Raw genomic sequence first — 54,590 nt, forward strand, 5'->3', positions numbered from 1 at the left:
CGTTTTCACTCCCGCCACAGCCACTGCCGCCTAGGTAGTGTAGAAAACCGACCCATCACATCGATTTAAAGAGTAAGAGATGGAACTGCATACTACTGAGAAGTCCCTCTACGGTTGGGGCCGCACGGCGGCGACAACCGCCCATGTTTTATCCACCCCGGACGTCGACGTCATCAAGACCGCCGTCGCCCAGGTGGCCGAGGACAACGCTGATAAGCCTTCCCACCTGCGCCGCGGCGTCATCGCCCGCGGTATGGGCCGCTCCTACGGTGACCCCGCGCAGAACGCCGGCGGCCTCGTCATCGACATGCAACCGCTCAACAACATCCACTCCATCGACCCGGAGTCGGGCATCGTCGACGTCGACGGTGGAGTCACCCTCGACCAGCTCATGAAGGCCGCCCTGCCTTATGGCCTGTGGGTTCCGGTTCTGCCGGGTACCCGCCAGGTCACCATCGGTGGTGCTATCGGCCCGGATATCCACGGCAAGAACCACCACTCCGCCGGTTCCTTTGGTAACCACGTCACCTCCATGGAGTTGCTCGTCGCCGATGGCCGCGTGCTGCACCTGACCCCGGAGGGAGAGCACAGCGATCTTTTCTGGGCCACCGTCGGCGGCATGGGCCTGACCGGCATCATCCTGCGCGCCAAGATCAAGATGACGAAGACGGAAACCGCCTACTTCATCGCGGACACCGACCGCACGGATAACCTCGAGGAAACCATCGCCTTCCACTCCGATGGATCGGAGCACAACTACACGTACTCCTCCGCGTGGTTCGACGTCATCTCCCCAGAGCCGAAGCTGGGCCGCTCCACCATTTCCCGCGGCTCGCTGGCCACGCTGGAGCAGCTGGAGGAGCTGAACCCGAAGCTGGCGAAGGATCCGTTGAAGTTCAACGCCCCGCAGCTGATGACCGTTCCGGATATCTTCCCGAACTTCACCATGAACAAGCTCTCGCTCATGGCTATCGGCGAGGCCTACTACCTCATGGGCGCCCCGGCTCGTAACCAGGTCAAGAACCTCACGCAGTTCTACCAGCCGCTGGATCTCATCGGCGAGTGGAACCGCGGCTACGGCTCCAACGGCTTCCTGCAGTACCAGTTCGTGGTGCCGACCGACGCCGTCGAGCCTTTCAAGGACATCATCCGGGACATGCAGCGCTCCGGCCACTACTCCGCGCTCAACGTGTTCAAGCTCTTCGGCCCGGGTAACAAGGCCCCGCTGTCCTACCCGATGCCGGGTTGGAATGTCTGCGTGGACTTCCCCATCAAGCCGGGCCTGGGCACCTTCCTCGACGATCTGGACAAGCGCGTCATGGAATTCGGTGGCCGCCTCTACCTGGCCAAGGAGTCCCGCACTTCGGCGGAGAACTTCCACAAGATGTACCCGGGCCTCGAGGGCTGGCTCAAGACCCGCAACGACATCGACCCGACTGGCGTCTTCGCCTCCGATATGTCCCGCCGCCTCGAGCTGCACTAGAAAGGATTAACCTCATGCTGAATGCAGTAGGCCAAGCACAACACATCCTCCTTCTCGGCGGCACCTCCGAGATCGGCCTCGGCATCGTCGAGGAATTCCTCGAGCGCGGCCCGGCCAAGGTCACTTTGGCTGCTCGTGCCGACTCCCCGCGTATCGCGGAGGCCCGCGCCACCATCGAGTCCCGCGGTGGCGACGTCGAGGTCCTGGACTTTGACGCGACTGACTTCGAGGGCCACCCGGACGTCGTCCAGCGCGCGTTTGAACGTGGCGATGTCGACGTCGCCATCATCGCCTTCGGCACCCTCGGTGACCAGGAGGAACTCTGGCAGGACCAGGCTAAGGCAGTTGCCTCGGCCCAGACCAACTTCACCGCACCGGTCTCCCTCGGAGTCTTACTCGGCCAGAAGTTCCAGCAGCAGGGCCACGGCACCATCGTGGCGCTCTCGTCTGTCGCCGGCATGCGCGTGCGCCGCTCCAACTTCGTCTACGGCGCCTCCAAGGCCGGCGTGGACGGCTTCTTCATCAACCTCGGCGAAGCCCTGCGCGGCTCCGGCGCCAAGGTGCTGGTGGTTCGCCCGGGTCAGGTGCGCACCAAGATGTCGGCGGAGGCCGGCGAGGCACCGCTGACCGTTAACGTCTCCGACGTGGCCAAGGCCACCGTCAAGGCAGTGCTCGACGGCAAGCAGTCCATCTTCGTGCACCCGCTCTTTGAGTACGTGTCCTTGGGATTCAAGTTCATCCCGCAGGCCATCTTCCGGAAGCTGCCTTTCTAAAGTTCCGCTATGTCCACGGCGTGTGGGAGACTAAGTGCATGACTGAGTCTCCCGCCACGTCGTCTATGTCCCCCACCGTGGAATATAACGTCGACCGCTTGACGCGTCGCGCCACTCTCGTGGGAATGGCCGCCGCCGCTGTAGGTGGCGGCCTTATCACGCTCATTGGTTTCTTCGCCTTCAAGACGGTCTCCCTTCCGGCGTTCAGCACGTCGATGGTGACCCGCGCATTGAGCACTGCGGGAACTGCGCTCACCGTTCTCCTAGTGGGCGCGTTATGCGTGTGGTGGGTGATTGGCGCCTCCCCGCGCCCCCGCTGGCGGTCGTGGCTCACCACCGCTGTGTGTTATATCTCCCCAGCGCTGCTCACGCTGACCAGTATCGGCCTCCCCCTTTCGGCCTCCCGCCTGTGGCTCGACGGCGTCCAGGTAGACCAGGTTTTCCGCACCCAATTCCTGACCCGCGCCACGGAAGCCGGTTCCTATGCGGACATGAACTACGAGGGCCTGCCCACCTTCTACCCACTGGGCTGGTTCTGGATGGGCGGGCGCCTCGCAAACCTCCTCAACATGCCCGGCTGGGAGGTATACCAACCGTGGAGCCTCATCTCCTTGGCCGTGTCCGGGTGCATCCTGGTTCCCTTGTGGCAACGGCTGTCCGGTTCCCTTCCGGTTGCCGCCGCCATTGCCCTCACCACCACAGCGGTGACGTTGGCCATCGGCGCTGAGGAGCCGTATTCCGCGGTCATCGCCATGGGGGTGCCGGCCGTGGCCGTGCTGTGCTCGCATGCTTTCCACAGCTCCTCCTGGTTCTCCACCGCCGGAATTGCCATCTACCTGGGAGTTTCCGCCTGCTTCTACACGCTCTATACCGGTGCCGTGGCATTGACCATCGTCAGTCTCATTGCGCTCGTCACCTGCATGGCCGAACGTACATGGACTCCCCTGATACACCTCGCCACTATCGCGGCCGGTTCCCTGGCCATCGCCGCGATCGCCTGGGCGCCATACCTGCGCGCGGTTCTGCATGCCACCGCCCCGCTGGAATCCACCGCGCAGCATTACCTGCCGGAGGAGGGAACCCAGATCCCGGCCCCCTTCCTCTCCTTGTCCGTCATCGGCATTCTCAGCCTCATCGGCTTGATCTACCTCGTCCTACGCATCGACGAACCCGACATCAAGTCAATGGGCACCGCGATCGTCGGCACCTACCTGTGGATCTTGGCTTCTATGGTCATGACCCTCGCCGGCAGCACGCTGCTGGGCTTCCGCCTCGAGCTGATCGTCGCGGTGCTCTTCGCCACTGCTGGCATCCTCGCGCTGGCCGACGTCCGCCTCATGGGCCTTCCCACGCTCTACCCGGCGCGCTTCACCGAGACCACGAGCAGGCGCATAACCTTGGTATTCGCCATCATCATGGGCCTTGGCGGTATCTACTATGCCCAGCAGATCCCGGCGACGAACGTGACCGCCCTGGACCACGCCTATACCGATACCGACGGCTACGGTGAGCGCGCGGACCGCTACACCAGCGATTCCTCCGCCAACTACGCCAAGATCCGCGAGTTCATCGACTCCCAGGGCTACGACGCCACCGACACAGTTGTCCTGACGGATGAAAAACTCTTCATGGCGTATAACCCCTACTACGGGTTCAACGCCTTCACCAGCAACTACGCCAACCCGCTGGGAGAGTTCAGCACCCGCAACCTGCAAATCGAGGAGTGGGCCTCGAAGTCCTGGGAACAAACTCCGGAGGAGTTCGCGCAGTCCCTCGAGTCTGCGCCGTGGCGCGGGCCCGACGTTCTCATCTTCCGCGGCGACATGGAAGAACCCGGTGACGGTTACAAGACCCACTTGGCGGAGGACATCTACCCCAACCAGCCCAACGTGCGCTACCGCGCGGTGTTCTTCAACCCGGAAGTCTTTGAGAAGGGCTGGGAAGTCAAACAAATCGGCCCCTTCGTCGTCGCGGCCAGATCTTAAAAAGGCACGTCGGTGACGTACACTGATCGCCGTGTCAGATCGGAAAACCTCTTCATTACGTGCACCGCAGTCCCTGCGGCTCACCGCCATCATCGCTGGACTCATCGGGTTCCTCTGCTTTGTGGCCACGCCGCTGCTGCCGGTGAACCAAACCCAGTCCTCCTTCGATTGGCCCCAGCAGGGCTCCCTGCAGTCCATCAACGCCCCGCTCATCTCGGTAGCGCCGGAAGAAATTGATGCAGAGATCCCCCTGAGCGCCGTCGACAAGCTGCGCGATGGCCAGGACCTGCTCTACGGCACCGTGCCCCCGGAGTCCAAGAAGGCATCCAACCGCGGCATGTTTGTCCGTGCCGGCGAGGGCGGTCTCTCGGTCACCAGCCTCGATGAGGTCGTTTTCTCGCTCACGGCCGAGCAAGTGGCGAAGCTGCCTGACGACGCCACCCTCCGCATCCAGTCCACCGGTGACGGCACCACGGTGACCCTGGGCAAGCACAAGAAAACTTCCGATGAGGATCTGCGCCCGCAGGTCACCGGCGTCTACACCGAAATCGACGACACCCCAGAAAACCTCACAGAGCTGGGCGATGACCTCCGTATCCACGTCGAGATCAACTCGCGCTTCACCTCCTCCCCGACACCGCTCAAGCTCATCGCCATGTGGCTGGGTTTGGCCATGGTGGTCATCAGCCTGGTGTGTTTGTGGCGAATTGACCGCCTCGATGGCAAACGTTTCGGCTTCATGCCCGAGACCTGGAAGCAGATCCGCCCGCTCGATGGCGTCGTGGCTGCCGTACTCGGCTGGTGGTATATCTTCGGCGCCAACACCTCCGATGATGGCTTCATCCTCACCATGGGCCGCGTTTCCGATCACGCGACCTACATGGCGAACTACTACCGCTGGTACGGCGTCCCCGAGGCCCCGTTCGGTGCTCCCTACTACGACCTCGTAGCATGGCTGGCGCAGTTCTCCAGCGCCTCCATCATCGTGCGCCTGCCCTCCCTCATCTCGGCGCTCATCATCTGGTTCGTGTTGTCGCGCGAGATGCTCCCGCGCTTCGGTGCCCGCGTCAACGAGCGCCGCTTGGCGCACTGGACCGCGGCCTTCATGTTCTTGGCTTTCTGGCTGCCGTATAACAACGGCATCCGCCCGGAACCCATCGTGGCCCTCGGCGTCATGCTGACGTGGGCCTCCTTTGAGCGCGCCATCTCCAACCAGCGCCTCCTACCAGCGGCCGTGGGCACCATCATCGCCGCCATTACCCTGGCCGCAGGCCCCACTGGTCTTACCGCGGTGGGCATCTTCCTGGTCTGCCTGCCCGCGCTGTTCCGCATCATGGGCACGCGCGCTTCCCAGGTCGGCTGGACAGCCCTCATCGCCCCGTTCCTGGCCTGCGGCACTGCGGTCATGGTTGCCGCCTTCGGGGATCAAACGTTAGCGTCCGTGCTCGAGTCCACTCGCGTTCGTTCCGCGGTCGGCCCGTCCCTGCCGTGGTACTCGGAGTTCGTGCGCTACTCCACGCTGTTTGAGCCCTCCGTGGATGGCTCCCTGACGCGCCGATTCGCCATGTTCACCATGCTCTTCTGCCTGGCGCTCATTATCTACGCTTTCATCAAGGACCACCGCGTCGTGGGCGCGGAGGCAGATCCCACCAAGCGCCTGCTAGCCATCATGGCGCTGTCGGCCTTCTTCCTCATGTTCACGCCGACGAAGTGGACGCACCACTTTGGCATCTACGCCGGTATCGCCGGTGTCATCGCCGCGCTCGGCTCGGTGGTCCTTTCCCAGATCGCCATGCGCTCCCCGCGCGCCCGGACCTTCTCCATCGCCGCGGTGATTTTCCTCATGGCCATCTCCCTGGGCGGCTGGAACGCCTGGTGGTACGTGTCTTCCTTCGGCATCCCGTGGTGGGACCGCACGGTGCAATTCAAGGCTATTGAGGCCAATACCGTGGTGCTCGCCATCGGCATGGTGGTGCTGGCGATTGGCCTCTATCAATCACTTACTCACAACAGCCGGAAGGCTGAGGTGTCCCGCTGGGCAGGCGCCATGTCCGCACCAATCGCAGTGGCCTGCATCCTCATCGTCGCCTTCTCCTGCGCCTCCTTTGCCAAGGGCTACGTGGCCCAGGCGGATTCTTACTCCGTGGGCAAGGGCAACCTGGCCTCCCTACGCGGCGATGTCTGCTCGCTCGCGGATGCCACGCTGGTGGAAACCAACACCAACGATGCCTTCCTCACTCCGGTTACAGGCGAACTCAAAGATTCCCTGGTGGATCCGAAGGAAGACAATTTCGGCTTCGGCCCAAACATGATCAAGGAGGATATTGAACCGGAGAACCTCAACTCGGCGTCGGTAGGCGCCATTGCCAACACCACCGGTGATTCCTCTGCGTCTTCTAACGAGCAAAAGGAGCTCACCGAGAGCGAGGAGAAGGCCACCGAGGTCACCGACTCTTCCGCCGGCGGCGTGCGCGGAACCTTGGGCGTCAACGGCTCCGAGATGCACCTGCCCTTCAACCTGGATTACACGAAGGTCCCGGTCATGGGCTCCTACGATGAGTCGCAGCGCTCCACCGCCACCATCACCACGCAGTGGTACAACCTGCCGGAATCCTCAGAAAACTCCCCCATCCTCTCGGTTTCTGCCGCCGGCAAGATTTACCACCACGACGTCAACGGCGTGGAGCAGGAGGGCACCGAGCTCACCCTGGAGTACGGCACCCTCAAGGACGGCAAGGTCACCAACAAGGGTGAGGCCGAGCTTTCCGACGTCGGTGCTACCCCCAAGTGGCGCAACCTCCGCATTGCTCTGGACGAGCTCCCGGAGGAGGCCAACGTCGTGCGCCTCGTTGCGGTAGACGACTCCACCGATGAGGATGATTGGATGGCGTTTACCCCGCCGCGCGTGCCGGAGCTTGCCACCATCAACTCGCAATTCGATTCCTCCACCCCGGCACTCCTTGACTGGTCCGTCGCCCTGCAGTTCCCCTGCCAGCGCACCTTTGACCACTACGCCGGGGTAACCGAAATTCCGCAGTTCCGCATTCTTCCCGACGCCGCCGCGCAAACTTCCCTCACGGACTTCCAGTCCTTCTCCGGTGGTGGCGCGCTGGCAACCGCGGAGGCAGTGAACTACTCCTATGAGATCCCGAGCTACCTCAACAACGATTGGGCGCGGGACTGGGGTTCTATTGAAAAGTACGAGCTGCGCACCAACTCCCAAGGCGAGGCCCCGCTGGAGGCGAAGATCGACCAAGAAATCATTCAGCGCTCCGGCTGGTGGAAGAACTCTGAGATGAAGATTCGCCCAGAGGGCGAGCAATAGCCCTACAGGAACTTGGCCGCGTCACGCACCCTCTGACGCGCCACGGCCGGGGTAGAAATGCGGTGCATCGACACGTACTCCGCGGTCTGTGCACCGGGAATCTCCACGCGCTTAGCAATCTCGTCCTGCGCCGCGATCTGGACCAAGATGTCGGAATAGGCCGCTGGCAGCGCCGCCGCGTCGAGGACGTACTCACCGCGGATCTCCTCCGGAAGCTTGGCCAGCGCGCCGAAGTCAGGGAAGGTGAGGAGGAGGGCGTCGGCAGGCACCAGCGCTGCGAGCGCGCCACCGGAGGAATAGCCCCACACCGTCACGCGCTCGGCCCCCTGGGCGCGCGCATAATCGACGGCCGCCTGAACCGACTCCACCATCTCCGCCACAGTGTGCTCGGGCGCCAACGGATAATCCACATCAATGATCGTGGTCCCCGACAGCTGCGCCGCAGCAGCCACTTCGGGCCGCCACTGCATCTCTAGCGCCTTGCCGTCACCGCGCCACCAGCCACCGGAGTGCAGCGATACCGCCCAGCGTCCATTCTGCTCTGAAGGAACAAAGATCGCTCCGACCTCAGAATCTTCAACGCGCACCCCCTCCGTAAAGGCGGTACCGGGCAGCGAGTGATCCACTGCGGAGCCCAGCACCATCATGGAGGCCTGCACGATACGGTCCGGCAGCAGCGCACAGTAGCGGTCCGCCTCCGGCGATCCTCCACCGGCCCACGGCGGGCGGAAGTCCGGCAGCGGGTAGTGCACCTCCATGTAGGAGGAGAGCTGCTCGAGCTGTTGTTCCGGACTTAGTTGGTAGTCACTCATGGCCCCCAAGGGTACTACCAGATGGTGACGCGCTCCTCTGCGGCAAGGCCACCCTCGACGTCAAAGGCCTCGTAGAATTCATCGATGTTTTCGGCGATGATGTTGCAACGGAACTCCGCCGGCGAGTGCGGATCAATGGCCAGGTACTGCGTGGCCATCTCCGGGCGGATAGCCGTGCGCCACACGCGCGCCCATGCCAGGAAGAAACGCTGCAGACCGGTGTACTCGTGCTCTGCCAATTCCGGCTCAGCGCCCTCTGCCTCAAACGGCGCGACCTGGCCGTTAATGTCCAGGCCCTTGTCGGCGCAGTAGTTCTTGTAGGCCACCACGGCGATACCCAGCCCGCCCAGGTCGCCGATGTTCTCACCCAGGGTGAAGCTGCCGTTGACACCCGCGGAATCGGTGCCTTCCAGTACCTTCGGCACCTGTCCTTGGAACTGGTCCACCAGTTTCGCGGTCAGCTTCTCGAAGGCCGCGCGGTCCTCATCCGTCCACCAAGAGTTGAGGTTGCCCTGGCCGTCATACTGCGAGCCCTGGTCATCAAAACCGTGGCCGATCTCGTGACCAATCACCGCGCCGATAGCGCCGAAGTTCTCTGCGGCATCAGCTTCTGGGTTATAGAACGGCGGACGCAAAATGGCAGCCGGGAAGGTGATGTCATTGACCACCGGATTATAAAAAGCATTCACCGTCTGCGGGGTGGAGAACCATTCATCGCGGTCCGCCGGCTTGCCAATCTTGGCCAACTCATAATCGTGGTTCCACGCGTTGCCTGCGCGCACATTGGCCACCAAGTCCGCGCCCTTCGGCGAAAACTCCAGTTCAGAGTAGTCGCGCCACATATCCGGGTACCCAATCTTGGCCTTGAACTGGGAGAGCTTTTCCAGCGCGCGCTCGCGGGTAGCCGGGGTCATCCACTCCAGCTGCGAAATCCTCTCGCGGTAGGCGGCGGTAAGGTACTCCACCAGCTCATCCATCTCGGACTTCGAGGACGGCGGGAAGTGCTTGTCCACGAAGACCTTGCCGATTTCCTGGCCCACCATGTTTTCCGCCAACCCGACGGCGCGCTTCCAACGTGCACGCTGTTCAGTAGCACCCGAGAGCTTAGTTCCATAGAACTCGAAGTTCTTCTTACCGATCTCCTCGGTGAGGTAGGGGGCACGCGACAACAGAATGTGCCACGTAGCCCACAGTTGCCAATCCGCCATACGGCCGGCGGTGAACAGGCCCTCGAGGTGCTCAAAGTAGGACGGCATCATGGCCACCACACGGTGCTCCGGCAGTCCCCCACCCTGCAGGATGGCGCGGGTGATGTTGGGCAGCTTGGCGACGTCCACCGGGTTATACGTCTTTACCGCATCACGGGAGGCCACCACATCCCAGTGCCCTGCCGCAATTTCCTTCTCCAGGTTCACGATGCGGGTAGCTGCAACCTCCGCGCCCAGCCCGAAGAGGCGGGCGGGATCTAAGAATCCCAGCATCGCCGCAACGTGCTTCTCGTAGTCAGCGAGCGTCTGCGCGTGAGCTTCCTCGCGGTAATAAGCCTCATCCGGCAGACCTAAACCAGACTGAATAATGTAGGGCACCGCGTCCTCAGAGCCGGAGTCTTTTTCTACCCAGAAGGTCACTGGGGCACCAACGCCCTCGCGCTCCAGAACACCCAGGTTGTGCGCCAACTCCTCCGGATCAGCCGCAACCAGCTTATCCAGATCTTCGGAAAGTGGCGCCGTCCCCGCAGCATTGACTCCCTCAACGTCCATGTGAGAGGAATACACGATCCCGGGACGGCCAGCGTCTTCCTTAACGATCTCGTGGACGAGTTCCTCGGCTTCGTCGCGCAGCGCGTGGAAGGTGCCGTCGACACCGCGATCATCGGGGATAACGTGGGACTCAATCCATGGGCCATTAACAAATTGATACAGATCCTTCATGCACTTCACTCTATGTCAGAAGCACGCGTTAGTGTGGTGTGCATGACTTCTTATCGTTTTCCTCCGGCGAAGATGACGGGACCTTTCTTCGCCGTGCTCGGGGCAACCTTGCTCGTCCTTGGGTTGCCCGCTGTGTTGAGCTTGGCCTTGCCGGAGCGTGAACCTGAAATGGAAGAAGTGGTGCTCGATGACCCTGAGTGGCGCCAACCCATCGAGGGCCTTACGTGCAGCGTAAATCATGATTCCATGGCCAACCAGGCCTGGGACTGCGGCGATACCTTGGTCGAGGCCTATGTCACCGAAGGCGTCGAGGACGATGCGCTCGCCCTGCGCCGCGCCGTGCGCGCAACCAGCTTCGAGGGCATGCCGAAGAAAGAAGACGTTAAAGATGCCGGAGGCATTCTCACCCTTGAAACGGATGGCTTTATTCCGGTCTTCGCCTTCAGCGTGGCTAAAGGCGATCTCAACTATCAGATCGTCTTCTCCAATGGTGACCCGACCGACCTTGCCCAACAATTTATGGAGGCCTTCTGATGAGCAAAATCTTCCGCGTTACCTTGTGGATCATCATTGGTCTCTGCCTACCGATTTCCCTGATTAATCTGCTCGGCATTTTCTTCGTGGCTCCTCTGCCGGGCCTCGTTAGCTTGATCCTCGGCGTCGGCTTCTTAGCGCTGGGCCTGTTCCTGTGGAGTCGCAGTCCGATGTGGGCAAGGCCGGGGAAAGGGTGGGCGTCGGCAAGCGTGCTCTGGGGAGCCGGCGCTGCTGTGACCTTGGCGCTGCTGTCAGCCTCCCCACTGACCGACCTCTCCGTGGGCCTGGGCTGGGAGGAATCCATGATGTCCTGGGCCGGTGCTTATCCGGAAGAATTTGCCAAGGCCCTCGGCGTGGTCTTCATCCTCCTCAGCTTCCGACAGCTCAACCGGCCTTGGCACGGCTTCATCGTCGGTGCGCTCGTGGGCTGGGGCTTCGAAGTCCTGGAAAACAGCCTGTACTCCGCGATGGGTGCACTGATGCACCCCACCTCAGACTGGATCGGCATGCTCCAGATGTGGGGCCTGCGCCTTGTTGCAGGCCCGTGCCTGCATATGTGTTTCTCTGCCATCGCAGGTTTTGGCATCGGCTGGGCTATCTACGCCGCGCATAAACCATGGTGGTGGCGCCTCGGCATTGGCGTGGGCGCGCTGTTTTTCTCCTTCTGTCTCCACTTCGCGTGGAACTACATGTGGGAGGAAACCTGGCAGCTCGTTACGCAGTATGTCCTCGTGGCGCTCATCATGTACCCGACGGTCATCTACCTAGGAATCCGCGCTCACCGCCTGGCCAAGACCGACGACACCTATTCGCATTCGCCGGGCGCCGCCAGCCTGCGGTGAACTAATCGAACTGTCCTTGCAGGACAGCCACCGCATCGAGCGGAGTCACATGATACGAAATGGGATTCTGGTTCGCACCGGCCATGAGCGCGTGGGCGCAGGAGTGACCCGCGCCCATCATGTGGCCGAGCTCGTGGGCTATAGTGCCTTGGAGCGCCTCTGGGTACTGAGCGTTAGCGGTCTTGATGAAGAGCATCCCATGGTCCGGGTAGGCCGTACCTTGGACGTAACCGTTCGGTTCCGGCTTGTAGATGATGGCGATGGTGTCTTCATCAGCCTCGGACGGCGCTACTTCCTTAAGCGAGGCCTTCCCGTCGAGCGCGTCGTTCCACTCAGCTACCGCGGCATCGAGCTGCTCGCGGTAGGGGAAATCATCCGCCACCTTGTACTTAAGGACCCCGCTCTGGAAGTAAGAAGGAACGGAATCGGCATCGCGCAGAATAGACGGATCCGGAACGGGCTTTCCTTCATTTGCCAACTTGGTAATGGTGGCACACGTGCCTGGGGAAATAAGCGAACGGGTTTGGTCGCTCTTCGCAGTCGCTGCTGGGGCAGCGCTCAAAGCTGCAACAGCAATGGTCAAAATGGACAACGTCTTGCGCATCAGAAATACCTTTCGGGCTAGCAACTGCTTCGTTGACAGCCGAGAATATATTGATTTCTTAGCAAGCGCAAAGGTACTTCTTAGCTTATTTCCTGGTTGGTCAGCACACCTGCGACGAGCTCGGCACAGCGCGCTTCAGTTCCGCACACGCCCTATCGCGCGCATCTTGGAGGGGCGTCGGCAAGCTCGGCGCCTGCGGAGAAACCTCCACCGCACCGAGAACATCCGTCGTGAGATCCGCCGGGGAACCATAGGTATTAGCCGCCACACTATAACCCGGACCAAAAGAGGCACTCGCGTGAACTTGGCGATCATCCGACCACCCAAATTTCGTGCCGATGATGCCCGGGATTCGTGCGGTGCCAAAGTCCTGGCGGTAACCGTCGGCCGCCGTGGGCGCTGCCGTCGCCATGCCCTTCGTGATCGGCGCGGCAACCGGATCGCCAGAAATCACCCCGATGAAGCGCGTGAGATCCTCCGTCGACGTCGTGACATTTCCCCAGTAGCCGTTGTGGTGGGTCTCCCCCAGCTGATACTCACCGATGATGGAGGGAATCGCCTGCGGATATTTCCACTCTAAGTCGCTGGCAGTTCCGTCCTCAGAGAAACGAATCATGTTCTCCACGCGGGCTTTATCCTCCGGCGCGCCGTACTTCAGCACCCACATGCCGAGGTATAGCTTGGCCAGGGATAGCGCGGGGCGGGACTCGTGACCATTTCCGGTAGAGACCGAGTTTCCGTCGGCATAACGCACGGTCATCTCGGTGCGTGGTGGGACCTTTTCAGGATCGAACGTCAGGGCATGGGCGGGTGGCGCGGTGAGAGCCGCAAGAGCAAGGCCAACGATGAGCGGGGTAGGTTTCAGCACGTGCATAGATTAACTCAAGTCACAATTTTAACAACCCCTAGTGAGGGCGCATTAACCAAACATACGTCCCACTCCAGGGGACTTCCACGCGGCCCGCATCGAGCGGGAGACCGACTGAAACCACACCTCGCCAGCATCTGCCACCTCAGTTGCCTCCCCTTTAACAACTTTTCTTCCGGGGTAGACATCGTCGAGGGTGTGGCATAAACTCGTTTTTCGAAAGGGGTTTCGAACAGTGGGGGTTCGGATCCTCTCAGTAATTCACTTAAGAAAGAGGGGGGTTGCGCGTTTCGTGTCTTCCACTACAGACGTTGTTAATGCGTCCTATTTTTCTCATTCCAATCCGAATGATCCGGTCTGCGTGGCAGGTCAAGGCGTACGCCGGGCAGACTATGAATTCTGGTCCAGCGTTCTTCCCGCACTTGACGAGGACGCCGATACGGCCTGCATGCGCCTTGGGATAAAGACCGGTAAATCTGCTGGCGCGGTAGCCCGCATTATCATGGGCCTTCACCGCCTTACCGAGCTTCCTCAAGTAAAGGCTCTGCAAGATGCCAACCATTTGCTGGATTTAGCGGCTTTGATTGCCATCGATCAGGTGATGGCTAAACTAGGCCAGCCTTCAAAGGAGGTGGTCGCCGCAATTGATGCCTCATTAGCTCGGTGGTTTACCCCGACTAAGCCAAATCAGGTCTTTCCCACCACCGCGCAGATTCGCCGCCGGATACGCGACCTCGTCAAGGTTCATGATGACTCCATCGCCGTGGAAGATAAGCGCCCAAAGAATCGGTACTCCATGATGACCCGTGCCCAGCGCGCCACCCTAGAACTCGAGGTAGACAGCAGCGTCGGAATCATCATCCATGAAGCAATTAAGGCAGCAGCCGAAAAGCATGAGGTGTCCATGGCGGAAGCGCTGATCCTCCTCACTACCGGAAAGGTGGAGCCAGAAGCTGCCCGAGTAGTGCTCCACACATATAAAGCCGACGATGTAGAGGACGCCCCGGTGTACGTGGAAGGACATGGCTGGCAAGTGGGAGACATCCCGGCTCAATCCACAACGGTGAGAGATTTGAGCACCAAGCCGGAGGCCTCTAAGAGCTACGGACCAGCCACGATGGTTCGCAAATACGTTGAAGGCCGCGATGGCACCTGCCGTGCCGCTGGCTGCGGAATGCCGGCGTGGTTGTGTCAGTTAGACCACCGGATTAACTACGCCGATGGTGGGCCAACGCATCCGGACAACATGGTGGCGTTGTGCCAGCACCACCACAATATGAAAACCGATGGACGGGCCTTTTATATCTTGGACCCGGATACCGGGGATGTGGTCTGGCTTTTTGAGGACGGAACTTGGGCAATCACAGAGCCTTCCGGGCCGCTGGCTCCTAAGCGCAAGCGCTGGGCACGGACCATTGCACAAGATATTGAAGGATATCGCGCTAGGAAGCATCGCGAGGCCCAGGAGCTTAAAGCCGAGCTAGACAAAGAACAACGAGAAGCCGAACGCCAAGCAGAAAAGGCGAAGAACAAGGGAACTGAGGGCGGTGAGGAAATCCCCTTCTAGGAAAGATCCGTCGTTTACAACGACGAATGGGATAGCCCTTCTACCCCATGTCGACTAGGAGCACTCCGCCAATGATCAGCGCGACCCCTAAGCCCTTAAGCCAAGTGAAAGGCTCGCGGAAAAGCAGGAAGGATAAAAGAGCAGTAAGCGCCACGCCACAGGCAGTCCAGATTCCATAGGCCACACCTAGCGGTATGCCCTGACGGAGAGCCAACGACAAGAAAACATAGGAGGACACATAGGCCACGACGACCCACGCCACCCACGCCTTCTGCCCATGAACGGCCAGCATACGCAGGCCCAATGTACCGGCGACTTCGATGAGGATGGCAAGGGATAACCAGATCAAGGATCCACCTCCACGAGCGTGGTCTTCGGTTCCCTGCCGCCCATTTCAACGCAGACCACGCCGACGATGATGCACCCCATGCCCACCAACATGAGCGGCGTGAGCTGTTCGCCAAAGAGGTACGCGGACAACCCTGCGGTAAGCACCACGCCGGTTGCGCCCCAGATGCCATAGGCCGCACCCACGTGCATGCCGCAGCGCAACACTTGGTGCAGGGCGGAAAAAGCGACGACGTAGCCCGCCACCACCACGACATAGACGGCGGGGTGCTCCAGCGCCACCTTGAGGCATAAAGTCGCGACCACTTCGCTGACGATGGCGATGCTCAAAAGGAGCCAAGCGCGCACTTTCACCCTCCCAGATCCGCCGCATCCAGACCGCACTTCGAAAGGATCACGCGGTCCCCACGGTGTGGGATACCTTCTTCATCCCAATGGACTTGGGCGGCGGAAGTGTGGGCGCGGCCGGTACTGTTAACCACCCGCCACCAGGGCAGATCTGTGCTTTTCGACATCACCCAGCCCACATACCGCGGGCCGACGCCCGCCACTTTTGCGATCTCTCCGTATGTGGAGACATTGCCAGCTGGAATGCGGAGAACGACCTCCGTAACCCTAGAGCTCGATGGGTTCTTCGGGGGCATCCTCAACCTCACACAAGGTGAGCGCCGCACCCGTCGTGTCCTCAATCAGACACAGGCGGCCGAATGGGGAATCGTGGGGCTCACGAATGATCTTTCCGCCGTTATCAATCACAGCCTTAGCTGCCTGGTCAATGTCCCGCACGCCCAGGTAGGTTTGCCAGAAACTCGGCAAGCCCTCGGCATGCCAAAATCCGGCGAAGGCAGCGCCTTCTTCCTCCGCTACTGCGTAATGCTCATCACCACGGATTTCCCAGTTGAAGAGCTCGCCATAAAAGTCCAGCGCTGAGTGGAAATTCGCCGAAACCGTCAGCTCATGCCACACCGGAGTACCCGGCTCTCCGCCGGCGACGAAGCGGTCGAGCTCCGGCTGCGTCAAACCAAACATGGCACCGGAATTGTCTAGAACGAGCGCCAGCGGAGCACCGAGAGCGAGGATCTTGCCGCCGAGTTGTTCTACCCGGGCGCAATCCGCTTCCAAGTCGCGGGAGAGGAAGTAGGTGGCCCAGGTGTCTTGGCCTGGGACAATCTCCGCGATGGGAAGGCCCTGCAGTCGGGCAATGCCGTCTTCGAATTCCCAACCCAACACGGCCGAGTAAAACTTTTCGGAGGCCTTCACATCAGAGCTGGCCAGAGTAATCCAGTAGGGCATTCCTACTTCTGCTTCAAAAGCGGGCATTAGAGGTTCCTCCACTTCTCCGGGTCGAAGTCATCATCGGCGGTGGCCTCATCAAAATAATCGTCGTCGTCTTCGACGACGCGGGCGCAGGTGTCGGAGACACAGATGACGTCGCCAAGCGCGAGCGTTGCACCGCGCTGCTTAGTGACTTCCCCATTGACGGTGACCTGGCCCTGCTCGATGAGTTCTTTGGCCTCACCCCCGGTTGCGACCAAGGAGGCCAGTTTGAGGAACTGGCCGAGCTTGATGGATTCTCCCTTAATTGAGACTTCTAGCATGCTGACCAGCATACCCAGCGGCTGCACTGAGCAGTCCCTCCACCAGAATGATGACGCCAAGCAGGGCAAACACTACGCCACTAAAGATATCGACACTGGCGGAGTTCTTCGCCATCCACTTCGACACCGCACGAGTACACAGCGCGACACCAACAAAAATAATGAGGCTTTCTATAACCAACACAGAACCAACCGTGGCATTGGCGCTCAAGCCCATGTCCGGATCGATAAAATTGGCAAAGATAGCGCCGAAGAAAATCAGAACCTTGGGGTTGGAAAGGTCGCTGACCAGGCCCATGCGGTACGCCGTGCCGAGTCTGATGATGCCATCCGGGGTGAACCCGCGCGGTTGAGGGTTCATAGTTGCCGGTGCACGGCGCTCTTTGATGCCACCGCTGATGGCAGAAAAAGCCATCCACAGCAGATAGCTGCCGCCGGCAACCTGCAGCGCCACCAGGATTTCCGGGTGCGCCGAAATCAATGCGGTAAGCCCCGCTAGCGAAGCAACGGTCCACATCATCAAGCCGGTGGTGCTACCGATTGCGGCCCACACCGCCGCGCGCGTAGAGCGTGCACCCAAACGAATAATCTGCACCACGTCTGGTCCTGGCGAGGCCATCGCCGCGAACCACACACCCATTAAGGCCACTATGGCGCTGAATGCCATCTAACACCCCCATACTCACATGTGTTTTCACTAACGCATGCCACTATAAGAGGCGTCTCACCTGCAGCGAAACAGGTAATTTAGCTTTGCGTGCGCGGCTTAATGGTCATGGTGTCAATGTTGACGTGCTCCGGCAGCGAGGCCACCCAACGCACGGCCTCAGCGATGTCTTCTGCGGTGAGGTTGAGTTCGCCGTCATACACCTGTGCAGCACGTTCGGTGTCGCCCCGAAAACGATTGAGGGAAAACTCCGCCGTGGCTACACGGCCCGGGTCGAGTTCGGTGACACGAACGCCGTGCTCCTCGATACGAAGTGCACGGGAAATCACGCGCACACCGTGCTTAGCGGCGTTGTAGCCGGAGCCGCCCTCGTAGACGTTCCAACCGGCAACGGAGCCCATGTTGATGATGAGCCCACCCCGCAGCTTCGGCATGAGGGCTTGGATCATACGGACAGTGCCTAGGACGTTGACGTCGTACATCCACTGCCAGTCCTCTACGGTGGTCTCCACGAGAGGTTCCAAGCCCTTCGCGCCACCGGCGTTGTTGACCAAGAGGTCCACGCGGTCGAGGTGGGAGACGAACTCAGCCACGGACTCGTCCGAGGTTACGTCGAGGGCGTGCGCCTCGCCGCCGATGTCCTTCGCGAGGGCCTCAAGGCGCTCTACGCGACGCGCACCGACGACAACATGCCAACCGTCGGCCGCCAACGCTCTTGCCGACGCCTCCCCGATCCCCGACGATGCTCCTGTGACGACTGCTACCTTTTCCATGCGCCCTAGGATAGGACTTCTTCCAGCTCGGCGCAGATGTTTTCGACGATCCCGGCCTTGAAATCAGCCGGGGTGAAGGTGCCATCCTTCATGTCGGTATTCAGCGAGATATCCAGCTGGGTGCGCAGCTGCTTCATAGAGAAGTTCGCCATGATGAGGCGCCACGCCTCTACCGCGCGGATGCCGCCGCTGAAGCTGTAGCCCACATACGCAATCGGCTTGCCTACCCACTCGGCGCCGAGGGAATCGACGGCGTTCTTGAAAGCCCCCGGCACGGAGTGGTTGTACTCCGGGGTGACAAAGATATAGCCGTCGCAGGAATCGACAGCATCGGACCAAGCCTGCACCTGCGGATCCTCGTAATTCTTGTTTGCCGCCATAGGAATGACGGAGGTGGTGAGGATCGGAACGTCGAAGGCCTTGAGGTCAATGAGCTCGTAGTCCACGTCGCGCCCCTGAGCGAGGTCGGTGACCCACTGGGCGATGGCCAGTCCGGCGCGGTCGTCGCGGGTAGAGCCGAGGATGATGCCGATTTTCGCCATAAGGATGCCTTTCTTAATTTGTTAACACGTCAACGTCTGAGGGTACGCCGATATGTCGACGCAATCGACAAGTCATCCAGATATGTCGAAAATTCTGAAAAAAATCGACATATCTGCTCAACATGTCTATTCTTTTACCATGCCAACCTATAGCCCGGACACCCCCTACAATGAGCTTCCACCCCTCCCCCCTGCAGAAGTGGTGGAAACCGTTCCCGTGCTTAAGGCCATCATCGATGCTAAGGAAAAACTGGCTGAACTGCGTACGGCCTGCCAGCTCATCCCTAACCCGGAGATCATCACCTCAACGATTCCACTGCGTGAGGCTCGTGCTTCCTCCGAGATTGAGAACATCGTCACCACTAATGACGAGCTCTTCCGTGCGGCGTGGCACGTCGATGCCGAGCCGACTCCTGCCACCAAGGAGGCTCTTCGCTATAACGCCGCGCTCCACGCTGGACTTTCCTCACTATCGCAGCGACCTCTATCAGAAAAGACAGCAAAAATCGTATGCAGCACCCTTCTAGACACTCAGGCCGAGGTGCGTTCACTTCCGGGCACGTTTATCGGTAACCCTGTAACGAAGGAGAGGCTCTACACCCCACCTGAAGGAAGGGAGATTATCGAGGACCATCTCGCAGCGTGGGAGGACTATATATATTGCAGCCACGACGTTGATTCCCTTGTAAAGATGGCACTGCTTCACTATCAATTTGAAGCAATCCATCCTTTCTACGATGGCAATGGGCGCACTGGACGAATCCTTAACGTCCTCTACCTCATCCAAGAAGATCTTCTTGAGCTGCCGGTTTTGTACCTGTCCGGGTATATCGTCGGAAACAAAGCAGACTACTATCGCCATCTCAACGCTGTGACAGCTAAGGGAGCATGGGAAGACTGGCTTCTTTTTATGATCCGCGGCGTTCACGCAGCGGCTGCCGACGCCTCCTCGATGATTACCCAGCTTCGGGCTATCCAGGAAAACACTGCGCAACGAATACGTTCTGCGGGCGTGATTAACCATCCCCTCGAGATGGCCGAGCTCATTCTTATCAAGCCCTATGTACGCATTACTGACGTGGTAGAGACGGGCTTCGTCAAACGCCAAACCGCCAGCGCGTGGCTGGCGCATCTCGTAGATTTAGGAATCCTAGAAGAAATCCAACAAGGCCGCTCCAAGGTTTTCCTTCACCGTGCCGCTCTCGATGTTCTGACTCGAGACTAAGAGGAGGGAATAGGATGGCTGACATGCATCACCCAGACGAAGGATCCTTTGAACGCATGACCAGCGGGCAGTGGTTCATGCCCGGTGCCAACGAGGAGGTCAGCGCCGAACATCGACGCGGCTTCCTGCTGGTCAAGGAGCTCAATGAGCTGCACAACACCAACCCAGAGCGCGCGAAGGAGATCTTGCGGGAGTTGTTATCGCCCGAGTCCGAGGTTCCCGGGCTGCACGTCCCGCTCAACTTGGAGTATGGCTGCAATGTGACCATCGGAAAGGGCGTCTTCATCAACTTTGGTGCGACGATCCTGGCACAGGCGCCTGTAACCCTCGGGGACCACGTCATGATCGGTCCGAACTGCTCGCTTATTACCGTGGGGCATCCTGTCAACGACCATGAGATGCGAGCAGAAGGTTGGGAGATTGCGAAGCCCATTAGCGTCGGGCGCAACACGTGGTTCGGCGCCAACGTCACGGTGCTGCCGGGCGTGACCATCGGCGAGGATTGTGTCGTTGGAGCGAACACACTGGTCACCACAGATATCCCGGATAGGTCACTGGTGCTGGGTCAACCCGGTCGTGTGGTGCGCACGCTGGAGGACAACGAAGATAGGTGGGAGCGCCAGGATCTCGATGTTTGATCTCAAGGCGATCGGCAAGGGGCTACCCGTCCTGGAGACCATCGATTCTCTGCCTTCCGCCGGTCACGTCGTAGTCCAGGCTCCGCCCGGCACGGGTAAGACCACGCTCGTTCCGCCGGCGCTGGCTAACCAAGTAGAGGGCAAGGTTCTCGTCACCGCGCCGCGCCGCGTAGCTGTGCGTGCTGCGGCAAACCGCCTTCAAGAGTTGTCAGGCCAGCGCATCGGCTATGCGGTGCGCGGTGATTCCCGCAAAGGCGCAGACGTCGAGTTTGTTACCCCAGGTGTTTTGTTGCGCCGCCTGCTGCGGGATCCGGAACTTGAAGGAATTTCCGCCGTAGCCATCGACGAGGTGCATGAACGCCAGCTCGATACTGACCTCGTACTCGGCATGTGCTTGGAGTTGGCGCAGCTCCGCGATGATTTTCGGGTCATTGCCATGTCCGCGACTGTCGACGCCTCCCGCTTCTCCCAGCTCATGGGAGGGGTGCCGATCCATTCCACTGAGGCCGTTACATATCCGCTCAACATCTCCTATGAACCGATTCCGGGGCGCGCTGCGGGAGATCGAGACTTTTGGAAAGGCGTGGCGAGGGTTGCCGCGCGGCAGCACGAGTCCACGCTGGTCTTTGTGCCGGGAGTTCGCGAGGTCAACCTGGTGTGTGATGCCTTGAGCGGCCACAACGTTTTTCCGCTCCATGGCCGCCAAACCACGCAGGAGCAGGACGCTGCGCTGTATACGCGAGAACAGCGCATCGTCGTCGCCACGTCCATCGCCGAATCTTCGCTGACCGTGCCGGGTGTGCGCACCGTCGTCGATGCTGGGTTGTCCCGCGTCCCCAAGCGGGATGCGCAGCGCGGGATGAGTGGGTTGGTGACGGTGTCGACGTCGAAAAGCAGCGCCGATCAACGCGCCGGACGTGCCGGGCGTGAGGCGCCGGGTACCGTCGTCCGCTGCTATTCACAGGAGGACTACCAGCACTTTTCTCCGCACGTGATTCCAGAGATTCTTTCCGCGGACCTCACGCAGGCGGCGCTGTTCATGGATTGTTGGGGCGCGGGACCGGACTTCCCGTTGCTTGATCAAGCACCGGCACCCGCGCTTGCCGACGCCCACCGCACCCTAGATCTGCTCAACGCTGGCGAAGAACTGGCGCTGCTGCCGACGCACCCACGGTGGGGCGCGGCACTGTTGAAGTACGGTGCGGGGGCGGCGCAGACGATTGCCCGCCTGGATGATTCGGATCCGAAGCGGCTTGCCCGCCTGGTGCCCAACAAAGGTCCGGTGGACCCAGGCGTGGTGGTCGCTACTGCCTTCCCGGAGTTCGTGGCTAAGCGCGTAGGTGACAAGGAGTATTTGTTGGCGAGTGGCACCCGCGCGCGGTTTCTCGAGGATGGTCACGAGTGGTTGGCGGTGGCTGAGGTGTCGTTGGCGCAATCTGGAAACGCCATCATTCGTGAAGCAGTGCCGATTGCGGAAAAAGACGCGCTCGAGATCATCGGCGTGACCGAAGAGACGCGGGCTTTTCTCGACGGCTCCAAAGTGCGGGGAATCCGTGTGCGTGCGGCAGGCGCCATCGTATTGTCGGAAACCCCAGTGAAGGTCTCCGGTGATGAGGCGGTGGAGGCACTACGCAACTCCGGACAGGGTTTAAACCTGTTTCACTTCAGCGAGAAGGCCCAGAACCTGCGGGAACGTATGCGGCACTTACACGCTGCATACGGTGAGCCATGGCCGGACGTGGACGGTGATGATCTGAGCTGGCTGGAGCCGGAGCTGTATGAACTGGCTTCCGGTAAGCGCCCAGACATGTATCCGGCGCTGCAGCGCCTGCTGCCGTGGCCCGAAGCTAGCCGCTTGGATGAGCTCGCGCCGGAACGGTTATCGGTTCCGTCCGGACGTGCTGCGAGGATCGATTGGTCCGGCGAGCGCCCAGTGGTCTCCATCAAGTTGCAGGAATGTTTCGGGTTGGCGGAGTCTCCCGAATACTGCGGCCATCGCGTGCAATTTCATCTGTTATCCCCCGCCGGCCGGCCACTTGCCGTCACCGATGATCTAGCGAGCTTCTGGTCTGGGCCCTATGCCGGGGTGCGCGCCGACATGCGCGGGCGCTATCCCAAGCACCCGTGGCCGGAGGATCCGTGGAATGCGGTAGCAACCGCAAAGACGAAGAACCGGATTTAACCCCACTGCTGCCAGGCCAGGTACACGCTCATCACCACGACGAGAGTGAGCAGTGCATAGCGGATGAGCTTCGCACCGCCGCCGAGCACTGTTCGCGCGCCCAGCTGCGCGCCGATGATATTTGCTGCTGCGAGAACAAGTGCTAGGCCCCATACCACGTGCCCGCCCACGATAAAGACCACGAGCGCGCCGACGTTGGTACATGTGTTGACCACCTTGGACATCGCGGCGGAGGTAAGGAAGTTCTGGGAAAAGATGGCGGTGAAGGCCATGATGAGGAACATGCCGGTGCCGGGCCCAAAAATACCGTCGTAAAAGGCAATGGCCGCCACGGCGGCTAACCCGGTCCACGTGCGCCAGCCGCCACGGATACCGTCCCCTTCGCCGCTGCCGAAGTCTGGGCGAAAGGCCACGAAAATGCCGACTGCCACCATGAGCACGATGATGACCGGCCGCATGACGTCCTTGTCCATGAGTGCGGCTGCTGCAGCGCCGAGCCCGGAACATAGGAGGGCGATAAGGCCCATACGGATGAGCTCGCCCTTCGGCGGGCGGACCTTCTTGACGAGCGTAACGGCAGCAGAGGCCGTTCCAGAGACCGCCGCCACCTTGTTCGTGGCCAGGGCGGTGGCGGGAGCAAGCTGGGGCGCGACCGCCAGAATGAGCGGAATAAGCACGAGCCCGCCGCCGCCAATGACGGCATCGATCCATCCGGCCACGGCAGCGCCAATGGTGAGAATCGTCCAACCGCTTAATCCGAAATCCATGTCCATCATTAAACTCGATTCCATGTCTGTTCGTACGAGATGGGTCATCGTGGCCCCGGGGTCTGCAGCACTCGGGGCATTGTTTAGCTACCTTCACGTACCCGCAGCCTGGATCCTCGGCGCCATCGTGGTCTCGGGAGCCATGGCCTTGACGACGGGCAAAGAACTCGCCGTTAACGAGCACTTTTATTCTGTCGCCCGCGGATTCATCGGAATGATGGCGGGCATACCTTTGACCTTAGTTCCTGCCTCCACCCTCATCGGCTTTGTGCCAGCCGCGGTGACGATGTCACTCATTACTGTTTTAATCGGCGTCGCTGGCGGTGTTCTGCTGCATCGTTCGCAGCCGAAGGATATTTCCTGGGAGACGGGTATTTTGTCGATGCTGCCGGGCGGGGCCTCCCTCATGCCGGCACTAGCTAGCGAGCTCGGCGCGGACTACCGCTACGTGGCGCTGACGCAATACCTGCGCCTTCTGGCGGTGTCGGTGTCGCTGCCTTTGGTGGTGTCGTTGTTGGATGCCCCCGCTGGTCACGGTGTCGACATGAGCGTTGACGGCGAGGTCACGTGGTGGATCGTACTGCTGACTCTCGCCATCGCTGTGGTTGGTGAACAGCTGGGCAAGCTGGTGCGTTTGCCAGCTGCTGCTGTTTTGGGGCCGCTCATCTTGACGGTGCTGGTTGCGCAGGTTATTCCAGCCGGCCACACACTGGAGCCGCTCTACGTGTTCAAGATCATGGCCTTTATGTCCATCGGCTGGGTCTGCGGTGGTGGGCTTTCGGTACCGGCACTGCGGGCCTTCGCCAAGCAGCTACCGGCGACGATCCTCTTTATCGTTGTCGTGATCGGCGTGTGCGCATTGACCGCACTGCCTCTGACCGCATGGCTGGACATAACCTACTTCGAGGCTTACCTCGCCACCTCACCCGGCGCGCTGGAGACGGTGCTTGCGCTGTCTGCGGAAGGAGGCGCGGGCCCAGCCGTGGTGGCCGTGCAGATTATCCGGCTCATCATCGTGCTGGTCATCGCCGGCTACCTGCCGCAGATTTTGCGGCTATTCCGCAAGCGCCGCTAGTGGAACCACCCACACTCCATCTGACCGTTGGAAAGCTGGTCCGCTGGGAATAACCACGATGAGAGCGGCCGGTGGCAAGGAGACCTTCTCTGCCACTCTTAACAAATGTGCCGCCGCGGCATCGACCTCGTTGTGCGAAAGTTTCGCTTCAAATCCCACCCACGAGCCATCCCTGAGTTCCACTATCGCGTCAATTTCTTCGCGGCCCTTCATATCCCGCAGATGGAAGACGCCTCGTGCCCTTAATGCTTGAGCATAAACGCGCAGATCGTGCACCAGTTGCGCCTCAAAGAGAATGCCCAAAGTCTCTAGATCACCAAGCAGTTTGTCTGGCCCAACCGCCAACAATGCAGCTGCCAAGCCAGGATCCGCGAGCTGACGCTTCGGCATCTGAACCATGGTTGTCTTAGATCTCGTCTTTGGTGACCACGCGGGCTGGTCTTCAACTAGGAACAAACGTGTAGCAAAATCATGAATAACGTTGACGGTTTCTGCTGCCGGCATAGGAGTAGCACTGCTGAGCTCGCCAATGCGTTTACGAATCGCTGCAGCGGTGGCCGGTTGAGCAACTAGCCCCGCGTAGGCGCGAAGAAAAGACTGGAAACGGCGCGGATCGCGGCGCGGACCCCCAAGTTCCGGGTAGTCGTGCTCGCTCATCTCCGTGAGGTAAGACTCCATCCCCTCTTGGGCATCTAGAGGATCAAGGTCGAAAAACTCTGGGAAGCCACCGGCAACGATCCAGCGGGCATAATCCGCCACGGTGGCGTCCGTCCCAGCCGTGGGATCCTGATTGCCGGAAATAATCGCGCCTAGTGATACGCGCTCAGCCAAATCTCCACGCTCTGCCAGGCTCAACGTACGCAACTGAATCGAGCGAATACGCCCAGCCCCCGAATGGCGGGTGGCATCGTCATCGGGTGTCGAGGAACCCGTGAGGAGGAACTGTCCCTTTTCTCGCGAGTCATCGACCGCATGACGCACTTCGTTCCAGATAGCAGGAACAACCTGCCATTCATCGATAAGCCGGGGCCGCGCCCCTTGAAGCCCTAGTGCCGGTTGCATGCGAGCAACGTTTGCTTCAGGAGTGTCACGGTCAAGCTGAATGACAGACTTAGCAAACTGGCGCGCCGTCGACGTTTTGCCGCTCGCGCGGGGGCCTTTCAGGAAGAGGGCTCCGGCAACGCGAAGGCCTCTTTCTACTTCTGCATCAACAATTCGCGGCAGGTACATACCAGGTACCCTAGTCCGAAAAATGGATAAATTACAGAGTCACTAGTGGATAAATCCAAGAGTCAGGTGTGGATAAATCCAAGAGTCTGACAGCTAGTCCAGAATCGTCTCGCGCAGGATCGACATCGGCACTGAGCCCAGAGCCAATGCCTGGGAGTGGAAATCACGTACGTCCATCCCCTGTTCGACTGCGGCGTCGCGGGTCTGCTGCCACAGGCGCTGGCCCAAGGCATAAGACGGCGCCTGGCCCGGCCAGCCCAGGTAACGGGTGACCTCGAAGGAGAGGTTGGCATCGTCCATCGCGGTGTTCTCACGCATGAAGGTCTTGACGTGGGACTTGTCCCAGACACCGGACGCGGTGCACTCCGGCAACGCCTTGCCCAAGTGGAGTCCGATGTCCACCACGACGCGGGCGGCGCGGAAGCGTTGGGCGTCGAGAAGCCCCATGCGGAAGCCCGGATCATCCATGTATCCCAGCTCCGCCATGAGTGCTTCAGCGTACAGAGCCCAGCCCTCACCGTGGCCAGAGTTCCACGTCACCGCACGGCGCCATAGGTTGAGGTCCGGCTGGGTCAGCGCGGCGCCAATCTGCAGATGGTGGCCCGGCGCGCCCTCGTGGTGGACGGTGGTTAGTTCCTGCCAGGTGTGGAAAAGCTCCTGGCCAGCCGGTACGGACCACCACATGCGGCCGGGGCGGGAGAAATCGTCAGAAGGCGAGGTGTAGAAGATGCCGCCGGTGCCTGCCGGATCGATGCAGCACTCGATCTCTTTAACCGCTTCCGGGATGTCGAAGGCGGTGCCGTCGAGGTCCTTGATCACGCGGTCCGCGGTGGACTGCATCCACTCCACTAACGCGTCGGTGCCGTGCAGCTGGTAGCGCTCCTCTTCGTTGAGTTTGCGCATGGCCGCGCGCACGGTGACGTCGGAGCCGTAGAGCTCGTGGGCGATTTTTTCTTGTTCCGCCTTGATGGAGCGCACCTGGTCCATGCCCCACTCATAGGCCTCGTCGAGGTCCACGGCGTCGCCGACGAAGAGCTTGGAGAAGCGCTCGTAGCGCTCGCGGCCCACCGCGTCCTGCGATGGTGCCTGCGGCTGCAGCTCGTTAGAGAGCCAATCGGCGAACTCGCCGAAGGCTTCCTTAGCCGCGTCCACCTCTGGGCCCTCAACGCCAAGGTCCTCGAGCATGGAGCCGGCGTCGGCAAGCCGCTCGCATTGCACGAAGACATCGGAGATCTGGCGCTGCGGCGCGACCATGCCACGCGAGGCCGCCTCGGTGAGGGACTCCTTGTAGCCGTTGAGCGAGGTTGCCACCTTCGACAGGCGCGAACGCAACGCATCAAGCTGTTCCGGGGTGTCCTTCGGCATGAGCATGAGGGTGTCGCGGATGGTCTGCACCGGGGAGGCAATGTTGTTAAGGCAGCGGATGTCCTCACCGGCATGGTGCAGGTCAAGATCCAGGCAGAGACGGTCGCGCAAGACGGCGGCGGTGACGTAGTCCACCTCGTCAAAATCGTCGTCATCGTCGGATTCGTCGGTGGTGTCATCGAGGGCATCGAGATCCGCCATCATCTCACGAGTGCGATCCGCCACGGAGGAGTAGTACTCCGGGGAGAAATCTTCCAACTCTCCGTCGAAGCCAGGAATTCCCCACGCGGTGGCAGCGGTGGGCGTGAGCTGCGCGAGGTCGTGGACGAAGTTATCGCACGACGCGTCCAGCAGCGAAGGCTGGCGCTCTGCGTTCTGGTCAAAACTCATAAGGGCGAAGTCTAACGAAGATCCAGGGGGTTGGGCCAACCCAGCGCCGCCTTATTTACCAGGTTGTTAGCTAATTGTTGCTCCACTTACTTCCCGGGCTCGTCCATGATGCAAATTGATCCAGGACTTCAGCTGGAAACGGGCTGACCACGAGCGCGTCGAGGAAGCGTTTTTGAACGAACCCCTCCTGCACCATTGCGGAGTACATGTTTATAAACGGCTGCCAGAAACCGTTGACGTCTACTAGGCCCACCGGGCCATCAAGGTTGCCTAATTGTTGCAGGGTAAGCACCTCGGTGAGCTCCTCTAGAGTTCCCACGCCGCCCGGCAGGCACACGAAGGCATCCGCGAGTTCCTCCATACGCGTCTTGCGCTGCGCCATGGTGTCCACGACCTCGAGCTTGGTTACCCGCTGGTGTGACATCTCGTAATCGACGAGCTGCCGCGGGATTACTCCGATGACGGTGCCGCCGGCTGCCAAGCAGGAATCCGCGACGATGCCCATCAGGCCCACGTCACCGCCGCCATAGACCAGGGTGAGGTTGCGCCGCGCGAGCTCCTCCCCCAAAAGGTGTGCGGCTTGGCCATAGGCTTCAGAGTTTCCGACGGCGGAGCCGCAGTACACAGCAACAGAATCCATGAACACCACTCTAACGCAGGCACACTTCTAGACTATGATGTCTACTGAATCCCAATTTCTATTAGACAATGCGGTCTGGTGAATTTATACTTGCGCCATGATTAAATCTGGTCCCGTGTTCACTCGCCCCCGCACCCCGGCGGCGAAGTGCCTCCACATCATTCGACTCAATCCCGTTGTGACCCGCAGTGAACTTGTCGAAGCCACGGGGCTATCCCAGCCCACGATTACCCGCGCCACTGCCGCGCTGCTGGGCGCTGGGCTGATTCGCGAGCGCACGGATTTGACTCAGTCCCGCGGGCGCGGACGCCCCACCGTGCCCCTAGAGGTAGCGGATAATAACTGGATGCTCGCCGGCATTGCGGTTGGTACCGCCTTTACCCACATCGCCTTCTTCGATACCAAGGGGCGCACCCTCCGCGAGGAAGACGTGGCTACCCCGGTTTCGCGTTTGAGTGCAAGCGATGTCATCGAGCACATCATCGCTGGTGTCAATCGCCTCATGACCGGCCTGGATCTCCGTTTGGTTTCAGTCGGCGTGACCACCTCCGGCAGCGTCAACGAGGCCGGACGCATCACTGCCCACAACCTGGGCTGGGACGAGATGGACATCGCCAGCCGTCTGGAGTACCAGTTCGGCGTTCCGGTTGTCGTGTCTTCCGTCATCCCCGCCATCCTGGGATCCGAAACGCAGTCCGCGGAGCTGGGCGCGGAAAAGCCCGTCATGGTGCTCTACGCGGATGACTCCGTCGGTGCTGCGCTCACAGTCGGCGATGAAATTGTGCAGCTCGAACTCGACGGTGCTGACGCCCTGGCCACGCAGGCGATACTGAATGAGACCGGCGGAGACTCATTCCCAGACGTGGTGGCGAATGCTAACGATCAGACGCGAGCGCTTCTCGACGACCGCGCGCGCTCCCTCGGCACCACCGCCGCTGAGCTGTTGACGGAGCACACGCCCGATACTCTCGTTGTGGCCGGCGGTGCCTTTTCGGATGATCCGGCGGCCCCGAAGCTCTTTGCTTCCGCCGTGCGCCAGGCCACCGATCACCCAGTGGAGCTGCGCATGATCCCCTCGCACACCGAAATTGTGCGCGCCTGTACCCGCGCTGTGGCGCTCGATCCACTGCTGCGCGTACCGCTGGAGCTCGGCCGCGAGGCGAAAGCTGCCTAAAAAGGGATCGAATTGATGCCCGTAAAAAGGTGGGCCTTGAGCCCGAGGCGCTGCGCGCCAGTGACGAAGTCGGGCCGATCATCGAAGAAGTGCGTGTCCTTGGCCTGCGCGCCCAGGGCATCGACGGCCACGAGGTAGGCCTCCGGATCTGGTTTAGCTACCCCGATATCGCAGCTCAGCGTCACGGCGGCGCATTCCTGAAGCCAGGTCTGCGTCTGGCGGATCCGGGTTCCCAATACCGCCGGCACATTCGCCAGGATGCCGACGCTGTGGCCTTGACCGATGAGGTTTAGCACCGCACGAACTACCTCTGAATCGGCGACCAGCAGGCGCTCGGTGTCCAGTTCGGTCGCGTAGCTGACGTCAAAGGGGGCCAGTTCAGTCAGCGCGCGGATGCGCCCCCAATATTGCGAATCACTCAGATGCCCGGCGTCATAGGCGGGGCGGAATTCTTCATAGAGCGACCAAAAGTGCTCTACGTTTTCGGGACGGAGGTAATCCTCCAGCTCAGCGTTCCCAGCGGGCCGCATGAGCACGCCGTAGAGGTCGAAGAGCAAAGTGGCCATGCGCCCAGTGTAGCCAGACCGCAATGGCGCCAGTCAGCGTGCCCGCCACGAAAAGCGGAAGCGACAGCGTGCCATGTGCCCACAACGTCGAGGTCGCTCCCACGAGGAACAAGCCGCCCACGCTAAACAGGGAGCGGCTCAGCGCCGTGGATGCTGCGGCCGCACCCAATAAGAGGGCAAGACCTGCAAACGGACCAAGCATGACGGCAAGAGCAAAGAAGAAGGTTCCCAGCGCCATGTTCGTTGCCGCCAGCCACGTGCCGCCGACCAATGCGATCACAAGGCCGGCCAGGGCACCGCAAATGAGCATCAGGCGCGTTGTAGTCATAAAAGAAATTCTCCCACCAACCGCAGGGGGCTGTGGGAGAATTCGTGCAAACTATATGGCTTCGTTACCGTTGCGCCAGCGAACCATCGATGCGCAGCAGGCCCGAGCCGTCATTGCCCACCAGCTTGAGCTGGTCAATGATCTCGGACACGGAGGACTCCTCCTCAACCTGCTCCTCGAGGAACCAGTTGATGAGACCACGGGAATCCAGATCCCCAGCCGCATCCGCGGTGCGGGCGATTTCCCGAATCTGCTCCGAGACCTTCTGCTCATGCGCGAGGGAGGCCTCGAAGGCATCGAGCGGGGTGGCGGCCTTGACGGAGCCGACCTGGATATCCCCCAGCTCGACGCGGTAGCCGCGGTCCAGCAGGTGCTCAGCAAACTTCTGTGCGTGCTCGCGCTCTTCCTCTGCCTGCTTGAAGAACCAATCGCGCATGCCCGGGAAGGACAGGTTGTCCATCTCGTAGGCCAGCTGGGTGTAAATCAGGGCTGCGCCGTGCTCGTTGATGACCTGCTCGTTAAGGAGGGTTTGCAGCTTCTCGTCCATGAAAGTGATTCCTTTCGTCTGTTTGGTGTTACCCACAATACAGAAAAAATTCGGGCACGCTAGCAAGGCGATCTTAAGCAAACTCGCACGTCATAAGACTTTTTCTGATAGGTTTACCTAACTCAAACCGGAAATCCTCTGGTAGCGCGCGAGGCTAACGCCATCGAGGCCGCGGAATTCCACCGCTATGCCACGGCTTGCGTACTTGTTCTCCACGGACTCGAGTACCGCGACGGTCGAGGCATCCCAAATATCGGCCTCCGAGAAATCCACGATGATTTTGTCCACCGGCAGGGTGTAATCGAAGGCGTAGACCAAGTCGTTCGAAGAGGCGAAGAAGAGCTGGCCGCGCACGGTGTAGACGTTGCCCTCCAGCTCCACCGACACCAGGTGCGCCACGCGGCGTGCAAAGGCTATCGAGGCGGTCAGGACGCCGAGGATCACACCGACCGCCAGGTTATTTGTCACCAGGGTGCCAATCACCGTCACGAGCATGACGAGGGTTTCGCTCAACGGCATGCGGTGAATCGTGCGCACCGAGTGCCAATCCACGGTGTGGAAAGACACCATGAACATGACCGCCACGAGCGCGGCCATGGGGATTTTTCCTACGGTATCGCCCAACACGAGGATGAGGATGAGGAGGAAGACGCCGGCGAGGAACGTCGACAAGCGCGTGCGCGCCTGGGATTCCTTGACGTTAATCATGGTCTGGCCGATCATTGCGCACACGCCCATGCCGCCGATGGCCGCGGCGAGCATGTTGCCGATGCCCTGGCCCACGGATTCGCGCGTCTTATCGGAGTGGGTATCCGTGAGGTCGTCGACAAGCTTGGCGGTCAGCAGGGATTCCATAAGGCCGACGAGTGCAACGCCCAATGCATAGGGAAGGCAGAGGAGAATAGTCTCCTTCGTCCAAGGTAAGTCCGGAATAACAAAACCGGGCAGGGAGGTCGGCAGCTCGCCTTGGTCCGCGACGTTGGGAACCTGCCAGCCGAAAATCACAGTGAGTGCGCTAACCACGATAATCGCGACGAGCGGGGCGGGGATCACCGTGGTAATCCGCGGCCACACCACCATGATGACGAGGCCTAGCGCGACAAGGGGGTAGACCAGCCACGGCACCTGCCACAGGTGGCTCAGCTGCGCCGTGAACATGAGGATGCCCAGGGCGTTGACAAACCCCAGCATGACGCTGCGGGGGATGAAACGCATGAGCTTGGCGACGCCCAGCACTGCCATCACTACTTGGAGAATTCCCGCCATCCAGATGGTCAGCAGCACGTACTGCAGGCCATGCTCGTGGGCAAGTGGTGCGATCACCACGGCGACAGAGCCAGCTGCAGCAGAGATCATGGCCGGGCGCCCGCCGGTGATGGCGATGGACATCGCCATGATGACGGAGGCGAAGAGCCCCACCTTGGGGTCGAGTCCGGCGAGGATGGAGAAACTTAAAACTTCCGGGATGAGGGCGAGCGCAACAGCAAGCCCGCCAAACACCTCCTTGCGGAAGCGGGCGGGCGAGCTAAAGGCCGCGCGGAAAGAACCGGCGGAGGCTTCTGGCATTAATGTCCTTCCTGGAAAGAGCCATCGCGCGTGATGACTGGCAGGACGGACCATGCGAAGTTGATCCACTGATCGGTCTTCTTCCACGAGAAGTCCGGCTCAAAGATGGTGGTCGGCTTCGTGTAGATCACCGCGGACTTGACCTCGGACGCGGTCTGCTCGAGCAGGTTGACCACGAGGTCGAGGGTCTTGCCGGAATCCGCCACGTCATCAACGACGAGGACCTTCTTGCCCTTGAGCGAATCAGTGTCCAGCTGCGGGTTAAGGAGAATCGGCTCCGGGAGGGTCTCACCGATATCGGTGTAGAACTCCACGTTGATAGCACCCATCTCCTTGACCCCGATGGCGTAGCCAATAGCGCCGGCTGGGATCAATCCACCGCGGGCCACGCCCACGATAAGGTCGGGGAACCAACCCGAATCCACGATTTCTTGGGACAGGGAGCGACTGGCCTCACCGAAGACCTCCCACGTCAGGTTCTCGCGTTCCGGGTTCCACCACTCCGGGGTGCTCATCGTCTAGGTCTCCTTCGCCAGATTGTGCATTTCCCTCAGTCTAATCATCAACCTCAGCGAAACGGTACCTCTCCTACCGTTCGGCGCAATTTGCGGGTGCGCAGCCGCTCCGGATTTTCCGCCAAAGCCTCCACCGCGCGCACCGCGCACATCACGTGTGCCTCCTTCGAATTGGAATAAAAGGCCTGCGCTTGGGCGGGAAGCTTGGGCACGGCATGCAGAGGGAGATCGGAGACCGACAGCAGCGTGCCATAAGGGATGCGGTAGCGGTAGCCGTTGGCGGCGAGGGTGCAGGATTCCATATCTACTGCCACCGCGGTGGAGTGGCGCAGCCACTCCCACAGATCACGGGAGGTGCGCCATTCCCAGTTGCGATCATCGGTGGAGAGCACCGTGCCGGTGCGCATGAGCGAATTGTCTTTTCCATAGACCTCGTCGACGGCGGCCTCCAGCATGCGCTGGATCTCCGGGATGGCGGGAATCGGGTTGCTGGTGGTGACGGTGCCGTCGAGGATGTGGTCTTCGCGCTGATAAGCATTGCCCAGGATGAGGTCACCGATGCGCATGCGGCCATCAAGCCCTGCGCAGTGGCCGATCATGATCCAGGCCTCCGGGCGCAGGACTGCCAAGCAGTCCGTGATGGTTTTGGCATTGGAGGGGCCGACACCGATGTTGATCATCGTGATGCCATCGCCGCCGGCGGTGATGAGATCAAAACGTGGCATCTGGTAGCGGGAGGTGAGGGTGAGCTCGTCGACGTCGAGAAGCACCGCGTCATTGGGGTGGATGGTCTCCCCCGTGGGCAGCACGAGCGCGGTGTAGCGGGAGTCTTCCCGCGCCAATTCGCGCAGCCCGAACTTGACGAACTCGGTGGTGTGCATGGCGTAGTTGGTGAACAGGATGTACTTCTGCACGGTGTCCACCTCGATGCCGGTGTAGTGCTCGATGCGGGCGCAGGCAATGTCGAAGCGCTGCGCACCAAAATGGAACAGTGGTTTTTCCTTGCCGTGGAAAGCCTTCCAAGCGCCGTCCACGATTCCGTCATGCACCGCATCGAGGGTGGGCCGGGGGATGTCGCCACGGTCCTGGGGAATCTGTGTAATCCCCCGGATATATTCCGGCGGGATGCGCTCATCCGATTGACCGACGTAGAGATCGCACGGGTAGTTGTTGCTAAGCCGCGTGAGCTGCTCTATCAGGTAATCACGAATCAGCCATGGTTTGGATATCACTGCCGAGTAGCGGCCCTCTTGGTCCACGTAGCCGAAGGGCTCGGAGCGGTCGATAGGAGTCCACTGACGCACATGCACGGTGATCTTTGGGTACACCACGTGGCGGTAGGCATCGTGGTCCCCTGAGGCCAGTGCTTCACGTGCCAGCGCACAGGAACTGTCATAGAGCTCGCAGAGACGAGCAACCGCTTCGTTGACGGAGTGGACATGCTGCAGGTCGGTCATGCCCGCGAGTGTATCCATGAAAGAAGCCCGCCGCGGTGAAGCGGCGGGCCCTATCCCCATGACTAATCCGGTAACGCGTACGGTGTGGAGCTCACCGCCGTTCCGTATTAGGCAAGCCTTAGCTTAGTACGAAAGTTGGATAGGGGTCAAGAGTAAACTGAAATTTCATGACCCCACTCCCCCTCGGTGCCCGCAGACGCCCACGCGGCGTCTACGAAGACGACTGGTCCGCGCGCCCTACCGCCGAACGCCCCTGGCCGGTTGTCTTGATCCACGGAACCTGCGACAGCAAGGGGATATGGCAGGTTCTCGCAGACATGCTCCGCGCCGCTGGCTGGGCCACCTTCGCCCCTGACTACGGGACCCGCGCCACTGGCCCCCTGCAGGAATCCGCTCGGCAGCTCGACGCCTACATCAACGCCGTCCGCACCGTCACCGGCGCGGAGCAGGTGATTCTCGTGGGCCACTCCCAGGGTGGATTATTGGCTCGGTACTGGATGCGCATGCACGATAGCGCGGAGTTTGTACGGCACGTGGTGTGTATCAGCTCTCCCAATCACGGCACGACCCAGGGTGGAATCGCCAGCCCCCTCTTTCGCAGCGAGAGGCAGGAGGAGGTGGCGCGCTCGCTTATCGACGGCTGGTTTGGCCCCGCCGGCATGCAGCAGGTCACCGGCAGCGAGATTGTTGAGGCCACGAACCGCGGCAGCGAGGTCGAACCCGGGGTGAGCTATACGTGCATCGCCACGCGCGCCGACGCCATCGTGGTTCCACCAAACACCTGTTTCCTCAATGGCCCGAATGTCCACAACGTCTATATCCAGGACATCGAGCGCCTTGCGATTATTCGCCACGAGGATATGCCCATGGATAAACGGGTATGCCAGTTTGTCCTCGAGGAACTGGAGCGGCTCTAGAGCTCCAGCTCGTCGAGAACCGCATCGAAAGCCGGCCCCACCTGGGTCCGCCACAGTGTGTCCACGCGGTCATCCGCGCGCCCTGGCCCTCCATTGATGGTGGCCACGCGCTTGCCCTGTTTCTTTGCCTCCAGAACGAAGCGGAAGCCGCTCATCACCGCCAGCGACGAGCCGGCTACCAGCAGGGAGTCAGACGCGTTGACCATCGCGTAGGCGGCGTCCTTTTTAAAAGTCGGAACGGGCTCGCCGAAATAGACCACGTCTGGTTTGAGGCGCTGTGAGCCGCACCGCACGCAGCCGGGCATGACATATTCTTCGACCGCTTCTTGGCTGAGGGCAACGTCGCCGTCAGGGTTAACGTCCTCTTTGTTGACTGCCCAGCGTTGGAGGTATGTCGGGTTGGCTGTGGCGGCGCGGGCGTCGTAGTCCGCGCGTGGTTCTTCGTACCCGCAACTCAAGCACACCACGTGCTGCATGTCCCCGTGCAGGGCAATGAGGTTGCGCTGCCCGGCTTCCTCGTGCAGGCCGTCCACGTTCTGTGTGACGACACCCGTGAGGAGCCCGGCGCGCTCGAGTTCGACCAACGCGTAGTGCGTGCGGTTGGGGTGTGCAGCTTGCATGACCCGCCAGCCGACGAAAGCACGCGCCCAATAGCGGTGCGAGGCCTGCGGATCGTGCAGGAACTCCTGGTAGGTCATGGGGCGGTGCCGGCTGAGGGAACCGCGCGGGCCGCGGTAGTCGGGCACGCCCGATTCCGTGGATACGCCCGCGCCGGTGAGGACCATGACGTTGCCGCGGCGCAGTTGATCGGTGACGGCGTCCAGTGCTTGTTGTGGGGGAGTCGGCTCAGCGATCTCGGCGACGACCCGGGAGATGGAGCGCAACGCGGACTGGTGAGCGTGGGCAACGGCGGGATCCATGGTGCCCCAGCTTACGGGAGAGCCTCCTCGTAGAGATGATCTGAGTCGAGCTCGCCATGGCGCGAACAGCGCGCGTTCCAGCCATCCGGGCGCACCTGCACCACCATGCGGCGCCCACACAGCTGGCAATAGCGCGGGACGTCCAGGCCCGCCGCGGCCGCCGGGTGCAAGGTGAATTCCTCGCTTAGTGGTTTCCCCGTGTTGGGGTGGAACAGCGGCTCATCGCCGGCAAGGACGGCGGCGGCCAACTCCGTCGAGCTGTTCATCAGAGCGCCTTGATGGGCAGATCGATGCGGCCGAGCATGTCGACGTCCTTTTCAATCTGCTTGCCCAGAGTGGTCAGGTAGTTGCCGGCGATGATGGCGTTGATGCCGCCGAGCAGCCCCTTTTCGGTTCCGTCATCACCCAGGGAGAGCTCGCGGCCGCCCGCAAAACGGAGGGTTACAGACGGCATGGCCAGGCGGAATGCGGCCACTGCGCGCAGTGCCTCACCGAGCGGGACCAACGGGTAGTTCGCGAATGGTGTGCCCGGGCGCGGGTCGAGGAAGTTCATCGGCACCTCGCAGGGCTCGATCTGGGCCAGCTGGTAGGCGAACTCGGCGCGGTCTTCTAGTGATTCGCCCATTCCGATGATGCCGCCGGAGCAGATCTCCATGCCGACTGCACGGACGTTCTCGAGGGTCTCTTTGCGCTCCTCCCAGGTGTGGGTCGTGACGACGTTGGGGAAGAAGGACTTGGAGGTCTCCAGGTTGTGGTTGTAGCGCTGGGCGCCCATGTCCTTGAGGCGCTGGGCCTGCTCGCGGGTGAGGGTTCCCAGGGATAGGGAGATTTCGATATCAACTTCATCGAGGATGGCCGGGATGGCCTCGGCAACCTGGGACAGGAGGTTCTCGTCTGGGGCCTTAACGGCCGCCACAATGCAGAACTCCGTGGCGCCGGTCTTGGCGGTCTTCTTGGCGGCCTCCACCAGCTCCGGGATGTTGAGGCGCGCGGCACGCACGGGGGACTCGAAAAGGCCCGACTGCGAGCAGAAGTGGCAGTCCTCCGGGCAGCCGCCGGTCTTGATGGAGATGATGCCTTCCACGGAGACGTCCGGGCCGCACCACTTGAGGCGGGTTTGATGCGCGATGTCCGCAATCTCTTCCAGCTGCTCATCCGGGATCTGAAGGACCTGCAGCAGCTCTTCTTCGTTCAGGCCGATGCCCTGCTCCAGGGCCTTCTCGCGTGCGATATCTACGATGCTCATGCGGGAAACCTTACTTGAACACCGTTCAAGTTGTGGTAAATCCGCGTGTTTTGTTCGGTCCGGACTAACCTCTAGGCCATGGAATCCACGCTCTACGACGACACCCTCGCACTACTTCAGGAGCTTATTCGCAATGCCTGCGTTAACGATCTCACGCCGGATTCCGGCCACGAGGTCCGCAACGCCGACACCTTGGAGCGATTTTTTGCAGGCACCCCGGTGGAGATTCAACGCTATGAATCGCACCCAGGGCGCGTGACCATCGTGGTGACCGTTCCGGGTGACCCGGGCAAGGAGCCGCTCACACTAATGGGCCACACGGATGTCGTGCCCGTGGACGAGCCGAAGTGGACCAAGCCGCCTTTCGACGCTGTCATCGAGGATGGCAAGCTGTATGGCCGCGGCGCGGTGGACATGCTTTTTATTACGGCGACGATGGCGGCGGTAACGAGGGACGTCGCCAAGCGCGGCAATCCCGGCGGCACCCTGGCCTTTGTCGGCATGGCGGACGAGGAGGCCCGCGGCGGTTTGGGATCCATCTGGATGGACAAGCACCACCCGGAGGCCTACTCGGTGCGCAACTGCCTCTCGGAGACCGGCGGTAGCCACCTGCCCGGCGCGCTCGGCTTCAACGTCGGTGAGAAGGGCGCGGGCCAGCGCCGCCTGCACGTGCACGGCGATGCCGGCCACGGCTCGACGCCCTTTGGCAAGGACTTTGCCATCGTCAAGATCGGTGAGGTCGCTCGCCGCATCGCCGCTGCCGAGCCGCCCGTGGCCACGGATGAGGTGTGGCAGGGATTCGTCAAGACCTTCCGCTTCGACCCCGCAACGGAGGCAGCGCTTCTCGACGGCTCCGCTACCGCCGCAGATTATGAGAAATTCGGTAATTTATCTGCCTACGCCCACGCCTTCTCGCACACGACGATTGCCCAAACCGTCCTGCGCGCTGGTGGTGCCATCAACGTGCTGCCCTCCCACGCCTATCTAGAGATGGACATCCGCCCCTTCCCCGGCCAGACCCAGGAGGAGCTTGATGATTTCCTACGCGAAGCACTCGGCGATATGGCCGCGGAGGTAGAGATCGAGCACCTTATTACCGAGGACGCCACGCAATCCTCCACCGATACTGAGCTGTGGCGCTGCATCGAGGAGACCGCCCACGAATTTTTTCCGGATAAGGAAGTACTGCCGGTGCTGGCGACGGGTGGTTCCGACCTACGCGTGGCGCGCCGCCACGGCGGCAACGCCTATGGTTTTGCGCTGCATGCCGAAGATCGGGACATGGCCAGCGCGAACTCGCAGCTGCACAGCCACGATGAGCACCTTTACCTGGAAGACTTGGAGCTGACCGTGAAGGCGTATTCTTCGCTGGTCGATCGTTTCCTGAGCCGCTAACGCAAACGTGTAAAAGCTGTGGCACAATGTGGCGCATGAGAAAAAAGCTTGTCCTGTGCTCCGTTGCTGCCGCCATCGGCCTGTCCGCTCCTACCGCCTCCGCCGACATGGTGGATGACTACCTGGCCAAGGTCCCGGCCGGCCAGATCTCCTGCGAGCAGGCCACCAAGTACTACACCAACCCGTCCGACTACAACAGCAAGAAGTCCCAGGCGCTCGCTGCCGCTAACTTCCACCCGCGCGGCGGCGAGATCCGCGACGCCGTCGCCCGCGCCGACGAGGCCATCGCGCGCTGCGGCCTGAATGGCGGCGGTGGCAACGCTGCTAACAATGGTGGTGCCCCAGCCAACAACACTGCCCCAGCTAACAACACCGCGCCTACCAACAACGGTGGTACCCCAGCCAATAACGGCAATAAGGCCCCGACAAACAACGCTTTTCCGACGATTCCGGTGACCTTCGGTAACTTCACCATTCACGTCCCGGATATCGTGGCGTACCTCAAGACCCTCGTCGAGGGCACCCCGCTGGCCCAGCTTTTGCCGTAGAAAACTAGCGGAAATACGTCCCCGCGTGCAGCGCGCAGCCAGTATTGAAGGCATGCCCGCACGCGGGGCATTTATATGCGGAGTACTCGGCAAACGTCATTGTTCGGCCGCACGCTCCGCACATGACGCAGAGCTCGTCCTTCGGCATGGGTCCAAAATCATGATCCGTTAACTCCGCATGGCAGAGCGAACACGCGAACCAGCCGCCGCAGGTGTGGCACTTGTTCGCAATGACGTCGACAAGCGTGTGCCAGTGGCGGCACCGGCCCTCCGCGTCAATGGCTCCGTGGATCATGGCCGCGACTCTAACAGCCGCGCCATCGCCCGGTAGGCCGGCGTGATGTCCATGCGCAAGCGGTTCTCCAGCAATTCCGCAGGGAAATCGGCGGGGAGAAGCTGTGCGGGGAAAGGCGGGGTACGGCGCAGCGCCGCGAAGGCGGCGGCGTGGCGGCGCGTGGTTTCGACGACGATGCCAACGTCATCGGTGGGCAAAGGGGGAACGTCGCCCAGCGCGCTAATACGGGCAGCACTGTCCTCGAGGTCCCACGCGGTGGCGATAACGTCGCGGGCAGTGTCCTCATCCACGGACCAGGTGCCGATAAAGGTTTTCTGCGCCCACTCCCCCGGCGCGTGGGCGCCCACCAGGACTCCAGGCCGCAACTGCCGGAAACCGCTGGCATGGGCGGCGCGCAGGAGGGCATCTCTTTCCGCGCGGCGATCCTCGCCGATATCGAAGATCACCGTGTGAAACGCCCCTTCCCACTGGAAGTCGCGCGGCGAACCTAGGTGACGAAACTCCGCAAGGTAGTCACCCACCATGGAATACACGGAACAACGCCCCACTCGGCGCGAGGATAGGTCGCCCGCGCGCACCATGCGTGATAAGTACGTGCGCGCGCCGGCCGGCGACAGACCCAGCCCAGTGAGGATCGGTGTCAGCACGGGCCCGGGGAGCTCCTCGCGGCGGGCCAACCCACAGAGGTATCCAAAAGTTCCTGGTCCAACGTCAGCCATGCCCCAACCCTAGGGTTTTTATGTGTCAGAAACAAACCGATTCGTATGTTTTGTGGCACACTATGTGGCATGAGTCTCAATCCACGCCTGCTCAACTTCCTCATCCTCGGCGTCTTCGACGTCGGCCTGGCCATCCTGCTCTTCCAGATCGTCGATTCCGCAACCAACAACCACGTCTATGCCTACCTGGCCGCTAGCATCGGCCCCCTTATCGGCGGCATCATCCAGCATGTGCGCCAGAAGTCTTTTTCTGGGATTTCTGCGTTGATCCTTGCCTTCAACGTTGCTGCAGCGTTGGCCACGCTGGTCGGTGGCACCGATGAGCGCCTCCTGCTGGTTAAGGGCAGCGTTGTTACCGGCATTATTGGCTTGCTCTTCCTCGGCAGCTTGGCCCTTGGAAAGCCCCTTGCCTTCTACTTTGGCCAGCGCTTTGGCACCGACGGCACAAAGGAAGGCGTCGCCTACTGGAACGGATTGTGGAAATACCCGACCTTCCGCGCCTCCCAGCGCTACATCACCATCGTGTGGGGCGTCGTATTCCTGCTCGAAGCCATCATCCGCGTCGTCGCCGCCTATTCCCTCCCCTTCACCACCGCCTACTGGCTGTCGAATGCGTTGCCCTTCGTGGCCCTCGCTATCTGCTTGACAGCCACCTTCGCCATTGCTGCACGCGCCCGCAAGTCCGCGCCGACCCCGGCCTAGCGCATGAGCCCCCACAGAATCTGCTCGTGCACGCGCGGATCATGGGGCAGCTGCCCGTGCTCGACGGGGGAAGATTCCACGTTGGCCACATCCGCGCCCGGAACAGCGCTCAACTCAGAGGTCTGATTCGGCGTCACAGTGCTATCCGCCGGCGAGTAGATGGAGGTATAGGTGACGCCGGGCGCGGTGTCCGGCAACTGGTTGAGATTCTCCATGAACTCCGAGCCCTCCAACTGTTGAATGCCGGCGCTGGTACCCACGAATTTGACCACGCTGGGGGCGATTTTGGCTGCCGTGCTTAGCGACGTTGCCCTGCCGCCCCACGTCGTCCCGTGAAAATTTGCGCCAATGGTGACCACGCGGTTCACTTCTTCGGGCGAACCGTAGAGCTGGGTGAAAGTCTTGGTGTGCAGGCCGCCCTGGGAGAAGCCCACGAGGTTTACTTTGTTTGCTCCGGTGACCTCCCGGATGTGCTCTATCTGCCTGGCTATTTCGCGCCCAGAGGACTCTAGATCCGCAATCCCCTTCAGGTAGTCATAAGCGTTCTGGTAGGCCACGTCCTCGGCGCCATAATCGAAGGCCCACACGCACATGCCCAGGTCCTTGAGCTTTGGGATGAGGTCGTTCCACTCGGCCGAGTTAGCCGAGGTTCCGTGCAGCAAAACGACCGGCTCGGTGACAGGACCCGTGGGCTGGCAGTCGGGATCGTTGATGCCGAGACCCTCCGCAGCGGAGGTCTCCATGGTTTGAGCATGGGCCGGAACGGGGGCCGCAGTGGCGAGGAGAATAGCGAGGAAGGCACGCTGCAGGAAGCCGTTTTTCATAAGGAGACAGCTTAGCGCCGATCCCTGAGCGTCTGCTGTACGGTTCCTGTATGCCTAACGACCTACCAGGAGGAAAGGCTGCTCAAGCTGCTGGAGCGCTTGGATTCTTTCTTTTGGGTCTGGGCGTGTTTCTTTGCTTCCTCGAATGCTGCGGGCGAGTCGAAGTCATCGTAGCTATCCATCAGCGCCCGCAGAGACTGCAGATTCGGATAGATTTCGCTGTGCCACATGTGGCGGCGCGTGCCATCGGTGCACTCCTCGTTTTCTTCACCGCCGGTGTGCACCGCGAAGATCATGGTGTCCTGGTAGAGCGGCGCGCCGGAATCTCCGTTGCACGTGCGCGAAGCAAACATGGAGCGCGATTGGATGAGATTATCGAAATCATAGCCTTGGATCTCCCCAGCGACCCCAGTCTCTTCGACGCGGACCACGGCCTCGGAGGCAAAATTGTGCATCCCCCCGTAGCCCACGAGGAAGAGCGAGTCATTGACGCGCAGTGGCCGCGAGGGCAACTCGAAGGCCTCCGCGTCCATGGGTTCCGCTTTCAGCAGGGCGACGTCCGACTTCTCTGCTACCGGGGTGGAGGCGAGCACCTTGGCACTGTCACCATCCGCCTGCGTGAGACGCAGGTCGCGGCCCAAGCAGTGTGAAGCAGTAAGCCACCAATCATTGCCGATGTACCCCGCGGAGCACTCGCGTTTGCCGCTTCGCCACAGCGCCGCGACGCGATCATCGCTGGCTGCAACCGTGCTCGTTGCCTGTAGAACCCCGGGGACGTTCGCAGAAGTGGGGGCGCCAAACAGGGAGGACGTCACTGTCACGATGATGGAGAGCAAGGAAGCGAGAATACCAGGGAACACAAGGCGTAACTCTATCAGTGAAATCGCATGCGTGCTCACCGCACACCACGGCATATCATTAGGACCTGTGATGAAGCGATTTCTCTCTCTTGCCGCTGCACTCTTCTTTCTCAGCGGCTGTTCCCTCGACCTCGAACCTTCCACGAATACCTCGACGAGTAGCAGTGGGCCGTCGACAAGCACAGCCAGCACCACTGCCGAAACAGCAGACGAGGGCCCACAGCCCACCCTCCCCGCTACCGAGGAAAACGTCGAAGGCGTCAACATAGATCAACCACAAGAGGAAGTCATCGGCTTCACCGAGGCCCCCGGCGCGGCGCAGCCTACTCCGATGGAGAAAACCATCGCATCGTGTGGAGACCCTTCGCTGCACGAAACCGGAACGACATTCTTCAGCGATGGAACCTCTGGCTGGACGCAACAGTGCTCGGACGAGATGCTGGCTGCGAATCCTCCAGTTCAAGAAGCCGCCGCGGTGTATGAAGCACCCGCCGTGCAGGAGAACTACGTTCATCCCGGCGCGTATTGCAGCGGCGGAAGCGGCGTATCAAAGAGAGGTGTCCCGATGACATGCGCACCCGCTTCTGATGGCAGGATGCGCTGGCAAAGCGCGTAACCTCATTCCGGCAGTTGAGGGCCTTTACCCTTCTTCCACAACGCAAAGGCGATGCCTCTGCGGATCAGTGCTGAAAGCCCCACGGGTAGGCAGCACAGGAAGGGCAAAGCGATGAGCATCTGGCCGACCCAGCCGAAGAGACCAACCGCCCCGATAACGACGAAAACGGCATCCAGGCGGAAATCTGTAATGACCTTCCGCTGCATGGGCAGGGAAACAAGGTAAGCAATTCCCAGAAACACGAGTGCGGGAAGAAGCACAAAGACTGCAAGGAAGCCACTCTCAGCATCAGTTCCTTGCGTATCGACGAAAAAGAGGGCCACCAGCAGCCCAACAAGCACGAACTCCACAAACGGTAACCGCAGCACAGGGAAATCTATAAGCCGCGGTGGCTGGGCGGAAGCGGGGCCGAACATACCGACAGTCTAGGTAAAATCATTTCCGCGTGGGCTTCGCCAAAGCTTTTAAGCCTTGCGGAGCGTGAACTCAACGACGTCGACTTCGTCGTCCTCAGCTAATCCGGGATAGTGAGTATCAAGCGCTTCATGAAGCTCAGCAAGAGAGCCAAAGCCATCTCTTCGGGCTTGTTCCTCCGTCAAGGACCTCCGCTGGGTAGAAACAACTGACGTGACCGCTGCGGGAATGGTGACGACCTCTCCGGATTCTTTCTCGAAGACAATCTGGGCGCTTCCTTCGTGGAAGGGATCATCCACCCGAATGGTTTGTTGCTTTTCTCCGCTTCGAATTGATTCCTCGTAGCCTTCCCACATATAGATGCGTTGCTCTTTGTCCATGTCACGCCAGTTATATGCGAACGGTAAGAGCTCTTCCACGGTGAGTGCTTCAAGTCCATTGCTTCCGCGCACAATGCACCGGATAGACGGATCAGTATCAAATAACACTTGGCGGCACTTTCCACAGGGCGAAAGCACCTGGCCAGTCGGGCCGTGGACGGCGACTACCGCTCGGATCGGATCCTCGGGATGACTAGCAGCGTGGTTAGCTAAGGCCGAGATTTCACCACAGGGGCCACCGAGGAAATGGTATGCGTTTAAACCGAGCACGTGTTTGCCGGATTCGGTCAGGAGGGCTGCGGCTACGGTGTGATCTACCCCGTCGTGGAAGCGCTGCGCATGGGTCGTGGCTACGGTCAGTAATTCTCGGAGTTCATTAGTAATCATCCTTCAAAGGTAGCTGTTACTGCCACAACTCCCAAGCCCAAGGGATCACAAATCTGTCACTGTCATTCACGGTAAATAAGGGCGAAAAACTTCGAATTTCTGGCCGCTATAATTCCCCGAAGATATCAATAACCCCGGCGATTTACTCCTACTTTCGTAGTGCAGGGATCGTTCCGGGGTTTTCAAAGCGCACATTATCATATCTATATGGATATCCAAGCCCAGCCCAAGTACAGCTGTCCCAGTGGTTTTCATCTGCGCGAATGAGCAGGTACGCCGATCATCCATCACCAGAAACGCTCTACCTTTGGAATACTCACCTCACGAAGACCTATCTTGCTGACATCGAACACCTGGAAGTACTCCTCCGAAATAGCATTCACAATGCCCTAACCGGAAGGTATGGCGAGCGATGGTTTGACGACGATCGAATACCTTTCAACGATGCAGCAAAGAAGAATATCCGCAAAGCAAAGAACCGGGCCGGGAAAAAGGATGCACCACTAGGAAAAATCATCGCTGAACTCAGCTTCGACTTTTGGCGCTTCCTCCTAAGCAGTCACTATCAGGCGAGCGTCTGGCCTCAGGTTAAGAAGGCGTTGAAGAAAACCCCTGGCAGCAGACAGCAGTTTGAAGATCTTGACTCCGTTGATAACGCCATCCAAATGGTGGCAAGCTTTATTGATCCTCATGCCGAAGCATGGATCAAGGACAATTCCCGAGTCCCCGATATACGGGCACAACGACCTTAGCTGTATACCGCAGGACAAAGCGGAAAAGAGCCGGGTTACTCGTAGCGAAGCGAGCTGAACATCCCGGTTTCCATGTGATAGGCGTTATGGCAGTGAAATGCCCACTCACCGGGGTTGTCAGAGATCAGGTCGGCGATCATGGTTTCACCGTGGCGGAGAAGGACGGTGTCCTTGCGTAGCCCGCCGCTGCCGGGCAGCGCCCACGTGTGACCGTGGATGTGCATGGGATGGGGCATCATGGTCCTGTTGCGCATGACCATCCGCAGGCGCTGGCCCGCCTGCACGGTCGCGGAGGAGGATTGGCCGTCGGTGAGAATGCTCCATTCATACGGCATCATCTGCCCGCCCAGGTCGATGCTGACTTCTCGGTCTGGTGTGTCCTCGGGCAGGAGTGCACGGTCTGCTGGCTTCAGGGAGGACAGAAGCAGTCCGGTGGACGACAACTCGGGGAAGTCGACATCGGGGTGAGGGGCCTGGCCGCCGGCGGTGCGGATGACGGCGAAGGCGCGGTCGTCTTTACCCACTGCCAAAGCCGTGAGCGGGAAGATGCCGTCGCCGAGGATGACCTCGACGTCGACACGCTCGCCCATCGACAGGTAGATCGATTCGGTCTCCCGGGGCTGGACGGGGAAGCCGTCGGTGTGGGTGACGGTCATGCGGTGACCACCGAGGGCCACCTTGAATATGGTGTCACCGCCGGAGTTGATAAACCGCAGGCGGGCCTTGTCACCCGGGCGAGCCTCGAAGGTCCGGTGAGCACGGGGGATACGTCCGTTGATGAGGTAGTGCGGATACATCACATCGCCGGCATCCCCGCCCAGTACCCGGTCCGGGGTGCCGTGCATCATATGGCCGTGGCCTCCCATCCCCTTCTTCCCGTTATGGTCGCCCGAGCCCATTCCGGTGAGCTTGTCGAGCTCATCGTCGGGAGTGCCCTGAATGCCATCGACCCAGTCGTCGAGCACGATGGTCCACTCGACGTCCTGGTCCTCAGCGTCTTGCGGGTCACGGACGATCAGTGGGGCGTGGAGGCCGCGATCAAGCTGCAGGCCGGAGTGGGAATGGTAGAAGTAGGTGCCACCGTGGGGGACTTCAAAAACATAGGAGAAAGACTCGCCAGGTTCAATGGGGTCCTGGGTCATGCCGGGCACACCGTCGGCTGCGTTGTGGAGTGCGATGCCATGCCAGTGGATGGAGGTGCTCTCAGGCAGTTCATTGGTGATATCGACCTGGAGGACGTCGCCGACGGTGGCCTCAATGGCCGTATCCTCGGTGTCAGAGACGTATCCCCACGTCTTGGCTTCGATGCCGCCGATATCCAGAGAGAGGGGCCGGGCGGTCAGTGTCCGGCGCACCGTCGGCTCACCGAGCGCAGTGGGGGTGGGAGTGGGGCGAAGAGAGGAACCTGGTGCCGAGGCAGCGGGTCCAGGGTCGCTGGTGCAGGCGGCCACGGCCCCGGTGCCGGCGAGGACGAGCCCGCCGAGCAGAAACTGTCGTCGGGGAAACGCGTTCATCATGATTTAACCTTCCTTGGTGCTAGATTTCAGTGACACGGGAGACAGGTGCAGGTGAGAACCCTGCTGAGCCATCACGTCAGGCGCAGGTCTGTGACGCAGGTGGCACCGTCGTCGGCGGTGGAAAACTCCGTGGTGCCGGTACGCCCCTGGTAGCTGACCTCAATCAGGCCGGCGGCATCATCGGGAAGCCAGAAGCCAATAAACCCGTTGTCGAAGGTGGTTGTCGCCTCGTCCACCAGCACCTCACCGGTCGCCTCATCGGTGATCGTGACCTGGATATCCTCATTGTCGAGTTCCCCCAGGCAGGTCGTGAGGCTGTGGTAGAAGCAGTCGTGGGTGGAGGTGAGATAGGGTGCGATCGAGACATACGTCTGATTGTCGGGAAGATCGACCACGACTTCCTGGTCATCGCTCGAGAGCAGCAGTTCATCGGCACGCACTGAGGCGATCAGATCCGTGGGACGCTCCGTGACCTTCTGCCGGTCGAGGTGATCAATGATCTCCACCGCGTCCATGCCGGCCAGGCCATGGGTAGTCAGGAATGTATCCTGGGACACCGTCCCGTCGGCGGTGGGTTCCGGGTCGGCGGCCGAACACCCCGTGAGGGCGAGGGCAAGGGCGGCGGCTGCGATCGCTGCTCGTTTCACGTCAATCTCCTTGGATCGTGGTAAGACCGTGAGAAGACACCGCCTCAAGGTCGATGCCATACCTTTATCTAGCACGGGTGCCTGACGGACTAGAAATCAAAACCCCTGCTCACAGCCTTATAACAGGGCGAAAAGGGGGCGAATTCGGTGGGCTGGGTCACCACCGGGACACCACCCCACAGCCGTGGGCGATGTCCTTCTACCCGCCCCGGGTATGCGGTGCAGGCAGTGAAATCCCTGGTGGCGCCTGCTGAACCGACCAGGGGAGGCGATGCCGCCGGCCCGGGGTGGGGCGCAGGGGTGACGGCGGTCGAAGGGTGATGTTTGAAGATTTGATGAAGATTTCCCCGCTGGGCACTGAGCGAGGGTGATATTCCCCCCTGGCCGGAGCGATACTGGGGTCCATGGCTAACCGCACACCGACCACCGCCACGCCCCCGGGGCGGGTGCTGGTCGTCGATGATGAACAACCCCTGGCTCAGATGGTGGCCTCCTACCTCATCCGGGCCGGCTTCGATACCCGCCAGGCGCACACCGGCACTCAGGCCGTGGACGAGACCCGTCGCTTTTCCCCCGATGTTGTGGTGCTGGATCTGGGGCTGCCCGAACTCGACGGCCTGGAGGTGTGCCGACGGATCCGCACCTTCTCGGACTGCTACATCCTCATGCTCACCGCCCGTGGCAGCGAGGACGACAAGATCAGCGGTTTGACCCTGGGGGCGGATGACTACATCACCAAACCTTTTAGCATCCGGGAACTGGTGACCCGGGTGCATGCGGTGCTACGCCGCCCGCGCACCAGCACCACCCCACCGCAGGTGACCACCCCCTTGATCGTTGGTGACCTCATCCTTGACCCCATCGCCCATCAGGTGCGGGTAGGGGAGACGACCGTGGAGCTCACCCGGACGGAGTTCGAGCTGCTGGTTGCCCTGGCCCTGCGCCCCGGCCAGGTGCTGACCCGCCACGACCTGGTCACCGAGGTCTGGGACACCACCTGGGTCGGTGATGAACGCATCGTCGATGTCCACATCGGCAACTTGCGTCGCAAGCTCGGCACCGACACCCGGGGCCGGGGGTTTATCGACACCGTGCGTGGCGTGGGCTACCGGGTGGGGCAACCATGAATCACGGACCCGGCCTGACCTTCCGCTTCCTGGCCGCCCAGGTGTTGGTCGTGGTGATTAGCCTACTGGTGGCCGCGGCCGTGGCCACGATGGTGGGTCCGACCCTGTTCCATGATCATATGTTGATGACCGGCCAGGAGGACCCCTCGCTGGAGCTGTTCCATGCCGAGCAGGCCTACCGGGGCGCCAACCTGATCACCCTGGCCGTCGCCCTGCCCACCGCCTTGATCAGCGCCCTGCTGGCCAGCCTGTGGTTATCGCGTCGTCTGCGCACCCCCCTGCAGGATCTCACCCGCGCCGCTACCAGCCTGACGGCCGGCAACTCCCGTATCCGCGTGCCCGCCGGAAAAGCAGGCCCCGAGGTCACCACCCTGGCGCATGCGTTCAACACCATGGCCGACCGGCTGGAACACACCGAACAGGTCCGCCGCCAGATGCTCTCTGATCTGGCCCACGAAATGGGCACCCCCTTATCGGTGCTCACGGTCTACCTCGATGGTCTCCAAGACGGGGTCGTGGACTGGAATAATGCCACCCACACGATCATGGCTGACCAACTCACCCGCCTGACCCGGTTGATGGAAGACATCGACGATGTCTCCCGGGCCCAGGAACACCGGATCGATTTGGACCTGGCGGAGGAAGGGCTCGGGAATCTGCTCCATACCGCCGCTGCTGCCGCGGGGGAAGCTTATGCTGACAAAGGCGTCGATTTACAGGTCGAGACCATTACAGACACCGCCCGGGTGCTCGTGGACCGGCAACGCTTCGGCCAGGTGATGAGCAATCTCCTGTCGAACGCGCTACGGCACACCCCGGCCGGCGGGCAGGTACGGATCAGCGTCCACCGACAGGGGGCGTCCACCGCACTCATCCACGTCGCCGATGACGGCGAGGGCATCCCACCTGACCAGCTCAGATACATCTTCGAACGCTTCTACCGGGGGGATGCCGCCCGCACCCGGGACAACGGCGGGGCCGGTATCGGTCTGACCATCTCCAAGGCATTGATCGAGGCCCACGGCGGCACTCTCACCGCCACCTCCCCCGGCCCCGGTCGCGGAGCGGTCTTTGCCCTCCGCCTCCCGCTGTCCCCTCCCGACAGTGAGGAGGCTGCTCGGTGACCACACCCTGCCCCGCGTGAGGGCCGCGACCTCGACCCATTGAAAATATACCCCCCTAGGGTATGCTGAAAATATACCCCCGGGGGGTATCTGCTAGAGAGCGGCATCGCCGCACCCCACCGAACCGAAGGAGCTTTCCCATGATCACCTCCCCGCCCCGCCTCTTGCCGATGGCCTCCCACGGCTGCAGCTGTTGCGGACCTGCCTCACGTGCCGACACCGCCTCCATCCCTGCCACCAGCGACTCGTCAGCAGGAGGGTCCTCCCCTAGCTACCAGGTCACCGGCCTGACCTGCGGGCACTGCGCGAAAAGCGTGACCCAGGCCCTTCAGGCCCTCCCCCAGGTCGACGACGTCCAGATTGATCTCGCTGCTGGTGGTGTTTCCACCGTCACGGTCACCGGTGTCGTACCTCCGGAGATGGTTCGCCGGGCCATCGAGGAGGCCGGCTACACCGTCTTATCCTGATCAGTTTTACTCATCATCTCGACCCCGACCGGGTTGAGCGAAAGGAACGTCATGAGCACTCCCCACCATTCGGGTGATCACCATGGTGATCACCCCGCTCCGGAAACAGACCACACCCACCACCCGGATCATGCCAGCCACGAACACCACGCAGATGCCGACACCCACGGCCAGGCGATGCCCCACGATCACCCGCACTCCGCCCTGGACGAAGACCACCACGTTCATAGTCACGGCGAACACGCCGGACACAGCACCGCAATGTTTCGGGACCGCTTCTGGTGGTCGCTGATTCTGTCCATTCCCGTCGCTATTTTCAGTCCCATGGTCACCCACCTGCTCGGCTACCACCTCCCGGCATTCCCCGGATCCACCTGGATCCCCCCGGTGCTAGGCACGATCATCTTCGGCTACGGCGGAACGCCTTTCCTCAAGGGTGGATGGAAAGAACTGAAATCCCGCCAACCCGGGATGATGCTCCTGATCGCCATGGCCATCACCGTGGCGTTTGTCGCCTCCTGGGTCACCACTCTGGGGCTGGGCGGTTTTGACCTGGACTTCTGGTGGGAGCTGGCCCTGCTGGTGACCATCATGCTGCTGGGCCACTGGCTGGAGATGCGCGCTCTCGGGTCCGCGTCCTCCGCGCTTGACGCGCTGGCTGCCCTGCTGCCGGATGAGGCCGAGAAAGTCATCGACGGGACCACCCGCACCGTGGCCATCTCCGAGCTGGTCGTCGACGACGTCGTGCTGGTGAGGGCCGGTGCCCGGGTGCCGGCCGACGGAACCATCCTCGACGGAGCCGCCGAATTCGATGAGGCGATGATCACCGGCGAATCCCGTCCCGTCTTCCGCGACACCGGTGACAAGGTGGTCGCCGGTACCGTGGCCACCGACAACACCGTCCGCATCCGGGTGGAGGCTACCGGCGGGGACACCGCCCTGGCCGGGATCCAACGCATGGTTGCCGACGCCCAGGAGTCCTCCTCCCGGGCCCAGGCCCTGGCGGATCGGGCGGCGGCGTTATTGTTCTGGTTCGCGCTGATCTCCGCTCTGATCACCGCGGTGGTGTGGACCATCATCGGCAGCCCGGACGATGTCGTGGTGCGCACGGTCACGGTGCTGGTCATCGCCTGCCCGCATGCCCTGGGCCTGGCGATTCCGCTGGTCATTGCGATCTCCAGCGAGCGGGCCGCGAAATCCGGGGTGCTCATCAAGGACCGGATGGCGCTCGAGCGGATGCGCACCATCGACGTGGTGCTCTTCGACAAAACCGGCACCCTGACCGAGGGTGCGCACGCGGTCACCGGTATCGCGGCAGCTGTCGGCGTCACCGAGGGCGAGCTGCTGGCCCTAGCCGCCGCCGCGGAGGCCGACAGCGAGCACCCCGTGGCCCGCGCCATCGTGGCGGCCGCGGCCGCCCATCCCGAGGCCTCCGGTCGGCAAATCCGTGCAACTGGTTTCAACGCCGCCTCCGGCCGGGGGTCCGGGCCACTGTCGATGGCGCTGAGATCCTCGTGGGCGGGCCGAACATGCTGCGCGAGTTCAACCTCACCACCCCGGCCGAGCTCACCGACACCACCAGCGCCTGGACCGGGCGTGGGGCCGGTGTGCTCCATATTGTCCGCGATGGTCAGATCATCGGTGCGGTAGCCGTCGAGGACAAGATCCGCCCCGAATCCCGCGCCGCCGTGAAAGCCCTGCAGGACCGCGAGGTGAAGGTCGCGATGATCACCGGCGACGCCCAGCAGGTGGCCCACGCCGTCGGTCAGGACCTAGGCATTGATGAGGTCTTCGCCGAGGTCCTGCCCCAGGACAAAGACACCAAGGTCACGCAGCTGCAGGACCAGGGTTTGAGCGTGGCCATGGTCGGTGACGGTGTCAATGACGCCCCCGCTCTGACCCGCGCGGAAGTCGGTATCGCCATCGGTGCCGGCACGGATGTGGCCATGGAATCTGCCGGGGTGGTCCTAGCCAGTGATGACCCGCGGGCAGTGCTGTCGATGATTGAGCTGTCCCAGGCCAGCTATCGCAAGATGATCCAGAACCTGATCTGGGCCTCTGGCTACAACATCCTCGCCGTGCCGTTGGCCGCCGGAGTGCTCGCCTCGATCGGGTTCGTGCTGTCCCCGGCCGTGGGCGCGATCTTGATGTCTGCCTCGACCATCGTGGTGGCCCTGAACGCCCAGCTGTTGCGCCGCATTGATCTGGATCCGGCTCACCTGGCTCCGACCGACGGGAAGGAGGAACACAGTGGGTCGATATCCCCCGTAACCGTTACTGACTGACCTTGTCTCTCGACCCCTAACTCACACCACCTTTGAAAGGAACGCTCATGAAACGCAGCATTACCCTCGCCGCCTTGGTACTGACCTCCACCCTGGCGCTGACCGCCTGCAGCGACGCCACCGACAACTCCGACGATGCCGACACCACCAGCACCACGACGGCAACCGCAGAGACCAACGAGACCCACCAGGAAGACACCACCACTGCCGACGAAGGGCACGGCGGGCACGACCACCCTGCCGACGGCGGGGCACCGCCGGCAGGCATTGAAGAGGCCGAGGATCCCACGTACCCGGTGGGCACCGAGGTCATCCTCACCGCTGACCACATGCCCGGCATGGACGGGGCCACAGCCACCATTTCCAGGGCGTTTGACACCACGACCTATTCGGTCAGCTACACCCCCACCGAGGGTGGGGCCCCGGTTACCGACCACCGCTGGGTCGTCCATGAGGAGCTCGTCGATCCGGGTCAGGCCCCCCTGCCCGACGGGGCGAGCGTTGTCCTGGATGCCGAGCACATGTCCGGCATGAAGGGTGCTGAGGCCACCATCGATTACTCCACCGAGGAGACGGTCTACATGGTTGATCTCACCGTCGACGGGATGACGATGACCAACCACAAGTGGGTCACCGAGAGCGAGATCCAACCCGCCGAATAGTCCACCCACCCTGAACCGCGAGACCAGACAAGGCACCCGCTCCAGAGTCGGTCATCAATCGCTGCCGACCATGCCGAAGCAAACCAGCCACACACGGAACCTGCACGCCCACAGGGCCCACGCTGAGGTAGGCCTTCTGTGTCACTGCTTCTCTTAGTCAGGGAAATATGCCCTGGAATGACCCTGGTGACAGGAGTTCATTCCAGGGCTTTGGGTGCTGTTGCAAAGTTGGGGCAGTAGGAAGAGCGACGTGAAATAATCACAGCCATGGGTATCTTCTCCGGTCGTCATTTCCCCCGTGACATCATTCTGTGGGCAGTGCGGTGGTACTGCCGCTAGGGGTGAGCGGAGTTAGAATGTAAATCCCGGCCGCTCAAGTTCAGAGAAACAAAGAAACCGAAGGTCACGAACTCTTTCGAGTTTGTTACCTCCGGTGTCGCAGTTTGTTCAACTGCTCAGCGTGCCCGGGGCGGGACTTGAACCCGCACGTCCTATAAGGACACTGGCACCTGAAGCCAGCGCGTCTGCCAATTCCGCCACCCGGGCAGGGTATTGATGTCTTGGCGACTAGCTAACCTTAGCACGCAGTCCAACAGATTCTACAAATCCGCTGGCAAACCCGAACTTTCCAGGGAACTATAGGCCGCGCGTCTACGTTAATTAGAGGAAAGCAACCTATACTGATCGCTGCTATACCTCTCCCTTGAACATCCCGAAAGGAGGACGGCGTTACCCTATGGCATTTCTTGACAAGCTCGCCAAGCTGGATTCTTCCCTGCAACGCGGACTGGACAACGGCATGGCCTTTGTCTTCGGCGGTAAAGTCGTCCCCGCAGAGATTGAGGAGCTTCTCAAGCAGGAGGCACAAGACAATCTGTCCCGCGGTGATGATGGCAAGCTTTATAGCCCCAACGTCATGACCGTCGGCGTGTCCTCCAAGGACATCGAGAATCTCTCACAGGACCGGGATGTTCCCAAGGATCTAGCTGATCAGCTCACCCGCTTCATCCGTAACAGTGGCTGGTCCCTCGCCGGGCCGGTCATCGTCCGCATCGCGGAGGAGTCGGGGCTGCGGACTGGGCAGTTGCGCGTGTCCTCTTTTTTGGATCACGAGCCCACCGAAGAAACCGGATTCGATGCGATTTTCCACCACGACCATGGTCAGGAGGACTCTATGACCCAGCCGCACAACGCCGACGAGGCCGCAACCACCGCCTTCATGGCCCCCACCCCGAATCAGCCGGCGCCGCAGGGCCCGGCGGTGACGCTCATGTTGCAGGACGGCTCCTCCCGCGTCTACCACGTGCAGGAGGGCTCCAATATTCTGGGCCGCAGCAACGACGCGGACCTGCGCCTGCCAGATACCGGTGTCTCCCGCCAGCACGCGGAGATCACCTGGAATGGCCAGGACGCCGTGTTGGTGGACCTGCAGTCCACGAACGGCACCACTGTCAACGACACCCCGATTG

Annotated in this window: 56 protein-coding genes, 1 tRNA gene and 1 pseudogene (1 of these 58 running past the window's edge); 24 read left to right on the forward strand and 34 right to left on the reverse strand. The window is 61.3% G+C overall.

Annotated elements, in window-relative coordinates:
* The first annotated feature begins 79 nt into the window (after positions 1 to 79).
* Genes HMPREF2993_RS11635 through HMPREF2993_RS11650 form a run of 4 tightly spaced genes read left to right on the forward strand, consistent with a single transcriptional unit; the run spans position 80 to position 7,566 of the window.
* On the forward strand, positions 80 to 1,483 hold the full coding sequence (locus HMPREF2993_RS11635) for a decaprenylphosphoryl-beta-D-ribose oxidase (RefSeq protein WP_070702502.1): 1,404 nt from the start codon (positions 80 to 82) through the stop codon (positions 1,481 to 1,483).
* A 14-nt stretch (positions 1,484 to 1,497) separates the two neighbouring features.
* Positions 1,498 to 2,256 (forward strand): decaprenylphospho-beta-D-erythro-pentofuranosid-2-ulose 2-reductase, encoded by a 759-nt coding sequence (locus HMPREF2993_RS11640; protein ID WP_046647037.1) that lies wholly within the window; start codon positions 1,498 to 1,500, stop codon positions 2,254 to 2,256.
* Positions 2,257 to 2,294: 38 nt separating this feature from the next.
* Positions 2,295 to 4,241, forward strand: a complete 1,947-nt coding sequence (locus HMPREF2993_RS11645) for a galactan 5-O-arabinofuranosyltransferase (RefSeq protein WP_049156745.1) — start codon at positions 2,295 to 2,297, stop codon at positions 4,239 to 4,241.
* Positions 4,242 to 4,272: 31 nt separating this feature from the next.
* Positions 4,273 to 7,566: an arabinosyltransferase domain-containing protein gene (locus HMPREF2993_RS11650; protein ID WP_070702504.1), complete on the forward strand. Its 3,294-nt coding sequence runs from the start codon at positions 4,273 to 4,275 to the stop codon at positions 7,564 to 7,566.
* Positions 7,567 to 7,568: 2 nt separating this feature from the next.
* On the opposite strand, the gene HMPREF2993_RS11655 is transcribed toward HMPREF2993_RS11650, so the two are convergent.
* Complete coding sequence (locus HMPREF2993_RS11655; protein ID WP_141758310.1) at positions 7,569 to 8,378, reverse strand: alpha/beta hydrolase; 810 nt, start codon at positions 8,376 to 8,378, stop codon at positions 7,569 to 7,571.
* A 14-nt stretch (positions 8,379 to 8,392) separates the two neighbouring features.
* Positions 8,393 to 10,309: a M13 family metallopeptidase gene (locus tag HMPREF2993_RS11660; protein WP_070702508.1), complete on the reverse strand. Its 1,917-nt coding sequence runs from the start codon at positions 10,307 to 10,309 to the stop codon at positions 8,393 to 8,395.
* A gap of 42 nt (positions 10,310 to 10,351) precedes the next feature.
* On the opposite strand from HMPREF2993_RS11660, the gene HMPREF2993_RS11665 reads away from it, so the two are divergent.
* Complete coding sequence (locus tag HMPREF2993_RS11665; protein WP_049156735.1) at positions 10,352 to 10,843, forward strand: hypothetical protein; 492 nt, start codon at positions 10,352 to 10,354, stop codon at positions 10,841 to 10,843.
* The gene (locus tag HMPREF2993_RS11670; protein WP_049156732.1) at positions 10,843 to 11,685 is read left to right on the forward strand and encodes a PrsW family intramembrane metalloprotease; all 843 of its coding nucleotides are present in this window, start codon (positions 10,843 to 10,845) and stop codon (positions 11,683 to 11,685) included. Before HMPREF2993_RS11665 ends, HMPREF2993_RS11670 begins: the two co-directional genes overlap by 1 nt.
* A gap of 1 nt (position 11,686) precedes the next feature.
* Here HMPREF2993_RS11670 and HMPREF2993_RS11675 read toward each other — a convergent pair whose 3' ends face one another.
* Both HMPREF2993_RS11675 and HMPREF2993_RS11680 read right to left on the reverse strand, forming a co-directional pair.
* The gene (locus HMPREF2993_RS11675) at positions 11,687 to 12,289 is read right to left on the reverse strand and encodes a zinc metalloprotease (protein WP_046647030.1); all 603 of its coding nucleotides are present in this window, start codon (positions 12,287 to 12,289) and stop codon (positions 11,687 to 11,689) included.
* A 100-nt stretch (positions 12,290 to 12,389) separates the two neighbouring features.
* The gene (locus HMPREF2993_RS11680) at positions 12,390 to 13,157 is read right to left on the reverse strand and encodes a hypothetical protein (protein ID WP_141758311.1); all 768 of its coding nucleotides are present in this window, start codon (positions 13,155 to 13,157) and stop codon (positions 12,390 to 12,392) included.
* A 292-nt stretch (positions 13,158 to 13,449) separates the two neighbouring features.
* Between HMPREF2993_RS11680 and HMPREF2993_RS11685 the strand changes: the two genes are divergently transcribed.
* On the forward strand, positions 13,450 to 14,724 hold the full coding sequence (locus tag HMPREF2993_RS11685; RefSeq protein WP_070702511.1) for an HNH endonuclease signature motif containing protein: 1,275 nt from the start codon (positions 13,450 to 13,452) through the stop codon (positions 14,722 to 14,724).
* A gap of 40 nt (positions 14,725 to 14,764) precedes the next feature.
* Here HMPREF2993_RS11685 and HMPREF2993_RS11690 read toward each other — a convergent pair whose 3' ends face one another.
* The 8 genes from HMPREF2993_RS11690 to HMPREF2993_RS11720 form a co-directional block, all read right to left on the reverse strand.
* The gene (locus HMPREF2993_RS11690; RefSeq protein ID WP_049156727.1) at positions 14,765 to 15,073 is read right to left on the reverse strand and encodes a DMT family transporter; all 309 of its coding nucleotides are present in this window, start codon (positions 15,071 to 15,073) and stop codon (positions 14,765 to 14,767) included.
* Positions 15,070 to 15,420: a DMT family transporter gene (locus HMPREF2993_RS11695; protein WP_049156726.1), complete on the reverse strand. Its 351-nt coding sequence runs from the start codon at positions 15,418 to 15,420 to the stop codon at positions 15,070 to 15,072. Before HMPREF2993_RS11695 ends, HMPREF2993_RS11690 begins: the two co-directional genes overlap by 4 nt.
* Before the next feature lie 2 nt (positions 15,421 to 15,422).
* The gene (locus tag HMPREF2993_RS13275; protein ID WP_083318731.1) at positions 15,423 to 15,716 is read right to left on the reverse strand and encodes an MGMT family protein; all 294 of its coding nucleotides are present in this window, start codon (positions 15,714 to 15,716) and stop codon (positions 15,423 to 15,425) included.
* Positions 15,688 to 16,392 (reverse strand): VOC family protein, encoded by a 705-nt coding sequence (locus tag HMPREF2993_RS11700; protein ID WP_070546070.1) that lies wholly within the window; start codon positions 16,390 to 16,392, stop codon positions 15,688 to 15,690. Before HMPREF2993_RS11700 ends, HMPREF2993_RS13275 begins: the two co-directional genes overlap by 29 nt.
* Positions 16,392 to 16,670, reverse strand: a complete 279-nt coding sequence (locus HMPREF2993_RS11705) for an RNA-binding S4 domain-containing protein (protein WP_046648682.1) — start codon at positions 16,668 to 16,670, stop codon at positions 16,392 to 16,394. Before HMPREF2993_RS11705 ends, HMPREF2993_RS11700 begins: the two co-directional genes overlap by 1 nt.
* Positions 16,651 to 17,337: a LysE family translocator gene (locus tag HMPREF2993_RS11710; protein ID WP_046648600.1), complete on the reverse strand. Its 687-nt coding sequence runs from the start codon at positions 17,335 to 17,337 to the stop codon at positions 16,651 to 16,653. Before HMPREF2993_RS11710 ends, HMPREF2993_RS11705 begins: the two co-directional genes overlap by 20 nt.
* An 80-nt stretch (positions 17,338 to 17,417) precedes the next feature.
* Entirely contained in the window at positions 17,418 to 18,110 is a 693-nt protein-coding gene (locus tag HMPREF2993_RS11715; RefSeq protein WP_053089091.1) for an SDR family oxidoreductase, read from the reverse strand.
* A 5-nt stretch (positions 18,111 to 18,115) separates the two neighbouring features.
* Positions 18,116 to 18,652 (reverse strand): NADPH-dependent FMN reductase, encoded by a 537-nt coding sequence (locus HMPREF2993_RS11720; protein ID WP_046648604.1) that lies wholly within the window; start codon positions 18,650 to 18,652, stop codon positions 18,116 to 18,118.
* 82 nt (positions 18,653 to 18,734) lie between these two features.
* Between HMPREF2993_RS11720 and HMPREF2993_RS11725 the strand changes: the two genes are divergently transcribed.
* The 3 genes from HMPREF2993_RS11725 to HMPREF2993_RS11735 are packed head-to-tail and all read left to right on the forward strand — an operon-like array spanning position 18,735 to position 22,697.
* Entirely contained in the window at positions 18,735 to 19,877 is a 1,143-nt protein-coding gene (locus HMPREF2993_RS11725; RefSeq protein ID WP_046648684.1) for a Fic family protein, read from the forward strand.
* A 23-nt stretch (positions 19,878 to 19,900) separates the two neighbouring features.
* Entirely contained in the window at positions 19,901 to 20,515 is a 615-nt protein-coding gene (locus tag HMPREF2993_RS11730) for a sugar O-acetyltransferase (protein WP_371325914.1), read from the forward strand.
* Complete coding sequence (locus tag HMPREF2993_RS11735; protein WP_070702516.1) at positions 20,508 to 22,697, forward strand: ATP-dependent RNA helicase; 2,190 nt, start codon at positions 20,508 to 20,510, stop codon at positions 22,695 to 22,697. The genes HMPREF2993_RS11730 and HMPREF2993_RS11735 overlap by 8 nt, the downstream gene beginning before the upstream one ends.
* Here the strand turns inward: HMPREF2993_RS11735 and HMPREF2993_RS11740 are convergent.
* On the reverse strand, positions 22,694 to 23,470 hold the full coding sequence (locus HMPREF2993_RS11740; RefSeq protein WP_369816137.1) for a TSUP family transporter: 777 nt from the start codon (positions 23,468 to 23,470) through the stop codon (positions 22,694 to 22,696). The genes HMPREF2993_RS11735 and HMPREF2993_RS11740 overlap by 4 nt on opposite strands.
* Here HMPREF2993_RS11740 and HMPREF2993_RS11745 point away from each other — a divergent pair.
* Entirely contained in the window at positions 23,463 to 24,539 is a 1,077-nt protein-coding gene (locus tag HMPREF2993_RS11745; RefSeq protein ID WP_049156708.1) for an AbrB family transcriptional regulator, read from the forward strand. The two genes, HMPREF2993_RS11740 and HMPREF2993_RS11745, sit on opposite strands and share 8 nt — an antisense overlap.
* On the opposite strand, the gene HMPREF2993_RS11750 is transcribed toward HMPREF2993_RS11745, so the two are convergent.
* The 3 genes from HMPREF2993_RS11750 to HMPREF2993_RS11760 all read right to left on the reverse strand — a co-directional run bounded on the left by HMPREF2993_RS11750 (position 24,519) and on the right by HMPREF2993_RS11760 (position 28,164).
* Positions 24,519 to 25,769 carry an ATP-binding protein gene (locus HMPREF2993_RS11750; protein ID WP_070517082.1) on the reverse strand — a complete coding sequence of 417 codons (1,251 nt, stop codon included), beginning with the start codon at positions 25,767 to 25,769 and terminating at the stop codon, positions 24,519 to 24,521. The genes HMPREF2993_RS11745 and HMPREF2993_RS11750 overlap by 21 nt on opposite strands.
* A 93-nt stretch (positions 25,770 to 25,862) precedes the next feature.
* Entirely contained in the window at positions 25,863 to 27,524 is a 1,662-nt protein-coding gene (locus HMPREF2993_RS11755) for a DUF885 domain-containing protein (protein WP_070702518.1), read from the reverse strand.
* 70 nt (positions 27,525 to 27,594) lie between these two features.
* Positions 27,595 to 28,164 (reverse strand): LOG family protein, encoded by a 570-nt coding sequence (locus HMPREF2993_RS11760; RefSeq protein ID WP_049156802.1) that lies wholly within the window; start codon positions 28,162 to 28,164, stop codon positions 27,595 to 27,597.
* A 97-nt stretch (positions 28,165 to 28,261) separates the two neighbouring features.
* On the opposite strand from HMPREF2993_RS11760, the gene HMPREF2993_RS11765 reads away from it, so the two are divergent.
* Positions 28,262 to 29,338 (forward strand): ROK family protein, encoded by a 1,077-nt coding sequence (locus tag HMPREF2993_RS11765; protein WP_046648615.1) that lies wholly within the window; start codon positions 28,262 to 28,264, stop codon positions 29,336 to 29,338.
* Here HMPREF2993_RS11765 and HMPREF2993_RS11770 read toward each other — a convergent pair.
* The 6 genes from HMPREF2993_RS11770 to amn form a co-directional block, all read right to left on the reverse strand.
* Positions 29,335 to 29,904: an HAD-IA family hydrolase gene (locus HMPREF2993_RS11770; protein ID WP_070702520.1), complete on the reverse strand. Its 570-nt coding sequence runs from the start codon at positions 29,902 to 29,904 to the stop codon at positions 29,335 to 29,337. The genes HMPREF2993_RS11765 and HMPREF2993_RS11770 overlap by 4 nt on opposite strands.
* Positions 29,846 to 30,232 carry a hypothetical protein gene (locus HMPREF2993_RS11775; RefSeq protein ID WP_070702522.1) on the reverse strand — a complete coding sequence of 129 codons (387 nt, stop codon included), beginning with the start codon at positions 30,230 to 30,232 and terminating at the stop codon, positions 29,846 to 29,848. The genes HMPREF2993_RS11770 and HMPREF2993_RS11775 overlap by 59 nt, the downstream gene beginning before the upstream one ends.
* 64 nt (positions 30,233 to 30,296) lie before the next feature.
* The gene (locus tag HMPREF2993_RS11780; RefSeq protein WP_070702524.1) at positions 30,297 to 30,779 is read right to left on the reverse strand and encodes a ferritin; all 483 of its coding nucleotides are present in this window, start codon (positions 30,777 to 30,779) and stop codon (positions 30,297 to 30,299) included.
* Positions 30,780 to 30,896: 117 nt separating this feature from the next.
* Positions 30,897 to 32,345: a SulP family inorganic anion transporter gene (locus HMPREF2993_RS11785; protein WP_070517071.1), complete on the reverse strand. Its 1,449-nt coding sequence runs from the start codon at positions 32,343 to 32,345 to the stop codon at positions 30,897 to 30,899.
* Positions 32,345 to 32,860 carry a phosphoribosyltransferase gene (locus tag HMPREF2993_RS11790; RefSeq protein WP_070517069.1) on the reverse strand — a complete coding sequence of 172 codons (516 nt, stop codon included), beginning with the start codon at positions 32,858 to 32,860 and terminating at the stop codon, positions 32,345 to 32,347. Before HMPREF2993_RS11790 ends, HMPREF2993_RS11785 begins: the two co-directional genes overlap by 1 nt.
* Before the next feature lie 53 nt (positions 32,861 to 32,913).
* Entirely contained in the window at positions 32,914 to 34,317 is a 1,404-nt protein-coding gene (amn, locus tag HMPREF2993_RS11795) for an AMP nucleosidase (RefSeq protein WP_070702528.1), read from the reverse strand.
* A 167-nt stretch (positions 34,318 to 34,484) separates the two neighbouring features.
* On the opposite strand from amn, the gene HMPREF2993_RS11800 reads away from it, so the two are divergent.
* On the forward strand, positions 34,485 to 35,234 hold the full coding sequence (locus HMPREF2993_RS11800; RefSeq protein ID WP_049156683.1) for an esterase/lipase family protein: 750 nt from the start codon (positions 34,485 to 34,487) through the stop codon (positions 35,232 to 35,234).
* Here HMPREF2993_RS11800 and HMPREF2993_RS11805 read toward each other — a convergent pair.
* Genes HMPREF2993_RS11805 through bioB form a run of 3 tightly spaced genes read right to left on the reverse strand, consistent with a single transcriptional unit; the run spans position 35,231 to position 37,400 of the window.
* Positions 35,231 to 36,154: a Sir2 family NAD-dependent protein deacetylase gene (locus tag HMPREF2993_RS11805; protein WP_070702530.1), complete on the reverse strand. Its 924-nt coding sequence runs from the start codon at positions 36,152 to 36,154 to the stop codon at positions 35,231 to 35,233. The genes HMPREF2993_RS11800 and HMPREF2993_RS11805 overlap by 4 nt on opposite strands.
* 11 nt (positions 36,155 to 36,165) lie before the next feature.
* Complete coding sequence (locus tag HMPREF2993_RS11810; RefSeq protein WP_046648628.1) at positions 36,166 to 36,420, reverse strand: biotin synthase auxiliary protein BsaP; 255 nt, start codon at positions 36,418 to 36,420, stop codon at positions 36,166 to 36,168.
* Positions 36,420 to 37,400 carry a biotin synthase BioB gene (bioB, locus tag HMPREF2993_RS11815; RefSeq protein WP_046648630.1) on the reverse strand — a complete coding sequence of 327 codons (981 nt, stop codon included), beginning with the start codon at positions 37,398 to 37,400 and terminating at the stop codon, positions 36,420 to 36,422. The genes HMPREF2993_RS11810 and bioB overlap by 1 nt, the downstream gene beginning before the upstream one ends.
* 78 nt (positions 37,401 to 37,478) lie before the next feature.
* Here bioB and HMPREF2993_RS11820 point away from each other — a divergent pair, with 78 nt between their 5' ends.
* On the forward strand, positions 37,479 to 38,795 hold the full coding sequence (locus tag HMPREF2993_RS11820; RefSeq protein WP_070546055.1) for a M20/M25/M40 family metallo-hydrolase: 1,317 nt from the start codon (positions 37,479 to 37,481) through the stop codon (positions 38,793 to 38,795).
* A 35-nt stretch (positions 38,796 to 38,830) separates the two neighbouring features.
* Positions 38,831 to 39,343: a hypothetical protein gene (locus HMPREF2993_RS11825; protein WP_239663634.1), complete on the forward strand. Its 513-nt coding sequence runs from the start codon at positions 38,831 to 38,833 to the stop codon at positions 39,341 to 39,343.
* Between the two features lie 4 nt (positions 39,344 to 39,347).
* Here HMPREF2993_RS11825 and HMPREF2993_RS11830 read toward each other — a convergent pair whose 3' ends face one another.
* The gene (locus HMPREF2993_RS11830) at positions 39,348 to 39,638 is read right to left on the reverse strand and encodes a CHY zinc finger protein (protein ID WP_049156675.1); all 291 of its coding nucleotides are present in this window, start codon (positions 39,636 to 39,638) and stop codon (positions 39,348 to 39,350) included.
* A complete protein-coding gene (locus tag HMPREF2993_RS11835; RefSeq protein ID WP_080975119.1) occupies positions 39,635 to 40,357 on the reverse strand; it encodes a hypothetical protein in 723 nt (240 codons plus the stop codon). Before HMPREF2993_RS11835 ends, HMPREF2993_RS11830 begins: the two co-directional genes overlap by 4 nt.
* A 69-nt stretch (positions 40,358 to 40,426) precedes the next feature.
* Here HMPREF2993_RS11835 and HMPREF2993_RS11840 point away from each other — a divergent pair, with 69 nt between their 5' ends.
* Complete coding sequence (locus HMPREF2993_RS11840; RefSeq protein ID WP_049156671.1) at positions 40,427 to 41,059, forward strand: VC0807 family protein; 633 nt, start codon at positions 40,427 to 40,429, stop codon at positions 41,057 to 41,059.
* Here the strand turns inward: HMPREF2993_RS11840 and HMPREF2993_RS11845 are convergent.
* Both HMPREF2993_RS11845 and HMPREF2993_RS11850 read right to left on the reverse strand, forming a co-directional pair.
* Positions 41,056 to 41,883 (reverse strand): esterase/lipase family protein, encoded by an 828-nt coding sequence (locus HMPREF2993_RS11845; protein ID WP_049156667.1) that lies wholly within the window; start codon positions 41,881 to 41,883, stop codon positions 41,056 to 41,058. The genes HMPREF2993_RS11840 and HMPREF2993_RS11845 overlap by 4 nt on opposite strands.
* A 62-nt stretch (positions 41,884 to 41,945) precedes the next feature.
* Positions 41,946 to 42,743 (reverse strand): trypsin-like serine protease, encoded by a 798-nt coding sequence (locus HMPREF2993_RS11850; protein WP_049156665.1) that lies wholly within the window; start codon positions 42,741 to 42,743, stop codon positions 41,946 to 41,948.
* Positions 42,744 to 42,813: 70 nt separating this feature from the next.
* Here HMPREF2993_RS11850 and HMPREF2993_RS11855 point away from each other — a divergent pair, with 70 nt between their 5' ends.
* Positions 42,814 to 43,359 carry a membrane lipoprotein lipid attachment site-containing protein gene (locus tag HMPREF2993_RS11855; protein ID WP_049156661.1) on the forward strand — a complete coding sequence of 182 codons (546 nt, stop codon included), beginning with the start codon at positions 42,814 to 42,816 and terminating at the stop codon, positions 43,357 to 43,359.
* A gap of 2 nt (positions 43,360 to 43,361) precedes the next feature.
* Here HMPREF2993_RS11855 and HMPREF2993_RS11860 read toward each other — a convergent pair whose 3' ends face one another.
* Positions 43,362 to 43,775, reverse strand: a complete 414-nt coding sequence (locus HMPREF2993_RS11860) for a hypothetical protein (RefSeq protein WP_049156658.1) — start codon at positions 43,773 to 43,775, stop codon at positions 43,362 to 43,364.
* A gap of 48 nt (positions 43,776 to 43,823) precedes the next feature.
* Positions 43,824 to 44,540 (reverse strand): ASCH domain-containing protein, encoded by a 717-nt coding sequence (locus tag HMPREF2993_RS11865; RefSeq protein ID WP_049156655.1) that lies wholly within the window; start codon positions 44,538 to 44,540, stop codon positions 43,824 to 43,826.
* Positions 44,541 to 44,803: 263 nt separating this feature from the next.
* Here HMPREF2993_RS11865 and HMPREF2993_RS11870 point away from each other — a divergent pair, with 263 nt between their 5' ends.
* Entirely contained in the window at positions 44,804 to 45,292 is a 489-nt protein-coding gene (locus HMPREF2993_RS11870; RefSeq protein ID WP_049156652.1) for a hypothetical protein, read from the forward strand.
* Positions 45,293 to 45,327: 35 nt separating this feature from the next.
* Here the strand turns inward: HMPREF2993_RS11870 and HMPREF2993_RS11875 are convergent, their stop codons facing one another.
* Together HMPREF2993_RS11875 and HMPREF2993_RS11880 are read right to left on the reverse strand one after the other, a co-directional pair.
* Positions 45,328 to 46,809: a multicopper oxidase family protein gene (locus HMPREF2993_RS11875; RefSeq protein ID WP_049156651.1), complete on the reverse strand. Its 1,482-nt coding sequence runs from the start codon at positions 46,807 to 46,809 to the stop codon at positions 45,328 to 45,330.
* 71 nt (positions 46,810 to 46,880) lie between these two features.
* Positions 46,881 to 47,456, reverse strand: coding sequence for a CueP family metal-binding protein (locus HMPREF2993_RS11880; protein WP_049156648.1), 576 nt, complete (start codon positions 47,454 to 47,456; stop codon positions 46,881 to 46,883).
* 404 nt (positions 47,457 to 47,860) lie between these two features.
* Here HMPREF2993_RS11880 and HMPREF2993_RS11885 point away from each other — a divergent pair, with 404 nt between their 5' ends.
* The 5 genes and pseudogenes from HMPREF2993_RS11885 (at position 47,861) to HMPREF2993_RS11910 (ending at position 53,121) form a co-directional block, all read left to right on the forward strand.
* On the forward strand, positions 47,861 to 48,583 hold the full coding sequence (locus tag HMPREF2993_RS11885; RefSeq protein ID WP_118781224.1) for a response regulator transcription factor: 723 nt from the start codon (positions 47,861 to 47,863) through the stop codon (positions 48,581 to 48,583).
* Positions 48,580 to 49,707, forward strand: coding sequence for a sensor histidine kinase (locus HMPREF2993_RS11890; protein WP_049156643.1), 1,128 nt, complete (start codon positions 48,580 to 48,582; stop codon positions 49,705 to 49,707). Before HMPREF2993_RS11885 ends, HMPREF2993_RS11890 begins: the two co-directional genes overlap by 4 nt.
* Before the next feature lie 140 nt (positions 49,708 to 49,847).
* Positions 49,848 to 50,174, forward strand: a complete 327-nt coding sequence (locus HMPREF2993_RS11895) for a heavy-metal-associated domain-containing protein (RefSeq protein WP_049156640.1) — start codon at positions 49,848 to 49,850, stop codon at positions 50,172 to 50,174.
* Positions 50,175 to 50,225: 51 nt separating this feature from the next.
* Positions 50,226 to 52,459 (forward strand): annotated as a pseudogene (locus HMPREF2993_RS11905) (copper-translocating P-type ATPase).
* Between the two features lie 47 nt (positions 52,460 to 52,506).
* Positions 52,507 to 53,121, forward strand: coding sequence for a YdhK family protein (locus HMPREF2993_RS11910; protein ID WP_049156630.1), 615 nt, complete (start codon positions 52,507 to 52,509; stop codon positions 53,119 to 53,121).
* 461 nt (positions 53,122 to 53,582) lie between these two features.
* Here HMPREF2993_RS11910 and HMPREF2993_RS11915 read toward each other — a convergent pair.
* Positions 53,583 to 53,667, reverse strand: a tRNA-Leu gene (locus tag HMPREF2993_RS11915).
* Between the two features lie 190 nt (positions 53,668 to 53,857).
* On the opposite strand from HMPREF2993_RS11915, the gene HMPREF2993_RS11920 reads away from it, so the two are divergent.
* Positions 53,858 to 54,590, forward strand: partial view of a DUF3662 and FHA domain-containing protein gene (locus HMPREF2993_RS11920; protein ID WP_046648646.1) — the 5' portion only. 92 nt of this gene lie beyond the right edge of the window; the window shows 733 of its 825 coding nt (coding positions 1-733); the start codon lies at positions 53,858 to 53,860; its stop codon lies beyond the right edge, outside the window.

Source organism: Corynebacterium sp. HMSC068G04 (assembly GCF_001814885.1).
In the GTDB taxonomy this organism is placed as follows: domain Bacteria; phylum Actinomycetota; class Actinomycetes; order Mycobacteriales; family Mycobacteriaceae; genus Corynebacterium; species Corynebacterium hiratae.

Bases quoted from the DNA above. Each gene is read 5' to 3' on its own strand.
- HMPREF2993_RS11635 (WP_070702502.1), top strand. From the start codon at position 80: ATGGAACTGCATACTACTGAGAAGTCCCTCTACGGTTGGGGCCGCACG.
- HMPREF2993_RS11640 (WP_046647037.1), top strand. From the start codon at position 1,498: ATGCTGAATGCAGTAGGCCAAGCACAACACATCCTCCTTCTCGGCGGC.
- HMPREF2993_RS11645 (WP_049156745.1), top strand. From the start codon at position 2,295: ATGACTGAGTCTCCCGCCACGTCGTCTATGTCCCCCACCGTGGAATAT.
- HMPREF2993_RS11655 (WP_141758310.1), bottom strand. From the start codon at position 8,378: ATGAGTGACTACCAACTAAGTCCGGAACAACAGCTCGAGCAGCTCTCC.
- HMPREF2993_RS11660 (WP_070702508.1), bottom strand. From the start codon at position 10,309: ATGAAGGATCTGTATCAATTTGTTAATGGCCCATGGATTGAGTCCCAC.
- HMPREF2993_RS11665 (WP_049156735.1), top strand. From the start codon at position 10,352: ATGACTTCTTATCGTTTTCCTCCGGCGAAGATGACGGGACCTTTCTTC.
- HMPREF2993_RS11670 (WP_049156732.1), top strand. From the start codon at position 10,843: ATGAGCAAAATCTTCCGCGTTACCTTGTGGATCATCATTGGTCTCTGC.
- HMPREF2993_RS11675 (WP_046647030.1), bottom strand. From the start codon at position 12,289: ATGCGCAAGACGTTGTCCATTTTGACCATTGCTGTTGCAGCTTTGAGC.
- HMPREF2993_RS13275 (WP_083318731.1), bottom strand. From the start codon at position 15,716: ATGCCCCCGAAGAACCCATCGAGCTCTAGGGTTACGGAGGTCGTTCTC.
- HMPREF2993_RS11700 (WP_070546070.1), bottom strand. From the start codon at position 16,392: ATGCCCGCTTTTGAAGCAGAAGTAGGAATGCCCTACTGGATTACTCTG.
- HMPREF2993_RS11705 (WP_046648682.1), bottom strand. From the start codon at position 16,670: ATGCTAGAAGTCTCAATTAAGGGAGAATCCATCAAGCTCGGCCAGTTC.
- HMPREF2993_RS11710 (WP_046648600.1), bottom strand. From the start codon at position 17,337: ATGGCATTCAGCGCCATAGTGGCCTTAATGGGTGTGTGGTTCGCGGCG.
- HMPREF2993_RS11715 (WP_053089091.1), bottom strand. From the start codon at position 18,110: ATGGAAAAGGTAGCAGTCGTCACAGGAGCATCGTCGGGGATCGGGGAG.
- HMPREF2993_RS11720 (WP_046648604.1), bottom strand. From the start codon at position 18,652: ATGGCGAAAATCGGCATCATCCTCGGCTCTACCCGCGACGACCGCGCC.
- HMPREF2993_RS11725 (WP_046648684.1), top strand. From the start codon at position 18,735: ATGTCGAAAATTCTGAAAAAAATCGACATATCTGCTCAACATGTCTAT.
- HMPREF2993_RS11730 (WP_371325914.1), top strand. From the start codon at position 19,901: ATGCATCACCCAGACGAAGGATCCTTTGAACGCATGACCAGCGGGCAG.
- HMPREF2993_RS11735 (WP_070702516.1), top strand. From the start codon at position 20,508: ATGTTTGATCTCAAGGCGATCGGCAAGGGGCTACCCGTCCTGGAGACC.
- HMPREF2993_RS11745 (WP_049156708.1), top strand. From the start codon at position 23,463: ATGTCCATCATTAAACTCGATTCCATGTCTGTTCGTACGAGATGGGTC.
- HMPREF2993_RS11740 (WP_369816137.1), bottom strand. From the start codon at position 23,470: ATGGACATGGATTTCGGATTAAGCGGTTGGACGATTCTCACCATTGGC.
- HMPREF2993_RS11750 (WP_070517082.1), bottom strand. From the start codon at position 25,769: ATGTACCTGCCGCGAATTGTTGATGCAGAAGTAGAAAGAGGCCTTCGC.
- HMPREF2993_RS11755 (WP_070702518.1), bottom strand. From the start codon at position 27,524: ATGAGTTTTGACCAGAACGCAGAGCGCCAGCCTTCGCTGCTGGACGCG.
- HMPREF2993_RS11760 (WP_049156802.1), bottom strand. From the start codon at position 28,164: ATGGATTCTGTTGCTGTGTACTGCGGCTCCGCCGTCGGAAACTCTGAA.
- HMPREF2993_RS11765 (WP_046648615.1), top strand. From the start codon at position 28,262: ATGATTAAATCTGGTCCCGTGTTCACTCGCCCCCGCACCCCGGCGGCG.
- HMPREF2993_RS11770 (WP_070702520.1), bottom strand. From the start codon at position 29,904: ATGGCCACTTTGCTCTTCGACCTCTACGGCGTGCTCATGCGGCCCGCT.
- HMPREF2993_RS11775 (WP_070702522.1), bottom strand. From the start codon at position 30,232: ATGACTACAACGCGCCTGATGCTCATTTGCGGTGCCCTGGCCGGCCTT.
- HMPREF2993_RS11780 (WP_070702524.1), bottom strand. From the start codon at position 30,779: ATGGACGAGAAGCTGCAAACCCTCCTTAACGAGCAGGTCATCAACGAG.
- HMPREF2993_RS11785 (WP_070517071.1), bottom strand. From the start codon at position 32,345: ATGCCAGAAGCCTCCGCCGGTTCTTTCCGCGCGGCCTTTAGCTCGCCC.
- HMPREF2993_RS11790 (WP_070517069.1), bottom strand. From the start codon at position 32,860: ATGAGCACCCCGGAGTGGTGGAACCCGGAACGCGAGAACCTGACGTGG.
- amn (WP_070702528.1), bottom strand. From the start codon at position 34,317: ATGACCGACCTGCAGCATGTCCACTCCGTCAACGAAGCGGTTGCTCGT.
- HMPREF2993_RS11800 (WP_049156683.1), top strand. From the start codon at position 34,485: ATGACCCCACTCCCCCTCGGTGCCCGCAGACGCCCACGCGGCGTCTAC.
- HMPREF2993_RS11805 (WP_070702530.1), bottom strand. From the start codon at position 36,154: ATGGATCCCGCCGTTGCCCACGCTCACCAGTCCGCGTTGCGCTCCATC.
- HMPREF2993_RS11810 (WP_046648628.1), bottom strand. From the start codon at position 36,420: ATGAACAGCTCGACGGAGTTGGCCGCCGCCGTCCTTGCCGGCGATGAG.
- bioB (WP_046648630.1), bottom strand. From the start codon at position 37,400: ATGAGCATCGTAGATATCGCACGCGAGAAGGCCCTGGAGCAGGGCATC.
- HMPREF2993_RS11820 (WP_070546055.1), top strand. From the start codon at position 37,479: ATGGAATCCACGCTCTACGACGACACCCTCGCACTACTTCAGGAGCTT.
- HMPREF2993_RS11825 (WP_239663634.1), top strand. From the start codon at position 38,831: ATGAGAAAAAAGCTTGTCCTGTGCTCCGTTGCTGCCGCCATCGGCCTG.
- HMPREF2993_RS11830 (WP_049156675.1), bottom strand. From the start codon at position 39,638: ATGATCCACGGAGCCATTGACGCGGAGGGCCGGTGCCGCCACTGGCAC.
- HMPREF2993_RS11835 (WP_080975119.1), bottom strand. From the start codon at position 40,357: ATGGCTGACGTTGGACCAGGAACTTTTGGATACCTCTGTGGGTTGGCC.
- HMPREF2993_RS11840 (WP_049156671.1), top strand. From the start codon at position 40,427: ATGAGTCTCAATCCACGCCTGCTCAACTTCCTCATCCTCGGCGTCTTC.
- HMPREF2993_RS11845 (WP_049156667.1), bottom strand. From the start codon at position 41,883: ATGAAAAACGGCTTCCTGCAGCGTGCCTTCCTCGCTATTCTCCTCGCC.
- HMPREF2993_RS11855 (WP_049156661.1), top strand. From the start codon at position 42,814: ATGAAGCGATTTCTCTCTCTTGCCGCTGCACTCTTCTTTCTCAGCGGC.
- HMPREF2993_RS11860 (WP_049156658.1), bottom strand. From the start codon at position 43,775: ATGTTCGGCCCCGCTTCCGCCCAGCCACCGCGGCTTATAGATTTCCCT.
- HMPREF2993_RS11865 (WP_049156655.1), bottom strand. From the start codon at position 44,540: ATGATTACTAATGAACTCCGAGAATTACTGACCGTAGCCACGACCCAT.
- HMPREF2993_RS11870 (WP_049156652.1), top strand. From the start codon at position 44,804: ATGAGCAGGTACGCCGATCATCCATCACCAGAAACGCTCTACCTTTGG.
- HMPREF2993_RS11875 (WP_049156651.1), bottom strand. From the start codon at position 46,809: ATGATGAACGCGTTTCCCCGACGACAGTTTCTGCTCGGCGGGCTCGTC.
- HMPREF2993_RS11885 (WP_118781224.1), top strand. From the start codon at position 47,861: ATGGCTAACCGCACACCGACCACCGCCACGCCCCCGGGGCGGGTGCTG.
- HMPREF2993_RS11890 (WP_049156643.1), top strand. From the start codon at position 48,580: ATGAATCACGGACCCGGCCTGACCTTCCGCTTCCTGGCCGCCCAGGTG.
- HMPREF2993_RS11895 (WP_049156640.1), top strand. From the start codon at position 49,848: ATGATCACCTCCCCGCCCCGCCTCTTGCCGATGGCCTCCCACGGCTGC.
- HMPREF2993_RS11910 (WP_049156630.1), top strand. From the start codon at position 52,507: ATGAAACGCAGCATTACCCTCGCCGCCTTGGTACTGACCTCCACCCTG.